The sequence below is a fragment of the Paenibacillus qinlingensis genome (genome assembly GCF_013204845.1).
GTDB lineage: Bacteria > Bacillota > Bacilli > Paenibacillales > NBRC-103111 > Paenibacillus_E > Paenibacillus_E qinlingensis.
In genome coordinates, this window is sequence record NZ_JABMKY010000014.1 from 115344 (window position 1) to 173014 (window position 57671).

The 57671-nt window shown below is 47.6% G+C and carries 44 protein-coding genes and 1 pseudogene (2 of these 45 cut by a window edge); 7 read left to right on the plus strand and 38 right to left on the minus strand.

Annotated features, from left to right (window positions below; translation table 11 throughout):
* Both HQN88_RS23035 and HQN88_RS23040 read right to left on the minus strand, forming a co-directional pair.
* Positions 1 to 4131, minus strand: the 5' portion of a protein-coding gene (locus HQN88_RS23035; RefSeq protein ID WP_173116939.1) for an InlB B-repeat-containing protein. Its footprint begins 900 nt before the window's first position; the window shows 4131 of its 5031 coding nt (coding positions 1–4131); the start codon lies at positions 4129 to 4131; the stop codon falls past the left edge of the window.
* Between the two features lie 236 nt (positions 4132 to 4367).
* Positions 4368 to 6917 (minus strand): winged helix-turn-helix domain-containing protein, encoded by a 2550-nt coding sequence (locus tag HQN88_RS23040; protein WP_173116941.1) that lies wholly within the window; start codon positions 6915 to 6917, stop codon positions 4368 to 4370.
* 231 nt (positions 6918 to 7148) lie between these two features.
* Between HQN88_RS23040 and HQN88_RS23045 the strand changes: the two genes are divergently transcribed.
* Entirely contained in the window at positions 7149 to 7886 is a 738-nt protein-coding gene (locus HQN88_RS23045; RefSeq protein ID WP_173116943.1) for an adenylate/guanylate cyclase domain-containing protein, read from the plus strand.
* A gap of 90 nt (positions 7887 to 7976) precedes the next feature.
* Here HQN88_RS23045 and HQN88_RS23050 read toward each other — a convergent pair whose 3' ends face one another.
* The 4 genes and pseudogenes from HQN88_RS23050 to HQN88_RS38685 all read right to left on the minus strand — a co-directional run.
* Positions 7977 to 8672 (minus strand): response regulator transcription factor, encoded by a 696-nt coding sequence (locus tag HQN88_RS23050; RefSeq protein WP_173116945.1) that lies wholly within the window; start codon positions 8670 to 8672, stop codon positions 7977 to 7979.
* 561 nt (positions 8673 to 9233) lie between these two features.
* Positions 9234 to 11393, minus strand: coding sequence for an ATP-binding protein (locus HQN88_RS23055; RefSeq protein WP_173116947.1), 2160 nt, complete (start codon positions 11391 to 11393; stop codon positions 9234 to 9236).
* Positions 11394 to 11619: 226 nt separating this feature from the next.
* Positions 11620 to 16872 carry an InlB B-repeat-containing protein gene (locus HQN88_RS37795; RefSeq protein WP_338118536.1) on the minus strand — a complete coding sequence of 1751 codons (5253 nt, stop codon included), beginning with the start codon at positions 16870 to 16872 and terminating at the stop codon, positions 11620 to 11622.
* Positions 16873 to 17643: 771 nt separating this feature from the next.
* Positions 17644 to 18666: pseudogene (locus HQN88_RS38685) on the minus strand (S-layer homology domain-containing protein); the annotation flags it as partial.
* A gap of 506 nt (positions 18667 to 19172) precedes the next feature.
* On the opposite strand from HQN88_RS38685, the gene HQN88_RS23065 reads away from it, so the two are divergent.
* Positions 19173 to 21692, plus strand: a complete 2520-nt coding sequence (locus HQN88_RS23065; protein ID WP_246320407.1) for a chitobiase/beta-hexosaminidase C-terminal domain-containing protein — start codon at positions 19173 to 19175, stop codon at positions 21690 to 21692.
* A gap of 285 nt (positions 21693 to 21977) precedes the next feature.
* On the opposite strand, the gene HQN88_RS23070 is transcribed toward HQN88_RS23065, so the two are convergent.
* Positions 21978 to 22922 carry an alpha/beta fold hydrolase gene (locus HQN88_RS23070; RefSeq protein ID WP_173116953.1) on the minus strand — a complete coding sequence of 315 codons (945 nt, stop codon included), beginning with the start codon at positions 22920 to 22922 and terminating at the stop codon, positions 21978 to 21980.
* A gap of 101 nt (positions 22923 to 23023) precedes the next feature.
* Between HQN88_RS23070 and HQN88_RS23075 the strand changes: the two genes are divergently transcribed.
* Complete coding sequence (locus HQN88_RS23075; protein ID WP_173116955.1) at positions 23024 to 23938, plus strand: helix-turn-helix transcriptional regulator; 915 nt, start codon at positions 23024 to 23026, stop codon at positions 23936 to 23938.
* 418 nt (positions 23939 to 24356) lie between these two features.
* Here the strand turns inward: HQN88_RS23075 and HQN88_RS23080 are convergent, their stop codons facing one another.
* From HQN88_RS23080 to HQN88_RS23100, 5 genes are all read right to left on the minus strand, one after another.
* Complete coding sequence (locus HQN88_RS23080) at positions 24357 to 24728, minus strand: hypothetical protein (RefSeq protein ID WP_173116957.1); 372 nt, start codon at positions 24726 to 24728, stop codon at positions 24357 to 24359.
* A 109-nt stretch (positions 24729 to 24837) separates the two neighbouring features.
* Positions 24838 to 25185: a hypothetical protein gene (locus tag HQN88_RS23085; RefSeq protein ID WP_173116959.1), complete on the minus strand. Its 348-nt coding sequence runs from the start codon at positions 25183 to 25185 to the stop codon at positions 24838 to 24840.
* A 408-nt stretch (positions 25186 to 25593) separates the two neighbouring features.
* Positions 25594 to 26433: a hypothetical protein gene (locus tag HQN88_RS23090; RefSeq protein ID WP_173116961.1), complete on the minus strand. Its 840-nt coding sequence runs from the start codon at positions 26431 to 26433 to the stop codon at positions 25594 to 25596.
* Positions 26434 to 26608: 175 nt separating this feature from the next.
* Positions 26609 to 27088 (minus strand): 23S rRNA (pseudouridine(1915)-N(3))-methyltransferase RlmH, encoded by a 480-nt coding sequence (gene rlmH, locus HQN88_RS23095; protein ID WP_173116963.1) that lies wholly within the window; start codon positions 27086 to 27088, stop codon positions 26609 to 26611.
* Positions 27089 to 27308: 220 nt separating this feature from the next.
* Positions 27309 to 28061 (minus strand): SDR family NAD(P)-dependent oxidoreductase, encoded by a 753-nt coding sequence (locus HQN88_RS23100; protein ID WP_173116965.1) that lies wholly within the window; start codon positions 28059 to 28061, stop codon positions 27309 to 27311.
* A 182-nt stretch (positions 28062 to 28243) separates the two neighbouring features.
* Between HQN88_RS23100 and HQN88_RS23105 the strand changes: the two genes are divergently transcribed.
* Entirely contained in the window at positions 28244 to 28888 is a 645-nt protein-coding gene (locus tag HQN88_RS23105; protein ID WP_173116967.1) for a TetR/AcrR family transcriptional regulator, read from the plus strand.
* A gap of 49 nt (positions 28889 to 28937) precedes the next feature.
* Here the strand turns inward: HQN88_RS23105 and HQN88_RS23110 are convergent, their stop codons facing one another.
* A complete protein-coding gene (locus HQN88_RS23110) occupies positions 28938 to 30251 on the minus strand; it encodes a purine/pyrimidine permease (RefSeq protein ID WP_173116969.1) in 1314 nt (437 codons plus the stop codon).
* A 114-nt stretch (positions 30252 to 30365) separates the two neighbouring features.
* Between HQN88_RS23110 and HQN88_RS23115 the strand changes: the two genes are divergently transcribed.
* Complete coding sequence (locus HQN88_RS23115; RefSeq protein WP_173116971.1) at positions 30366 to 31241, plus strand: LysR family transcriptional regulator; 876 nt, start codon at positions 30366 to 30368, stop codon at positions 31239 to 31241.
* Between the two features lie 518 nt (positions 31242 to 31759).
* Here HQN88_RS23115 and HQN88_RS23120 read toward each other — a convergent pair.
* Together HQN88_RS23120 and HQN88_RS23125 are read right to left on the minus strand one after the other, a co-directional pair.
* Positions 31760 to 31927: a CxxH/CxxC protein gene (locus HQN88_RS23120; RefSeq protein ID WP_063795715.1), complete on the minus strand. Its 168-nt coding sequence runs from the start codon at positions 31925 to 31927 to the stop codon at positions 31760 to 31762.
* An 84-nt stretch (positions 31928 to 32011) separates the two neighbouring features.
* Positions 32012 to 33241, minus strand: coding sequence for a S1C family serine protease (locus tag HQN88_RS23125; protein ID WP_173116973.1), 1230 nt, complete (start codon positions 33239 to 33241; stop codon positions 32012 to 32014).
* Positions 33242 to 33575: 334 nt separating this feature from the next.
* On the opposite strand from HQN88_RS23125, the gene HQN88_RS23130 reads away from it, so the two are divergent.
* Positions 33576 to 33785: a hypothetical protein gene (locus HQN88_RS23130; protein WP_173116975.1), complete on the plus strand. Its 210-nt coding sequence runs from the start codon at positions 33576 to 33578 to the stop codon at positions 33783 to 33785.
* Here HQN88_RS23130 and HQN88_RS23135 read toward each other — a convergent pair.
* The 8 genes from HQN88_RS23135 to HQN88_RS23170 all read right to left on the minus strand — a co-directional run bounded on the left by HQN88_RS23135 (position 33754) and on the right by HQN88_RS23170 (position 43466).
* Positions 33754 to 34554: an MBL fold metallo-hydrolase gene (locus HQN88_RS23135; protein ID WP_171636271.1), complete on the minus strand. Its 801-nt coding sequence runs from the start codon at positions 34552 to 34554 to the stop codon at positions 33754 to 33756. The two genes, HQN88_RS23130 and HQN88_RS23135, sit on opposite strands and share 32 nt — an antisense overlap.
* Positions 34555 to 34608: 54 nt before the next feature.
* A complete protein-coding gene (yycI, locus tag HQN88_RS23140) occupies positions 34609 to 35424 on the minus strand; it encodes a two-component system regulatory protein YycI (protein ID WP_173116977.1) in 816 nt (271 codons plus the stop codon).
* A 30-nt stretch (positions 35425 to 35454) separates the two neighbouring features.
* Entirely contained in the window at positions 35455 to 36741 is a 1287-nt protein-coding gene (locus HQN88_RS23145; protein ID WP_173116979.1) for a YycH family regulatory protein, read from the minus strand.
* The gene (gene walK / locus HQN88_RS23150; protein ID WP_173116981.1) at positions 36738 to 38573 is read right to left on the minus strand and encodes a cell wall metabolism sensor histidine kinase WalK; all 1836 of its coding nucleotides are present in this window, start codon (positions 38571 to 38573) and stop codon (positions 36738 to 36740) included. Before walK ends, HQN88_RS23145 begins: the two co-directional genes overlap by 4 nt.
* Before the next feature lie 2 nt (positions 38574 to 38575).
* Positions 38576 to 39295, minus strand: coding sequence for a response regulator YycF (yycF, locus tag HQN88_RS23155; RefSeq protein WP_056622616.1), 720 nt, complete (start codon positions 39293 to 39295; stop codon positions 38576 to 38578).
* Between the two features lie 181 nt (positions 39296 to 39476).
* Positions 39477 to 41036, minus strand: coding sequence for a M23 family metallopeptidase (locus tag HQN88_RS23160; RefSeq protein WP_173116983.1), 1560 nt, complete (start codon positions 41034 to 41036; stop codon positions 39477 to 39479).
* A gap of 318 nt (positions 41037 to 41354) precedes the next feature.
* Positions 41355 to 42029: a hypothetical protein gene (locus HQN88_RS23165; protein WP_173116985.1), complete on the minus strand. Its 675-nt coding sequence runs from the start codon at positions 42027 to 42029 to the stop codon at positions 41355 to 41357.
* A gap of 150 nt (positions 42030 to 42179) precedes the next feature.
* Positions 42180 to 43466, minus strand: a complete 1287-nt coding sequence (locus HQN88_RS23170; RefSeq protein WP_173116987.1) for an adenylosuccinate synthase — start codon at positions 43464 to 43466, stop codon at positions 42180 to 42182.
* Between the two features lie 264 nt (positions 43467 to 43730).
* Here HQN88_RS23170 and HQN88_RS38155 point away from each other — a divergent pair, with 264 nt between their 5' ends.
* Positions 43731 to 43865, plus strand: coding sequence for a hypothetical protein (locus HQN88_RS38155; RefSeq protein WP_274319832.1), 135 nt, complete (start codon positions 43731 to 43733; stop codon positions 43863 to 43865).
* Positions 43866 to 44522: 657 nt separating this feature from the next.
* On the opposite strand, the gene dnaB is transcribed toward HQN88_RS38155, so the two are convergent.
* From dnaB to rpsF, 15 genes are all read right to left on the minus strand, one after another.
* Positions 44523 to 45896: a replicative DNA helicase gene (dnaB, locus tag HQN88_RS23175; protein ID WP_173116989.1), complete on the minus strand. Its 1374-nt coding sequence runs from the start codon at positions 45894 to 45896 to the stop codon at positions 44523 to 44525.
* Positions 45897 to 46031: 135 nt separating this feature from the next.
* Complete coding sequence (rplI, locus tag HQN88_RS23180) at positions 46032 to 46481, minus strand: 50S ribosomal protein L9 (protein WP_056622624.1); 450 nt, start codon at positions 46479 to 46481, stop codon at positions 46032 to 46034.
* Positions 46478 to 48439 (minus strand): DHH family phosphoesterase, encoded by a 1962-nt coding sequence (locus HQN88_RS23185; protein ID WP_173116991.1) that lies wholly within the window; start codon positions 48437 to 48439, stop codon positions 46478 to 46480. The genes rplI and HQN88_RS23185 overlap by 4 nt, the downstream gene beginning before the upstream one ends.
* An 18-nt stretch (positions 48440 to 48457) precedes the next feature.
* A complete protein-coding gene (locus HQN88_RS23190; protein WP_173116993.1) occupies positions 48458 to 49372 on the minus strand; it encodes a DUF2232 domain-containing protein in 915 nt (304 codons plus the stop codon).
* Between the two features lie 6 nt (positions 49373 to 49378).
* Positions 49379 to 49690: a MazG-like family protein gene (locus HQN88_RS23195; protein WP_056622632.1), complete on the minus strand. Its 312-nt coding sequence runs from the start codon at positions 49688 to 49690 to the stop codon at positions 49379 to 49381.
* Between the two features lie 190 nt (positions 49691 to 49880).
* Complete coding sequence (locus HQN88_RS23200; protein WP_173116995.1) at positions 49881 to 50621, minus strand: tyrosine-protein phosphatase; 741 nt, start codon at positions 50619 to 50621, stop codon at positions 49881 to 49883.
* A 62-nt stretch (positions 50622 to 50683) separates the two neighbouring features.
* A complete protein-coding gene (locus HQN88_RS23205) occupies positions 50684 to 51382 on the minus strand; it encodes a GntR family transcriptional regulator (protein ID WP_216855796.1) in 699 nt (232 codons plus the stop codon).
* The gene (locus HQN88_RS23210) at positions 51382 to 52212 is read right to left on the minus strand and encodes a carbohydrate ABC transporter permease (RefSeq protein ID WP_173116997.1); all 831 of its coding nucleotides are present in this window, start codon (positions 52210 to 52212) and stop codon (positions 51382 to 51384) included. Before HQN88_RS23210 ends, HQN88_RS23205 begins: the two co-directional genes overlap by 1 nt.
* A gap of 12 nt (positions 52213 to 52224) precedes the next feature.
* Entirely contained in the window at positions 52225 to 53184 is a 960-nt protein-coding gene (locus HQN88_RS23215; RefSeq protein ID WP_216855797.1) for a carbohydrate ABC transporter permease, read from the minus strand.
* Positions 53185 to 53286: 102 nt separating this feature from the next.
* On the minus strand, positions 53287 to 54579 hold the full coding sequence (locus HQN88_RS23220; RefSeq protein ID WP_173116999.1) for an ABC transporter substrate-binding protein: 1293 nt from the start codon (positions 54577 to 54579) through the stop codon (positions 53287 to 53289).
* 37 nt (positions 54580 to 54616) lie between these two features.
* The gene (locus HQN88_RS23225; RefSeq protein ID WP_173117001.1) at positions 54617 to 55447 is read right to left on the minus strand and encodes a metallophosphoesterase family protein; all 831 of its coding nucleotides are present in this window, start codon (positions 55445 to 55447) and stop codon (positions 54617 to 54619) included.
* A gap of 2 nt (positions 55448 to 55449) precedes the next feature.
* Positions 55450 to 56457 carry a metallophosphoesterase family protein gene (locus tag HQN88_RS23230; RefSeq protein ID WP_173117003.1) on the minus strand — a complete coding sequence of 336 codons (1008 nt, stop codon included), beginning with the start codon at positions 56455 to 56457 and terminating at the stop codon, positions 55450 to 55452.
* Positions 56458 to 56674: 217 nt separating this feature from the next.
* Positions 56675 to 56962, minus strand: coding sequence for a 30S ribosomal protein S18 (gene rpsR, locus HQN88_RS23235; RefSeq protein ID WP_028557221.1), 288 nt, complete (start codon positions 56960 to 56962; stop codon positions 56675 to 56677).
* A 25-nt stretch (positions 56963 to 56987) separates the two neighbouring features.
* Entirely contained in the window at positions 56988 to 57470 is a 483-nt protein-coding gene (gene ssb, locus HQN88_RS23240; protein ID WP_056622646.1) for a single-stranded DNA-binding protein, read from the minus strand.
* 34 nt (positions 57471 to 57504) lie between these two features.
* A protein-coding gene (rpsF, locus tag HQN88_RS23245) for a 30S ribosomal protein S6 (protein ID WP_056622648.1) crosses the window boundary here: on the minus strand, positions 57505 to 57671 show its 3' portion. The gene runs 121 nt beyond the window's last position; the window shows 167 of its 288 coding nt (coding positions 122–288); the start codon falls outside the window, past its right edge; it ends in the stop codon at positions 57505 to 57507.

Consider the following 57671-nt stretch of genomic DNA (forward strand, 5'->3'; position numbering starts at 1 on the left):
AACGTTGCCAAGAGTGAACTCGGCACTGGAGTATGCGCCTATCGTAAAACGATCGGACGGAGCACTTCCTCCGCCACCGCCAGCAGTAGGAGGTGTATCCGGTGTAGTCGTAACTGGCGTATAGACCACAAATTTCGTGAAGTGCTTCGTCCAAATGACAATATCGCTGCCAACGGTGATCTTTGCCTCACCACCGGTTGCAATTTCACTGTCTGCCGCAGCTTGGGTGTCAGCTGAAATCGTGCTTGTAATTGGCATAAACACGTCGCCGATTACAAACCCGACCAATTTCCCCCCCATGTTCGGGATTAACAAACGCACCGCATGATCGAAGGTTAATGATACGTCAGAGGAGCCTACTTCAATGACGGCGTTCACGTCTGCATTATTGACCGATACGCTGCTAGTGCTCTGTACGGCCGGCAGTTTAATTGTCCCGTCCCAACTCGCGGGAGCCGTAATTTTCGTTCCTTCCGGGATTACAACGCTCACATTGCCTAATGAAGTAGCCGCTTTAACGTCTACCAGCGGCAGAGTCGCTTCTTTGTTTGACCCCACCGCTACCGGCGTGACGGCAACATTGGCATCCGCTATGCCTAAGGGAACTTCAATGGATACGGGTGTGCCCGGCGTTAACAGTATCGGTGTTGCAGAATGAACCGTCTGGACTGCCGCTCTTTGCACGACCAGTTTATATGTTCTTGTTGTCGTGCCATCCTGTGCAGTTACTGCCACCGTGATCGTGTTGCTTCCCACGCTCAGGCTGATCACTTCCGAAACGGTTCCGCTCTCCACGGCCTTACCGTTCACCGTCACTGCAGCCTTGTTATCCTCCGCCGTCGGTATAACCTTCAGGCTACTGACGCCATTTGCCATGCTCGCCGTATAACTCATCGTTCCCGACGCAAATGCCGGGCTCAAGCCTCCGTTCGACAGACTAAGCGCGCTCAGGTTCGCGTTGTTGCTCTCCGGAATCGCCGTCCATTTCGCATACAGCGTCATATTGCCGCTCACCGTATCCGTGCCGAAGCTCCATTGCGTCGTATAGCTTGCTTCACCGTACCAGCCCTCGAACGTATGCCCCACTCTCGTCGGGTCCGTCGGCTTCGCGATCTTCGCTCCGGCGCTTACTCCGGTTGCTGCCGCTACCGCGCTGCCTCCTTGCGTGTCGTATGTCACCGTGTACGTCGCTGCCGGAATCGCCGTCCATTTCGCAAACAGCGTCATATTGCCGCTCACCGTATCCGTGCCGAAGCTCCATTGCGTCGTATAGCTTGCTTCACCGTACCAGCCCTCAAACGTATGCCCCGCTCTCGTCGGGTCCGTTGGCTTCGCGAGCTTCGCTCCAGCGCTTAAGCCGGTTGCGCTCGCCACCTCGCTGCCTCCTTGCGTGTCGTATGTCACCGTGTACGTCGCTGCCGGAATCGCCGTCCACTTCGCATACAGCGTCATATTGCCCAATACCGCATTGAACCTAGGGTCCCATGGCGTTGCATAACTTGTGTCGTTGTACCAGCCTTCAAACGTGTACCCCTCTTTCTCGGGTACGTACGGCTGGGCAGTAACATCTCCATAGCTCACTAACACGGGGATGCCGGCTCTGCCATCCTGATAATCGAACGTTACTGTGTACTTGGTGAGCTCCCATTCGTCAAAGAGGGAGAGATCGTCGCTCACCGTATCGGTTTCGAAGTTCCACGTTTTCCCTCCACGGATATGCCAGCCCTTGAAGGTATAGTGTTCAAACGTCAGATCAGCCGGCTTTTCGAGCTTCGAGCCCGCAAAAACTTTATATGTGTTCGAGTATCCGCCGTATTCCGAGATGTAAGTGACTTCGAACATTCTCGTCCATTTCGCGTATATAGAAGTAAAACCCATCACCGTATCGGTATCGAAATCCCATGGTGTTTCAAGGCTCGCTTCCTTATACCAGCCGTTGAAATAAACCCCTTTGGATCTACTAATTGGATTCGGCGGCTTCGCGATCTTCGCTCCGCGGCTTACATGGAGCAATCGGGTCTCGAGATCACCTTCAAAGTAGCCGCTTCCTATTTCGAATGTGACCGAATACGTGCTATCCTTCCACTTCGCATACAATGTCGTATTGCCGCTGAGCGTATCGGTCTCCACGTTCCACGGCGTCTCAAGACTTGCTTCCTTGTACCAGCCGTCGAATTCGTACTCACCCTCTTTATAAGGGCCTGCCGGCATCGGGATCTTGGCTCCCGGATATAGACCAGTAATACTGTCCACTTCGATGCCTCCGCGCACGTCGAAAGTAACCGTGTAGCCCGGCTCAGAGAACCAACCCGCATACAACGTCATATCTTTGTTCACCGGATTGGCCGCAAAGTCCCACTGCGTCGTCAGGCTTGCATCCCGATACCATCCGGTGAAGATGTAGCCCGATTTGGTCGGGGTTGTCGGAGCCGGAATCGTTCCCAAATAGGTCAATTTATCCGGAACAGCACTTCCTCCTTGCGTGTCAAAGGTGACCGTGTACACCGCTACCCACTTTGCATAGAGCGTGGTGTCGGCATTTACCGTGTCCGCAGCAAAATTCCATTGTGTCGCATAGCTCGGTTCTTTATACCAACCTTCAAGATAGTGGCCCTCCCGAGTTAGAATGGGAATGCGAATCTTCTCCCCGGGGCCGACGCCGGTCAAGCTCGCAAACGCAGGGCCTCCCTTCGAATCGAAGGATACGGTGTAACTCTGACCCTCCGTCCACTTTGCATACAGCGTCATACTCTTGTTCACAATATCCGTCTCGAAGTACCATGGCGTTACATAGCTCGCTTCGCTGTACCAGCCCGCGAAGGTGTAGCCCTCTCTGACCGGAGAGACCGGAGCGCTGATTGGTCCCTTCGTGACGCCGGTTAGATATGCGATCGTGCCGCTGCCTCCCTGCGCTTCGAAGACGATTGTGTAGGCTTGAACCCACTTCGCGTACAGCGTGAGGTCCGATTCAACTGTATCCGTGTCGAAATGCCATTGCTTGCTGTAACTCGAATCGGCATACCACCCCAAGAAAAAGTGGCCCTCACGGGTCGTAATCGGCTCGCTAATCGTGGTGCCCGGCATGACGTCCGTCAAGCCCGTGACCGGACTGCCTCCCTGCGAATTGAAGGTTACCGTAGCCGCCGGCCTCGTTACTGTCAACGTGTAGGATCCCTGCGTCATTCCGTCTTCCGCCGTTACCAGGATCATAATCGTGTTGCTTCCCACATTCAAAGCAATCGGTCTCGATGCGCCGCCGTTTGGCGACGTTTCTCCGTTTACCTTGATTGTTGCCAATTTACTTCGCGTCGTCGGCGTAACCGAAATACTGCACACGCCGCTCGTTACGCTTGCTGTGAATTTCGAATTATCTGTCGAATCCCTCACAATTGTGCCACTGGATATCGTCAAAGCGTTCAAATAAGCATCGGATGCGGCCAATCGTTTGACCTTAACCATGTAGGATCTCGTTGTCGTACCGTCTTGAGCCGTCACCTTCACCGTTATCGTGTTCGTACCCAAACTCAGATCGACGGGATTATCCCTGCCGCTTGTCACAGGTATCTCGTTTATCGTCACCGTGGCCGCGCTATCCGACAAATCCGGCTTCACAATGAGCCTGTTCATGTCGGTCACAGAGCCGATGTCGTAATTCGGCAGACTCGAGTTGAAACCTAAACCGAACGGTCTCTTGTCTTCTGTAGTTACGTTCAAAAAACTCAGTTTCGCGTCGCTGCCCTGAAGCCCCGCCCGGGTTACCGTTAAGGTGTAGTTTTTCTGTGTAACACCTTCTTCTGCCGTGACCAGTATGGAAATCGTGTTGACGCCCACAAGCAGAGCAATCGCTTCCGAAGCGTTGCCGCTGGCCACTCCCGCACTGTTTACCTGGATCGTCGCTTTGCTGTCCTGTGCCGTAGGCGTAACCGTGATTTCACTCACGTCGTTCGCAACGTCTGCATAGTAACTCGAAAATAACGCGTCCGACTTATCTTCGTAAGCCGTTCCGCCGGATATCGTCAATCCGCTCAGAAAGAAATTTCCGCTCTTTCCGTCCTCGGCAGAAGCATAAGAGGTAAGTAATCCCGTTAGCATACACAAAACCGTAAATAAATAAAAACTGCGCTTCATCATGAAGTCTCAACACTCCTCTTACAATTGTTAGTGAACGGAATTGCTACTGTCTTCCATTATAAAAGATAGCCTAACCGATTTGACCCGCCCTTTCGGGTAGGTTAGCTCTACTAAATCGGGTAGGTTCTTTCTCGCTGCATGGGTCACCGAACACAACAAGAGACAGTACCCTTTGGGCACTGTCTCTTGTGTAACTGCTCGTTTGTACTTTCTAGCGCGTTAAGACCTCTATCGCCTCAAACCGGATGCCGGCGCTGCTTGCCTCGTTGAATCGCCTGCGCTCGATTATGTACCCCTAACTTTCGATAAACATTCTTTACATGGAACTTTGCCGTGTCGAGGGTAATATTCAGTTGAGCGGCAATCTCCTTATAGATTAATCCCTCCGTGAGCAAAACAAGTACCTGCTCTTCCTTCTCAGTCAGCGCCTCATCCGACAAATACTTATTGGACTGACCATTGCCCGCAGCTTCAAGAAGCAGACGAATATATGTCAAGTGCGATGGCGGCATCGCAGCTTCTTGCCGGTCGTTCAGAAGATCGGCAAGCATTTCAATCATCAGCGGACCCTCGTCGAGGAAACTGCGAATATAGCCCGCCGGTTCCGAGAGCTGCAAGGCGCTTTGCAAGGGAGCAATTGCCTCTTTGGGACGATTGGATTGCCAAAGCACCATACTCTGCACAATCTTCAGCTTGATTCGGCCCCGCAAACGATTTTCCTTGTCCGCCAGACGTTCCAGTTGTTCGAGCAATTGCTGTGCGTCCTCCGTCCGGTCGTTCGCTGCGAGAACTTTTGCTAGAACCAGATACTCCTCGAAATGGCGGTCCGAGACCTCATCCGAAGGCGACATCTCGCTTTTCTCCAGCCTTTCGTATGCTTCCCGAAGCTGCCCCTGATGCAGTAAAAGTCGGGCTTGCTCTGCATTGATTCTCTTCCAAATCACTTGCTGATCGGGTGAATCGACGCTCAAGCCGAGCTGACCAAGCCATTCGACCGCTTGACTTCCTCTTCCCTGCGCCTGTTGAAGCCATGATGAGACAAGACCGAGCTGAATCCAAATCCATACGTTGGTCCGCAGATCCTCTCGACTCATCGCTTGTCCGAGATACGACTCTGCCTCTTCCAACCGGTTCCACTCGTACAGAAGCAGGGTATAGGACAAATACAGGTAGCCGATATGCGGATAGCTTCTCTTCTTCTCCCATGCCTTAATCCACTTCAGCAGAAATTGTTCCACCTCGTGAAGATTGTCGGTCAGCGAGAGAAGATCCATAAACCCTTCATGCCCCTGATACCGCTTGCTAGATACCATCTGGAAACTGCTCCCTTCCGGCAAATACAGCTCCGACAGCTCAAAATAGCGTGAAGTCAACGGCAAGTTCTGCTGCAAATAGGAGAAAATTCCTCCCAAGTAATAGAGATTGCCGATCAACTGATTCCATTCGGGCTCAGGAATAAAGGCTTTCATGGCTTGAAATCGCGTTTCCGCTTGTTCGGTCTTGTGCAGCCCTCGACTCCATTCTCCATCCATCAATAATTTAGAGATATAGAACAATTCGAACGTCGGCTTGTGCGCGTAGCTACTCTCCGGCAGGGACGCAATCCATCTTAAAAGCATATTGCCCTTCAATAGCAGGAGATCCGGCATAATTCGTTCGATGAGCTGAACGGCGTCCTCTGACTGCTGCGCCTGAGTGTAATGCTCCACCGCCTCTTCGTAGAGCCCTTCAGCCTCATGCCAAATCGCAGCCCGATGATGAGATTTTTTCCACAGCTCCGGGTGTTCCTTGGTGCTCAGTTGCTGCAGAAACTCGGCTAAAAGATGGTGATACCGGAACCAATCGCGCTGTTCGTCCAGCGGAATAAGAAACAAATTCAACTGTTCCAACCGTTCCAGTTGGCCCTGACTGTCGGCTTGTCCTGTTACTGCTGCACACAACTCCCCATTCATGCGGCTCAGAACGGAGGTGGCGAGCAGGAATCCCTGCAAGGATTCCGGCAAGTCCCCGAATACTTCTTCTAGTAAATAATCGGAGATTTGGCGCTGTCTGCCGTTAAACTGACGAATAGTATCTGCGATATTGCGGCTCCGTTTCAACGTGATGGCTGCAAGTTGCAGTCCGCTCACCCAACCTTCCGTTTGTTGAAATAAGACGACGACTTGCTGCTTCGTTAGCGATAAGTCCGTCGTCTCCCGGAAGAAAACAACCCCCTCCTCCAGCTCGAATCGCATGTCCTCGATGCGAATGACATGGATCTCGCCTTTGGCAAGAAGCCTGGTCGTGGGAAAAGGCAACTCGGTACGACTTGCGATATAGAGATGGACATGCGAAGGCAAATGCTGCAGCATATATCGGATCGATTCGTTGACAGGTGCATTCTCAATTACATGGTAGTCGTCCAGAATCAGAACGAATTCACCGTCAATCGTGCTAAGTTCATTTAAAAGCGCCGAAATGGCGGAATCAATGGAAGCCGCCGACTCCTGTTCGAGCAAAAAACCTATCGATTCACCGAACCGCGGCAGCCTTTCTCGTATGGACGCCACAATACAGCTCCAGAACGCGCTCCAATCGTTATCGTACTTATCCAACGAGACCCAGGCAACTAGAGCGCCGCTTTGCCGCGCCCATTCGCTTAATGCTGTCGTTTTGCCGTAGCCGGCTTGGGCGGACAGCAACGTCAGCTTGACCTCCATGCCTTCCTCCAACTTTCGCGTCATCAGCGGCCTTTCGATCCGTGCTTTTCTCGCAGGGGGAATAAGAAATTTTGTACTTCTAATCATAGTTAGTCCTCCGCAAGCTGTTTAAATCCATTTATATATTCGGTATTCGATTTATTAAGACATTTATCCTTTTTATTCTTTAAATGATAATCGAAAATTCGCCCTTTTTATTAAGGCTATTGAAGCTCCCATCAAGATACTTCATACCCATCGCGCACATCTAGAAAATATTGTATATTTAAAGTAAACATTTTAAGAAGCAAGAATGCTTCTTTGGAAGAGGTTGCAAATATGGGTGATTTCAAGAGCGTGTACTGCAAAGGATGCTGGCAACAAATGAAAGTGCCGATCTTTATTCGCAGCCCGATATCTTTTCCTTTTCGCCTAATGGGAATAAAGCCCAGTCGAATGCATCCAAATCTATGCACAATTTGTGAATCTATGTTTACAAGGGTTAAGAAAAACAAACAGATCGAAATCCCAGCCACCGTCATGTTTGCCGACTTGAGGGGGTATACCCGTCTATCAGAACATGCCGATCCAGCTGACATTGCACGGTTGTTAGAGAAATTTTATGATGAATGCGCCCCGGCAATTTGGAAGAGAGATGGCATTATTAATAAAATGATCGGTGACGCGGTGCTTTCTATATTTAATTTCCCCTTGGAGCGGCACGATCACGTCCATCAGGCTGTCATGGCCGGCATAGAGATCCAAAGGAAATGTAGAGATATGCAATCCGAATTTTCAGCTATATCAGGCGTGGACTCCCCGGTCAAGATCGGAATTGGCATCCATACAGGTACGGCCTCTATAGGCGAATTTGGCACAGCTTATAAGGATTTCACGATTATTGGGTCTGTTGTCAATAAAGCTTCCCGAATTCAAGGCGCAGCCCAAAACGGGGAAATCTTGATATCAGACGATGCCTATCACTGCATCAAAGCCGATTATCCACATTTGGAACCCCAAACTTATAACTTGAAGGGTATTGACCAACCCGTTATTGCCTACGCTGTTCCGTTGTAATGTAACCCAGTCGGTAACAGCCCTTTAGCTACTCCAACCCCCGAGGAACATCATCTCCACCCCGAAAACTTATACCTTTAATGTATACGTTTACAACGAACCTCTGGCAACCAGCATATATCCGGCCCCCCGAATCGTTACGATTCGCTCAGGATTGGCAGGGTCAGCCTCAATTTTTTTGCGTAAATTACTGATATGTACGGCGACCGTTCTCGTATCCTCCAGACTTTCCGTACCCCAGACGAGCTGAAACAACGCATCGGCGGTAACGACACGATTAACGTTTTGTGCCATATAGGACAGTAGACTAAACTCTTTTTTCGATAAAAAGATGGTTTCACTATTCATATTGACGGACTGTGCGTAGTAATCCAGCGTCAAACCCGGTAACTCCAGCAGTTGTTCCCTTCTACCCGTCGATACTCTGCGAAGATGAGCCTTGATCTTGGCCATGAGTACTCCCGGACTGAACGGCTTGGTCACATAATCGTCGCCGCCATAGGATAACGCACTGATTTTGACCTCGTCCTCCTCACGGCTGCTCAGAAACACGATTGGCGCATTCGTGTAGCTGCGTGCGTTCCTGCACCAGTCAATGCCATTCTCATTAGCCAGCAGGACATCCAGTACAATTAAATCCGGCTTGAACGATGCAAGCAGCTTCATGGCTTCTGTCCCACTGTGGCAATAGGAGGATATGAAGCCCTCCCTCTCGCAATAAACCTGAACAATCTCGCATATATGGGGATCATCATCGACAATCATTATTTTGTGAGTGTTTGCCACGCCGTCACCTTCCTTCATTTATATAGTACAAGGAAGCGATATATAGAATATCGACCCTGTCTTGCGTTGCTCTCCGCTCGAACCGTCCCTCCATCCGCTTGTACGACAGGATGCGCGATACGTAAGTTGATTGCTTAATGATAACATCATTAAAGGAGAATATGCCCTGAAAATTTGTGCGGGGCGTTGAACATGAACATCACGATGAGGTCATTATGTTCCTACGCAAATTATAGCTGGCAGTGCGGTCACCGCCGGAATCCGTGATGTCAACTTCCACTCCCGTTTTGTTGCCTTCTTCATACTTATTCTTCCCTTATCGTAGCTGGAAATAGGAAAAATGATGTCAATTTTTCTCCTTCTATACTAGCAGGCTGCTGGGACAACTTGTGAAAGTATAAAGAAAACTTTAAGTTCGCGATTACAACATACTTCTGCTAAGAAGCTGGCGAAAGAATAAAAAATAGGTTAACAGCCTCAAGTAAAGACTACCCCACACTCGAACCTGGCTTTCTACTAACGCACTTCTGGCAACCTGCCAATATTCTGTCCCCCGAATCCTTATAATTCTCTCGGGATTGCTTTATTTACAATACAAGGCAGCGTTACATAGAATATCGCCCCCGTCTTGCCGTCGCTCTCCGCTCGAACCGTCCCTCTATGTGCTTGTACGATTTCCCTGCAAATCGCCAGTCCGAGCCCGCTGCCCTCGACCCCCGTCTCCGCGTCCGGTCGATCATACCTGTAATTGCGATCGAAGATTTGCTCGAGCTGCTCCGGAGGAATACCTATGCCAGAATCTTGTACGCTAATGATCGCATAGCGGGTGTCATTCACCTGGTCCACAGCTAGTGCAATACGCACCAGCCCGCCCTCGGAGGTGAACTTCATCGAGTTCGACACTAGATTAAACAACGCCTGCTCTAATCTTTGCGCATCCATCTCGATAACAGGCAAATTCGCTCGTTGATCTTCCGCATCCCCGATATCCAGCGTGAAATGGAGCCCTGCGTCATGTACAACCAACTCGTATTGTTCATAGAATCGGCTCAAAAAGTGAATCACACCAACCTGCTCCATGCGGTACGAGACTTGTCCCGTCTCCAAATGCGACAAGAAGCTCAACTCCTCGATCATGCGGTTAATCCTTATCGTGTTATCCCGAATATACTTCAGGTACTGTTCATTACGTTCCGGCTTGACCCTATCCTGCACGGCTTCCACATAACCAAGCATGCTGGACAGCGGCATACGCAGATCATGCGTAATATAGGCAAGGAGCTTCTTCCTCCCTTGCTCGGATTGAAGCAATCGGTCATACGAAGCGCGGAGACCATCGTGAGCTGCGGATAAGTCCTGCGTGCGTTCCTGCACGGTCCGTTCCAGATTCGTATTCAATTCGGTCAGCTTGTCGTTAGCGTCCAGCAGCTCGCGCGCAATCCTCTCCTCGTTCGATGCCGCCCTGGTAAACCTCAAAGAAAGCAGAATCATCTGTGCAATCGTAAACACCAACAGACCAAGCGGAGATGTATCTTCAATTCGTGACCATCCGTTGTAATATAAAAAATCGTTGATAACCGTAACCAAAGTAACCACCGACACCAGCAGGAAGACCAGCGCTCCCTCCATACGCCGCACAGCTGCTTGAACCAGCCCAACCATCAGATAAACCATATGCAGAACAACGATCACACCGATCGCCAGTAACAATTTTGAATAGATAAGTGCAGGGGTCACCACAACAACTAGACAAAGTGCGCCGGTTGCGATCCGGGTTCCAAGGCGAAACCATTTCGACACATAATTCGGGAACATGCAATCAAAGTACATTGTGATGATATAACCACTGATGCAAAGAATCAGATATTCGATCTTAAGCTGCAATTCCCATGGAAATTGAGGAAACAATTGTGTAAACATGAGCTCACCGACCACCAAGGATCGGATACCGAACATCACGGTAAACATACCAAAATATAACGGCGCCCTGTCCTTGCGTCGCTGCACGAACAAAAGCAGATTGTACACGCCAATCACTAACAGGCTTGCAGTTATGAAGATCTCTGCTGCAACTTCCCGATGTGTCCGGACCGTTAATACGTCACTGCCGCCCAATTCTATATCCGCGGTGATGCCGCCTCGCTTATGATGGAAGTTAGCGACTTGCATAACCAGCTCTACGGTGTCATTCTTGGGCTGGAAGAACAGCAACTTCGTTGCTAGATGCGGTGTCACGCTGCTCTTGTCCGGACCAACCACACCGACTTCTTCCAAAAGCTCTCCGTTAACCCACAATTTATAAGAATTAAAGATGGTCGGCAGCCGCATAGCAAGTCGCTCGTCCCGATCCTGCTCGCTAAGCTCAATAACCAGACGAAATGTTGCAAAGCCCGTACCGTTCAGCTTCTGACCATCTAATCGATAGCCTAGCCAGGAGCCCGGGATGTTGATCCAGCGGTCACTATATCCGTCCCTTGCTAAGCGATTCTGTATGTCCTCCGGCGACAATAGCTCTTGCCAGTAGAATGCCCATTCCCCTTGTAACTTTAGTGGATTCTTACTGACATGAACCTGCGTTAAATCCAGAATGCCCTCTTCACTTTGAATCTTAGGGGAGTCCGGTACAGAGATGACGGCATAGCTTGCAACCAAACCAACAACAACGGCAGCAGCTATATAAAGCAAGATCGTACGAGACCCGGTTCGGAGAATATCCCTCATGATGCACACAACCCCAATCTACAAGAGCGCAATAAGTAAGTTAATTATCTAAATAATAACATCATTAAAGGGAAATGTACGCCTCAATCAGCGTTTGTCCTGGAAATGGGTGTTCTTAATCAATGCCCCGATCTCCCTTCGCTAAGTTATTGCCCATGCCGGGCTAACAGCAGAACAGCCTACTCCGATGGGAGTAGGCTGCTTTGCTGGTCTGTACTATTGAAGGTTACTGCGAGGCCGGATTATACTTCTTCACGGTCACTTTACCTTCGTTTACGGAATCTGTATAGATCACATAAATGTTGTCTTTGCTGTCTATGGCGAGCTGAATCCATTTAGCCTCCCCTGCGGAGAAGCCGGCATTGCTTACGGGGCTCCAACTACTGCCCCCGTACTTCATCACGGTCACCTTGTTGCCCCTTGCAGCATCTTGATAAGCAACATGAGGAGTGCCGTTGCTGTCGAAGGCGATGGTTGTGCTCATTGCCATCGAACCTGCCGAGAATCCGGCATTGCCTACCGTTTCCCAAGCGTTGCCCGTATATTTCATCACGCTCAGAATGGAACCGCTATTGTAGACCACATAAGGTACGCCATTAGGATCGAGCGCAAACGACGCGTTTCCATCCCCTCTCGCCGGGAAGCGGGAATTGCCGACAGTCTCCCAGGCGCCATTCATGTATTTCACCACAGTGATATAAGCAGACCCGCCGTCAAAATACTCATAGAGCACATACGGAGTATTGTTGCGATCAACCGCCATGACGGGATAATCACCAGACTCATAGAACGCCTGGCCGCCGCTTACGCTCACCCAATTAGTGCCGTTATATTTCACCACCATTGCACGATCAGAGAAGCTGTTTGCACTATAAGAAATATAAGGCGTGTCATTGCTGTCGAACGCAATGGATGAGTTGAGGCCGTTAGCAGATCCTGTCGTGCCTACGGCTTCCCAAGTGGCACCGTTATATTTCTTCACAACCCTAAAATAATCGCTATCGCTACTAAGATAATCCACGTAAAGATTGTCATGGCCGTCAATGGCGAGCGTCATTGTCGTCCCATACCCGAAGTCGGTTACATCGCCAATGGTCTTCCACTCGCCTCCCTCGTATTTCATCACGAATAGATTGCTAGCGAACGAATAAGCAGCATAAGGAGTGCCGTCGCTGCCGAATACGAGGTTCAGCCACGAATTTCCAAACATCTCGGAAGCCTTATTCATCGCGTCTCCTACGGATCGCCATGCCGACATCGTCCACTGCGCGTACAGCGTGATGTCTGCCGTCACCGGTGATGCAAAGTCGTAGGCATTCGTCCCGGCTAGGTCAGTGTACCAACCTTCGAACGAATAACCGTCCCACGTCGGTGCGGCAGGTGCCGCAGCCGTGCCGTCAGGATTTACCGTCTGGCTGTCCACGGCCGAGCCGCCGTTACTGTTAAAGCTCACCGTGTAGCTGCTAGACATCCACTTCGCGTACAACGTGACGTTAGCCGTCACCGGTGTCATGAAGTTATAGGCTTCATTCAGACCGTTGTCGCTGTACCAACCGCCGAACGTATAACCTTCTTTCGTCGGTGCGGCAGGTGTCGTAGCCGTGCCGTTATAATTCACTGGCAGACTATTCACCGTCGACCCGCCGTTACTATCGAAGCTCACCGTGTAGCTAGCCGTCCACTTCGCGTACAAGGTCATGTTAGCCGTCACCGGTGTCGTGAAGACGTAGGCATTCGTCCCAGCGAGGTCACTGTACCAGCCGCTGAACACAAAGCCCTGCCGCGTCGGTGCGTCAGGCGCCGCAGACATGCCGCTATAATTCACTGGCTGGCTACTCACCGCCGATCCGCCGTTACTGTTGAAGCTCACCGTGTAGCTGTTGATCGTCCACTTCGCGTACAGCGTGATATTACCCGTCACCGCTACCGTGAAGCCGTAGGTACTCGTCAAGTTGCTATCGCTGTACCAACCATTGAACGTATAACCTACCCGTGTCGGTGCGTTAGGTGCCGCGGCCACGGCGCCTTCGTCCACCGTTTGGTCAGCCACTGCCGTGCCGCCGTTGCTGACGAAGCTTACCGTGTAGCTGTTTTTGATGTCGATCGTCCACTTCGCGTACAACGTGATATCAGCAGTAACTACCGCTGTTGTGAAGTCGTAGGCGGTCGTCAAATTGCTGTCGCCGTACCAACCGCCGAACACGAAGCCTTCCTTCGTCGGTGCGCCAGGCGCCGTAGCCTTGGCGCCTTCGTTCACCGTTTGGTCAGCCACTGCCGTACCGCCGTCACTGCTGAAGCTAACCGTGTAGCTGTTCATCCACTTCGCGTACAACGTGATGTCAGCAGTCACCGGTGTCGTGAAGTCGTAAGCGATCGTCAGAGCGCTGTCGCTGTACCAACCGCCGAACACATAACCGTTCTTCGTCGGTTCAACCGGTTTGTTGGCCTGGTAGCCGTAACCCACCGACTGGTTAGCCGCTTCTTCCGACCCGCCGTCGCTGTTGAAGCTTACCGTGTAGCCGTTAAGCGTCCACTGAGCGGTGAACTTGACATTCTGCGCGGGCATCGTTGAAGGTGGGGCGGGCGACCATCCGGCGAATGCATGCCCCTGCCAATCCGGAGCTCCAAGGTATAACCCCGTCGTTGCTCCAAACGGTACGTCAACTACCTTTGTAGCCGTGTCAGAGCCATTGTAATCGATCGTCATTGCGTAAGTATTGCGCTTGTAGTACAACTTCAGAACCGTTGTACCGTCGCTCGCTATTTTGGCCGCCAGCACAGTTCCCGGAACGCTGGCGTCGAGCTTAAAGCCCGCATAGATTCTAGGCGTGACACTTATCAGATTCGCCTCAGTATCGGTTGGACCGCGATACGATTCCGTACCCGCAACCGTGTAGGTGTTGCTCGCTATATTCTGTTGCAAATAGATGACTTTGTAAGTCGTGTCGGCTCTGGCTGTCCACTTTGCCGTATACGTGGTGTCTGAAGTCGGCATGGCGCTTGGTACATCCGGCGTCCAACCGGCGAACGTATATCCCGGTCTTGTCGGCACGGGTATATGAGCGGCGATGTTCTTGCCGAATTGTTCTGTTACGGTGCTTCTAGGAGCGCCCGCATAGCCCAAATCGAAGGTCATGGTTCGATTTGTCGGATAGTAATCCATCTTAACGACCTTCGAGCCGTCTCCCTTGATAGACACACCGCTTACCGTACCGTCCGCATAGCCTTGGTTCTTGAACCTATCCGAGGTTATCCGAATCTCCGTACCGGTTGTTCCAGTCCGTATTTCCGTATACGCAGGCGAAGTCGATGTCCTGGTGTTCGGGTCTATCAAATAATGCTGAACCGTATAAGGCGTATTGTTGTTCGCGATCCAGTGCGCGTACAGATAGAGATCCTCTGCAGGCATTTGACTCGGAATCGTCGTCTTCGTGCCGCCGGAAGCAGCCTTATACCAGCCGTCGAACGTGTATCCCGGATATACCGGGGTTGTCACGTTGATCGCCGCGTTGTAAGCGGCAGCGACGACCTTGGTCACTCCGCCGTTCTGCGGATCCAATTGGAGGGTATAATCACCCGCTCTGGCGAGCCAAGTCAACGGAATCGTGCGCTTGAGTGGAGCGGACGTGAACGACAGCGGCGCGCTCTTCCAGGTAATGACCAAGTTGCCAGTACTTACCGGAATGCTCTTGTTCACCACTTCGATCTTCTGGGTACTCGCGTTATACCTGAAATTCGCCTGGTCCACTTTAATATCGAATTTCGAGGTGTTATACGCCTGGGTACCCGTATCGCCTTTCTTCAAATTAAACGTACTCATCATCAGCAACGACTCCGGCACGGCGATAGATGTCGCGGAGCCCGCTAACGTCAATCCGAGCTTGTCATCCTGCGGATAGGCGAAGTCGTCGATCATATTTTCTGACCCTACCGTGTAAAGCGGCCATGTGTTCTCGTACACCGGTGCGCTGACCGAAAACTCCCCATCTAACACATCAGCGCCTACTGCAATCTCCAGATAGATACCAAGCTCTAGATATAGAGCGCCGGAAGACATCGTGGACTGCACCTTGTTCACATTTTTCGTCTGATAGTAGAAGTATCCCCACAAATTCACGTAAGCGCCGGGTTCTGCGGACAGTCCGATGCTATCCCACTCGACTTTTCCAACCCCCGCTTTAACCGACATATTAACGCCCGCCCGCAATCCGAGTGTACCCATGACATAGAATGTAAACTGGTAGTCGCCGTCGCCCGGCAAGCTAAAGTTGCTGTTATTGCTTGTGAAACTAATCAAGCCCAGGGTAAGCGAGTAGCGCTTGGCAGTCTTATAGCTGAAATCGATCCCCATCGTCAGGTTCGCATTGGCACTGACAACGAACTCTGCCGTAAATTCGACTTCAACGAGACCGGCAGCCACTGTCTTGCTCCTCGATACGAGTTCCCTCTTGATTAGTGGAACCCAATCCGTCTCGTTTTCCAGCATCTTCTGATACTGTTTCTTCAGTTTCGCCGCGTCTACTCCTGTATCTTGCACACCCTCGATTAACGCCTTAATCTCTTTCGCAATGTCATACACCTGACCCAGATGGCCGGCGTCCTTCTCTCCCGCCCAGTTTCCCAGCGCCTTGGGCAAGTTACCCTTTTCGACGGTAGCGATCTCCGCCGTGATGTTGATGCTGGTGTAACTATAAGCGTCCAGGTTCGCGGTGACCACATAATCATCGATGTGGTACCAGTAAGGGATCTTCTTACCTAAAATTTCGAAATAGTCCGTATGATCTCGAATCGACCCGTCCACTCCTAGATCCAGGCTCATCTCCTCAAGGAATGTACCGGTCATATGGATGACGAGGTAGCTATCTTCATTAATCGTAACGACAATATCGGCTCCCACTTGCAGCGTAGCGCTGACACCGGAGGTTCGGCCGGCAATGTTCTTCAGCGTCGTGCCGAGCGAAGCGACGACGGTTAGATTCTTCACGCTGACTTTGCTCGGGCCGACTGAAGCCGATAGAATACCGACCTCCGACCTTGCCTTGACTTCATTCGTCTTCAAGGCCAGGGCGGACAGATAGTTCGCCGCCTCATCGACGAATCCGCTGGCTATCGCTTGCCGCTGAATTTGATCTTCGATCTCCGCGATATCCTCATTCGACAACAGCAGGTCGCCGTCAAGTGCTTGCTTCTGATAGATATCGAAGACATGCTTCATGTCTTCGACTGTGGCATCAGTATACGTAATGACGTCCATCTCCGCCGCAGGCGTAATCGACGTGATGCGCCCATAACCGATTACCTTAGAACCTTCTTGGGCAAATTCACCCTCATAGAAGCCGATAAAATCACCCACATCGACGGTGGTGAGTTCACTGAGGCCGAATGGTGCATACAGACTGTCGCTATAGTTCATCGCGATGTGCTCTACCGTGATGGAATGGTTGTCGGGCTCTTCATCCGTGTCCGCATCTACACTCACTGGCAGAACATCCGGCTTGAACAATACTTGCTTGGCATCCGCGTGATCATAGGTGTAGGTGCTTCCGTCAATCGCCGTGATCTGTACATAGGCGACATCGCCGTCGTCGGCACCGGTTGTTGCTACCGTGCGCAGATCGGGACGAACCCCTTCATAGATGGCGACGACATCGCCAACTTGAATTACGGTACTGTCGGTATACGCGAAAGTTCCGCTGCCCGCATTCGCCGCGGCGAGACCCTCTTCGCTGTCGCCCATCGTCGTCGAGATCACCGAAATCGCGGGCGAATCCACATCCTCGCCGTCCAGCATCATATCCGCGACATCCGCGAAGGGCAGATAGATCATGTTCGGATTGAACGGGATATTCATGACTTCTTGTTTGGCGACGCTAAAAACATAGATTCTCGTCGTCGCGTCTTGACCTCGGAAGACCAGGTTGTCGTCCGCCAACGTAACTTGATAGGTATTGCCTTCCGCGAACTTGCCGCCTTCGGCTGCGGATGCTACCGTGAAGAGACCGTTCGCTTTGGTGACGGTAATGCCCGCGGAATCAAGATTCGTGGCAGCGTGGAACGTCATACCCGCTTGTACCTCAGATGCCGTCAGGTTACCGGATGCATCGTTTACGGCGATGGTGAAGTCCGGCGCGACATTCAGTACCGAGTAGCTGGGCGTGCTCTGTATGGCATCACTCACGTTATCCATATACTTCGCATACAGCTTGGTATCGGCGGCAACGGTACTGCCATCCGCGAAGATGAGCGAATAAGCGCTGTCCCTAAACCATCCTTGAAAAATATACCCTTCTTTTGCCGGGGCAGGCAGATTACTCAGCGCTTCCCCTTGCCGTACCGTCTTGGCAGCTATCTCCGTGCCTCCGTCGCTATCGAACGTAAGCGTATAGGTAGGGGCATTAGGGTCAATGCCGCCCCCATTGTTGCCGCTGTTGCCACCGCTATTATTGCCGCTGTCGCCGCCGGTTCCGGTGTTGCCACCATTATTTCCGCCGCCGTTTTCGCCAGATCCAGACGTCGGCAGATCCGTGTTGTTCGTCTCGCCGCTATCCTTACCGGATGTCGGCGATGGTGTCGGCGCCACGGTCGCTTGATTCTGATTTTTCCACATCTCCACAACCGCGTTGCTGCGCATGAAGAGAACAGCCGCTTCTGCACGAGACGCTTGGGCATGCGGGTTGAAATTGCCATTTGCACCCCCAGCAAACAAGCCTGCTTGCCACAGCTTAACGACCGAGTCAGCCGCCCAAGGAGAAACAACGGCGAGATCGGCCGGCTCTGTGGTTACGCGATTGCTAGTTTGATAGGGAATCTGATAGCTTTCAAAATACCGCAAAGTCATCGTCGCTATCTGCTCTCTGGATACGGTGGCATCCGGAGAAAAGTTCCGGTCGTCCGTGCCGACGGTAATCCCTTGCGTAGCCGCCCACTCCACATATGGCGCATACCAGATACCCATCTGCACATCGGCAAAGGTCGAGGTTACATATTTACTTATATCCACGCCCGCCATTCGTCCAAGCGCCGTCACATACATGGCACGCGTCATCGTTCCCTTGGGCGAGAAAGTGCCGCCGCCCGTTCCGCTGAATAGACCATTCTTCTGGACATAGTTGACCTCATCGTAAAACCAGTCCGTTGGACTAACATCTTGGAACCCGCTTGGTTCGGCCGCTTCCGCCTGCTGCGCCGGTAGTATGCCCGCCACCATGCTGATGACCAGCATCCAGATCAAGACCAACCTTTTCGGTTTTGATTGACGCTTTCTTGTTGTCATATTTTAACCTCCACAGCTCATTTTTTTTCGCTAAAATTCTACCAATATTTCATTGAGTTTATCACGATAGATTAGCCCATTTATGGAATGTAAAGAAAACTTTAGGTCGCGTTTGCAACGCACTTCTGGCAACCAGCATCTATCCGGCCCCCGAATTGCGACGATTTCCTCATCTGTGTAATGCGGATTCCCAAGAATCTAGCAAACGGAAGAATCCATGCCGAAATATAGCGGTCAAAATCGTGACACCGCAAAGCTCTCAAGCGGGAAAATGTGATCTTTAGGTTTAATAGGGTGACAGCTCGCTATGTTCGTATTCCATAATAAATAGGCTGCTCATCAAGTTATGCGGGAAGCGACGGCTTTGCCGAAGCATCGAGCGCGAACTTAAAGTTTTCTTTATGTTTCATGAATGGGTTAATCTACCATGATAAAATACAACGAGAAAATCGGTATTATTTGTCATATTTTAAGAGGAACACGCATGAAACGACGAATGGCCTGTTTTGTATGCCGGATATATTAGCGGCTATAGCGATGGCACGATGAGAACGAACAATAAGATCACACGCCAGGAAGCGGCTGTGATGCTTGCCAAGCTGCTAAAGTTGGACACGTCCACGGGTTCCGATCTGAGCAAATTTACTGACTCCGCTCAAATCCCCGTTTGGAGCAAACCTATGAATTGCGCATTCGTTGCTAATGGGATATATGGCGGTTATAACAACGGTACGATTGGATTCGATAATGCCTTGACACGTGCGGAGACGTTCGTCATGCTGGATCGCGCGCTGAGTGTCAAGGTCGCAGTCGCCTATGATCAAGCAGGCGTATATGGACCTGCAACTGGTCATGAGACGATCGTTGGCGACTTACATATTAACGCAAGTGGAGTAGCATTAAGGAACGTGACGATCAAAGGCAATCTAACGTTCGGCGAAGGGATTGGCGAAGGCGAAGCGATGATTCTGGACGTTAAAGTAGATGGAGTTACTTTCGTTCGCGGTGGAGGCTTGCATTCTGTCTATATCGTAGAATCGGATCTTGGCGAGGTTGAAGTGAATAAGCCATCCGGCGATATTAGAGTCGCAATAGACGATCAGAGTAAGATAAATCATATTATGATGTACACCAATACGACAATAACATCTACAACTGCAGCAGAAGCGAATGCAGCAGTATTATCAAAAAACGCTATGAAGCGAGAAGTAAACGTATTAGCATTTTCACCAAGTGCAGCAGGTTCAGGTGCAGCAGCTGGATCAACTCCAGCTATTCTTATAGGTAAACCAGCTATAATCACTGCTTCTGTTGCAGCAATACCTGCAGTTGGGGTACCTCAGGCGGTTTCAATTCAAGTTAACGTAGATACACTTAATGTTGCAAGCGACCATTCCCAAACGAGTGTAACAGGCAACATCGATAACCTTACTGTTACCGCAGACGATACAATCGTCACGACAAATGGTAATATAAGTAAAGCTACTATTTCCGGGAATAACAACTCAATTGTGAATCAAGGTACGATCGGGACCTTAACCACTACCCCTGGATCGTCGAACAATACGGTGAGTATAGTCTACGATAACGGCACTACGAAGGACGTTGGATTAGTAGGTGGTTCCACCCTCACAGACGTTAACTCCACGAATCCTGCTGTAACGATTACTCCTGATTCTACGACGACGGTAGAGATTCTCGCGACACCGACAGCCGATCCTGCTAGCGGAAATATCGCGATAGGTACGCTAGTATCGCTTAGCGCAACGGGTGGTGCAAAAATCTACTTTACATTAGATGGCAGCGTACCCACCACGTCCAGCACGCCGTATTCGGGACCGCTAATCATAATGAGCAGTAGAACAATCAAAGCTATCGCCGTTAAGGATGGCTCGACGAATAGCTCGGTTGCGAGCTTTGAATATACGGTCGTGAGTCAAATCGTTTTGCCAGACTCCATTTCACCTTTGACTCAAGGAGAATCCTATACCGGCAGCGTAGCGAAGCTATCTGGAGGAACGGGAGCCATTACTTATGCAGTGACGAGTGGAGTACTGCCTGCGGGGCTGACTTTGAATCCAAGCACGGGAGCGATTACCGGAATTCCAAACGATAGCGGTTCGTACACCTTTACGATCAGTGCGACGGATTCGGCATGGCTTCAGGATACAGGAACAAAGCAATATACGGGTACTATCGCGCCTGCATTAACGTCTGCATTAGATTTGATCAATGAAGCATCAGAATCGGGTGTATGGACGGATGTTAATGCTGATACGTTTGCCAACGCAGGCGTAACGGGGGTCACGTCGTCTAACCTAGCAGCTGTCAAGGATGCGCTGGACGACGACGATAATGCACCTTGGACGGTTGCAGAACTTCAAGACATTGTTGATGAAGTTATTAATAAACTTACAAAGCAAGCGGCGTTGAACACGATAAATATGGCTGCGTCTGCGACTGACTGGATCGGCGTTACTACTGACACGTTTGCCACTGCAGGTGTGACTGGGGTTGATTCTTCTAACCTTTCAGCTGTCACTGCTGCTCTGAACGTGAATGGCTCAACTGCCAGATCCCTTGCTCAGATCCAAGCCGTTGTCGATAATGTCGATACGCCGCTAGCTCTTGATTTGATCGACAATGCATCACAATCCGACAATTGGAGCAGCGTCACGGTAGAAACGTTTGAAGCTGCCGGAATGATCGGCGTTACAGAAGAAAACGTAATTAGTATCACAATCGCACTTGGGTATGGCTACACTGGGTATTTGTCTTCTAGCGCTCTTCAAAATGCAATCAACTTAATCCTATCTGCGATTGGCGTTGCACTTAGCGATATCAACGACGCAGCGGAATCTGGAGATTGGGGTCTGATTTCCGAGGACCAACTCAATATGATCGGTGTGAGAGAAGTCAATGCATCGAATGTAACGCAAATCGTCAACATTCTTAAAGCTCAAATAGGGCACGTTTGGACCGTAGCAGAGCTTCAAGCCAGTATCAAAGGCATTCTAGGGCAATAAGAGTAATAGGAAACTGAACTACACGAATCGATGCTAATCTAAACCATCCTAAGAAAAACCGTCGGGGAGAAATTTATTTCCCTGACGGTTCTTTATTTTTGTGCTAACGGACAGTTTGTATCAGACAAAAATGTCCAATAGCGCCCGGCGAAAAAGACACTCTCGCTTGAGTGCCTTTTCACTTTCCCGATTCTATTAACAAAACTTCAACTAGGAATCCGCCAGTTGCTTTTACATAGAATGTTTATCTATGAGAATGTTGTGGGGATTCCATGTCAAAACCGACTATGTGGCATCCTTCTGTTCTAGCCATCTCAAAATCGTTTGATTTGTTTCCTGCGGCTTTTCCTCCTGGATCCAATGACCGCAATCCAAATTGACCACTTCCACATTCGGCACGAACTTTGTAAGGTTTTCGGACTTCGCAATCACATCTCGGTCGCCGTAGATCATGAGGGTCGGCTGCTGGATGATTGGGTTCACTTTCGCCAATAAGCGCCAGTTGCGGTCAAGATTCCTGTACCAATTTATGCTGCCCGTGAACCCTGATGTTTCAAAAGCGGAGACGTAAACGGCCAGCTCGCTTTCGCTCATTACGGGCTCACCGAGCGGTGTTTCTGCTCTGGCGAGGTTGATCAACGCCATACCTGGCTCAGGTGCTCTGAGAGGTTCGTTCTTCCGGTACAGGTTACGAAGAAACCTGTATGTATTGTCTTCGAATACGGCGTCCGCGACGCCTGGCTGTCGATTGAAATGGACGAAGTAGAAATCGCCGCCAAGTATTTCTTCCATGAACTCGATCCAGGGTTTTTCTCCGCGCTCTTGGTAAGGCAAGCTCAGATTTATCACTTTATTGACGCGGTTGGGATGCAACAAGGTCAGTCCCCAAACGACGAATGCACCCCAGTCATGACCTACAAAGGTAGCGTCCTCGTATCCATAGTAATCAAGAAGCGCGATGAGATCACCCGACAAGTGTTCAATGTCATAGTCTGTTACTTCGGTCGGACGGGATGAGTTGCCGTAACCCCGCTGGTTGGGAACGATGACATGGTAGCCCGCTGCAGCAAGTGCATCCATCTGATGGCGCCAAGAAAAGGCATGCTCTGGCCAGCCGTGGCAGAGTACAATAGGTTTGCCTGCGTTTTCTCGGCCTGCTTCAAACACTTCAAGTTCTACACCGTTAACTGAAATAAGGGTGGGCTTGGGAAAATCGATTGGATTAAACATTAAATTAAAACCTCCTTCTTGTGATACCTGTAGTATACTGGATAAAAGGTGACATCAATTTGTCACCTTTCTGAAATTAAGTTCAAATTAAGAGGGCAATTATGAACAAAGTGGAGAGACTCATTTCGATTATCATGGTATTGCTGAGGAAAGAAATTGTTTCTACAACGAAATTCTCACAACTATTCAATGTCTCCAAAAGAACGATCCTTCGAGATATGGAAACATTGAACTTATCGAACATCCCGATCTACTCTGTCAATGGCGTCAAAGGCGGATACGGCATAATGGACGAATACAAGGTCGATAAACGCCTTCTAAGCAGCTCCGATTTACAGAATATATTGGCTGCGCTCGGCGGATTGGAACAACTCCTCTTTACTGAGGATGTGGAAAGAACGATACAAAAAATAGAGGCAATGGTTAGTCCATTGTCTCTGAATCGTTCCATTCAACTGTCATTTTATGATTGGGAAGGTCGGTCCGAGATTCTTGAAACCGTAAAGACATGTCAAGAATCCATATCCAAGAAAAGGCTGGTTTCATTTGATTATACAGATAAAGACGGGGTTGTAACGGATAGAATCGTTGAGCCCTATGAGCTGCATTTTAGCGAATCGAGTTGGTACTTGAAAGGATTCTGTTTACATCGACAGGGATCTCGAACATTCAAGTTATCCCGAATCGATCATATTACTATGAATGAACGCGCGTTTCATCCTAGAGAAGATTGGTCTGAGCAAGGACACGAAGCAAGTTATCTACCGCAATTCGTCACGATTAAGGCATGGATATCGCCCAGCATAAAAGATCAAATCATCGAAAGGTATGGTAGAAAAAGTATTGAAGACCATGGTTCTGGACTTTTGTTAGCAACCATATTTGTCCCTCAAAATTATATGGGATTTCAACTTTTAGCAAGCTTCGGCACTCATCTAAAAGTTGTAGAGCCCAAAACCTACGTTGAAGACTTTCGAAATTATTTATCTAAAATGATGGAGAACTATCCTGATTAAGGTCTCGTCTCGGCTATATGACCGGTTCCACATGAGATGGGTCTTTACGACGGTTCTTCATAGATTTAGCATTGAAGTTTTAACCTTCAACTCAACTTCTTGGCGTCACTTATGATACGGTTCACCGTGTCATCTATAGAAAGAAATTAAAAAGGCCGCCCAGAAGGTGATGCCCATACTTCATCTGGCAACTTAAAAAGCCTATCCAAGACTCAAAATAAAAAAAATCCTTAAAACAATTACACCAAAATAATTGTTTTAAGGATTTTTCGTTCCTTTAATCTAGAAATAGCTGTTACCCTATTTTCCAGACGACCTTTCGGAAGGGTCTTTCATATGAAAGTCATTTTATCGTCTTTAACAAATTATATTGGGATAGATGTCGTTAACTTCAATATTATTTATGTTACTTTGATATTTATGCTCTCCAACCTAATTCTTTATATAATCTTTTAATCTGCTGGATAAAGCTATCTTCTTCTCTTCCTTTTGCACTTATCTCATCATTTGTAGTTGTTGCCCATCTAAATATCTGTTCAATACTGCCATAACTTCTTTTAAACGCTTTTGCAAGTTTTAATGAGTTTTCTTTTGTTGGTGCAAAAGAAAGCACGATTCTTAACTCCTCATCTGTCCATGGCTTTCCCTTATTTGAAGTATCAAAATCTTCTTCCTCTTCGAGTTTAAATATTAAACTCCTTGTGTATTTTATGAGCTCTTTCTTTTCTAATCTATCAACATCTGAATTTAGCAAATTGATCAATGCTTCTTTGAATTCTTTTTTCTTCATTACTCTTCTCCTCTGAAGGAATCTTTTTAATTTTTTCCTCCAAGCTAAATGGTTAGATGATACGGATTAGCTAAACTGATTATGCTTCTATACCCTGCATTATCTATATTTAAGAAGTCGGTGCTGAGGGTGGTGTGCTCGAGGTGTTCCCTTTGTTTTTGGACCTCTTTCCCCGCTTTTTTAATTTCTTTTTGTTTTTCTTCTCTTTTTTAATCTGCTTTTCAATTAATTCCCGAACACGATACATTTTATATTCAATGTCATCCACGCTATTTAATTTGTCGTCCAAGCTTCTATCAATTCTAACAATATGATCTAGGTATAACTTCTTTATTTCACTATCTTGTTCGTCTTTTAACATTTCTAATATCTTTAGCTTAGTCTGATTATGTCCTTCAACAATTTTCATTCCAATTGAAAGAGCATTTTGAATTTCCTTATTTAATTCTGAATCCATAAAAATCACCCCATCTTAATAGTACAAAACAACCATGGGAACCACAACAATATTTAGCACTAGTGCTCTTGTATCCCGAGTTTCAAAATTTCACCGTCACTTATGATACTGTCCCCCGATTAATCTAATCGCCTTATACACCTGCTCCAGAAGAGCACATGCATTAGTTCGTGCGGCAGTTGATGCGGCCGAATTTTCAATCACTTTCTCGGTGCGGGAAACTAGTGCCGCGAACAGTCCGAGCGAGCTGTACACCCATTACGTTAAGTGGTGCGGATGTGTCCGGCTGATCCCGCTTCATTGCAACTGAAATGCCTCTTCGAATCCCTTCTAACTTCTGCCGCACCGAGGGTCGAATGGCCTGAGAATGGTGTTATAGGATGTCGGTGAATGCGGGGTTAAGCGAAGTTACTTTCTTTCCAGCTTTAGTTCTTTAATCTGATATTCTAAATCACACAATACGGTTACTGTTTTCTCAATAATTCCGTAAATCTTAAATTCGCATGTAATTTCACTTTCTTGTTTATAAAAATCGATTAGAACGAGGTCTTTATGATCTTCAACTATTCTGTCAGCAATACTTCTTCTAAGTCGTTTAAATTTCATACTGTCTACAAACGTAGCTTTGATATGTTCAAGCTCAGAGCCAAACCTGCTTGTCAAAAGTCCCTTTAGGATGTCCCAAGTTATTCCAGAAGTAACTGACCCACTAATAAACAATAAAATTTCTTCAAATCCTCCAGATGCCCCACCGTCAAACCGAGATTGCTGATGCCGAATTGTCTTAGCGATCACATTTTGAGAAGATAAAAGTTGCCTTAAATCGTCTGCTACTCCCCAACCTCCACCTTCGCGTGCTTTAATTACGAAGCCGTCCTCGTCCACTATCTTATCTAGTATTTCAAAATTATTATGGCTTGTGATTGTATCCAAATGCTCCAAATCCTGAAAAAACAATTCACATTTCTCTATTACTTTGTTGATAATTTGTTTGTTATCTTCACTCAAATCTATTTCGTGGAAAATTAAGTTTGTTTGGATATAATATTTATCGCCTACTACGTTGGTGTTAAAGTTTAACCAGTCCCCCTTAGCTTGAATAATTTCTATATGTAAATCATTAATTTTTCCCTCAGTTACCAGCGCGTTTGCTATTTCATAACTTTTTAGATGTGTAATGTCGGTCTTATAGTCATCAGTATTCCAGTCCATTTTTTCTAAATACAGTTCAAAATATAAATTGGACATATTAGCTCCTCCAAAGCTTAAAAAGTAATTTCACCTAACGTCTCTCGCATTCACTAACCTCCGGAGGAGGTTGTCCGCGGCGCCAGTTTCATCGAGAATAACTTCTGTTGACCGAGGGACGTCGGGCCCGGTGCGTGAATATGGCGAAATGCAATTTCTACCCACTTTTTCGCCGTCACTTATGATACGGTTCCCCCCGATTTATCCGCATCGCGCGATAAATCTGCTCCACCAGCACCAGCCGCATCAGCTGGTGCGGCAGCGTCATGCGGCCAAAGCTCAGCCGCATATCCGCACGGCGCAGCAGCTCGCTCGAGAGCCCGAGCGAGCCGCCTATAACAAAAGCCACCTGGCTCCGCCCATAGGTGGCCAACTTATCGAGCGAGCTCGCCAGCTGCTCGCTCGTCCACATCTCGCCGTCGATGGCCAGCGCCACGACGTACACATCTGCGCCGAGCTTGCCTAGCAATCGCTCGCCCTCTTTCGCTCGCACCTGCTGCTCCTCAGCAGGACTCATGTTCTCGGGTGCCTTCTCATCCGGCACCTCAATCATTTGCATCTTGGCATAAGGGCCAAGACGCTTGACGTACTCCGCGATCCCGTCCACGAGATAGCGCTCTTTTAATTTCCCAACGGTCAGTATCTGTATATGCATAACGTACCCCTTCTTTTATCACAATCTTTATCAATTCATTCTTTCTCATTCAATCAATCATTCATTCTTTCTCTCTCACATAATCATCCATTCCCCCCATCATACCATTCGATGTATATACGCACCAATAGCACCCCTCCACGCCAAAAAGCCCAGAGTTATACCAACTCCAGGCTCCCTACTCATTCTCACTTAATTGACCATGATTGCATACGAAACTCTATTTGGCTGTAACCCCGCCATCGACAGGCAATTCAACACCTGTAATATAAGCTGACTCATCAGAAGCAAGGAATAATACGGCTTCGGCTACTTCAGACGCGCGCCCGACTCTCGGCAGTGCAGTCTGAGACAAGAACCATTGCAGCATCTGCTTATTATTTACAAATTCAGAGCTCATCGGCGTTTCGATAAACCCAGGATGAACCGAATTGACGCGGATATGATCCTTGCCGAAATCCACAGCAGCCGCTTTGCTTAACATGCGGACGCCACCTTTGGAAGCTGTGTACGCACCTGCTCCGCTGCTGCCAGTTAGTCCCGCGATAGAGGAAATATTAACGATGGATCCACCCTTATTCGCTTGCATATGTGGGATAACGTGCTTCATGCCAAGGAACGTGCTCGTCAGGTTAATGCTCATGACTTTATTCCATTGTTCAATCGTCGTATCCAGCAAACCAACTGCAAGGGAAATACCCGCATTATTGACTAAGACGTCTACTTTGCCGTAAGTTGCAACAGCTCCCTCGACCACTTTGATCCATTCTTCTTCAGAAACAACATTATGAGCATAAGCTGTGGCTTGACCTCCGGCAGCTTCAATATCCTTCACAACAGCTTGTACCGCGGCTTCGTTAATGTCCGTTGCTACTACCATTGCCCCTTCTTTGGCAAATAAAAGTGCTTCTTCACGCCCCATACCACTGCCTGCTCCAGTAATGATGGCAACTTTATTAGTAAGACGAGTCATTGCGATCTCTCCTTTTATGAAAATAAAATTTTTAAATTAATACATAAATGATAGTGTAACTATCACTACAACACTTATTATATTACCATGGTATGATGAACTCAACTTCCACTTGCTGAAAGAATACCCAGTCGATATAATACTTGTATTGAAATACCTAAGTTGAAAGGTTAATAACCCTCATGGATCCGAAAGCAAGATACGAGAAAGAACGGTTTGACGGCAAGCAGCAACGACTATATCTGATTCTCGACGCAGCTGAGCGTGTATTTACGCTGAAGGGAATCGAAAAAACCACCATGCAGGATATCGCCAGTGACGCGAATATCGGCATCGCAACTTTATTTCGGTATTTTCCCAAAAAAGAAAAACTGATCGTTGCCGTAGCAACCAAATTGCTTGAACCGATGCTTCATCGTTTTCAATATGTCGCTGACCAACCCCTGTCTTGTCTTGAAAAGCTTGAACGTTTATTCGATTCCTTTATCGAAGATCAGAACGATTCGAGCATCAAATTCATGGTGGATTTTGAAAGCTACGCATCCCACTCGCTGGAGCCATTGGAAGGTATTCTCGACTTCAATGCCTTGAACCGTAAGATTTCACGTGAGTATGGCAGGATTATTCAAAATGGCATCGAAGACGGCTCAATTCGATCCGACCTTCCGGTTAAGGAGACCTTGACTACGATCATTAACACGTTCGGTCTCTTTTCCAAAAAACTGTCACTGCAGAAAAACATTCTCCTGCTGGAGTCTGATCTGGACAACGAGCAGCAGTTGACTATACTCAAGAACATTCTGATTGATTACCTGAAAGCTCGATAAACAGAACAAAAGAGCCAGTTTCCTCCATAGAGGAACTTGGCTCTTTCTTTTAGTTCGAAACGATTAATTTCGGTTCCGTCTGCCAGAAACGCTCAAGGGCCATGACCACTACAGTGGCAACTAACAGCCCGTTACCAAACGCATACTGCATCACTACAGGAAGCTCAGGTAGAGGTGAAGCCGCAATGAGGGTGAAGCCGGCACCGACGAGAATTCCGATTCCCAGAATCGTCAGCTGGCGCTGTGTTTGGACGACGCGCGATAAGGAGGAGAATGAGTTACTGGTCATCTGCACGAAAGTCGCTAACGAGACCGCACTAGCTACGGAGGTAGGCAGCTGAGCAAGGAAATGAACGATCGAAGGGACAAGAGCAATTACCGAGAGCGCCAAGCAGGCGATGATGAACGGCATTCTTCTCGTTTGCCCCGTCATTCTGATAAAACTCGCCGTAACCGGAAGCGAAACGACACCGACAGCGGAAAATAAAGCCGAAAGTCCGTGAGAAACGCCTGCAATTAGGCTAGCCCGGTTGTAGACATTCTTGCCAGGAAGCTCCTTCCTCGGGACGGCCTGCTGAGCCGCTGTAATAGCTGCAACAAGATTTGAAACAAGGATCAGTGTAAATAGCGCGGCTGTTAAAGCCATGCCTGGATTCAACTGGGGGAATCCCCATGCCCATATATCGGGAAGTTTAATCCATGCACCGGAGGCCGAACCAGCACTAGAAACCCCTCCGACGGCCAATGCTTGAAGCACCCAACCGCCAGTAATCCCTAGCAGTACGGCATAGTTACGCGTCCATCCTTTCCCTTTTACATTCAGGAACACCACGCCGCCGAATACCGCTAACGAGATCAGAATCGTTCCATAATCTACAGCCCCTTGCCCTGCTTTCAAGCCGAACATGCCTTTCAGAAACACACCACTCAGCTGCAAAGACAAGATGAACAAGAATAAATTCGTCACGAGTGGTGTAAATAGATTAAGGAGTTTATAAAAGAGGCCTGTTATCCCCAGTAAAAACAACAGCACACCGGCCATGAGCAGCCCGCCTTCTAGAACCTGCAGGGCTTCTTTGGCCGTGTGACCTTGGTTCGCGGAGATACCGGCCATCATGACAAACACGCTTACCCATGAACCCGCTGGACCATCCACGATCGGAAACCGATGCCCAAGTACTGCTTGCAGCATGGAACTGAGTCCGACTACGAAAAATGTACGCTGCATCAACGAGGCAATTTCGTCCTGAGACAAATGAAACAGACCACCAATTACGATAGGAAGTGCCACGGAACTAGCGGTCATAAAAATAAACCATTGTAGAACATGTAAATACGGATTGGAATGATACTTTCGAAGCATAAAGGCTCCCCCTTTTCTGTCGGCTTCTATGGTATCATATCGATAAGTATACGAAAAATATCTATATCCTTTGGTTTTCATACTTTTATCGTTTGGAAAGGAATCGTCACTACGATGGATATTCGCCAACTTCGCTATTTCATCGCAATCGCTGAAGAGAAGCAAATTACGGCTGCCGCCCAAAGATTGCACATGACGCAGCCCCCGCTAGGACAACAGTTGAAGCTCATGGAGCAAGAGCTAGGCGTCGAGCTTATTCTACGAACAGGTAAAGTCATCGAACTGACCGAAGCCGGACAGGCCTTATATAAGCACGCCCTACATTTAACGAAGCTTATAGAGGAAGCAGAGAATGATGTAAAAGAGATCGGCAAGGGTACGCGCGGCAATTTACGAATAGGCGTTAATACGCTGTCCTCGGCCCAACTGCCGCAATTGCTGCGTATTTTTAAAACCCGCTACCCTGAGGTTACATATAAAATACAACAGAATGAATCCGCGCAGCTGCTCCGGCTGATTCGAGAACATACCATCGAGCTTGCTATCATCCGGCTTCCGATGGAATTAAATGATTTTGAGGTCATCCAGCTGCAATCTGAACCTTTTTATTTCGTTACAGCTAAGTCCTTCGCGTCGGAATCACAGGCCTTCACTTACGCTGATATTCAACGTTATCCGCTCATTTTGCCTAGTACAGAAGGGCTTGGGCTGTATCATAGTATCATCGATCAATTCACCGAACGCGGCTTGCAGCCTAACGTGATCGGGGAATGTTCCGATATGGTCACGCTATTGGACTGGGTATCCTCTGGGGATGCAACAACGATTGTGCCAGAATCTATTGTTAAATTGCATTGCGAATATGCGTTCCAAGCTTATGCGATCGCAGACAGTCCGCTCAAATTAGCAACTGGATTAATATGGTTGAAGGATCGTCATGTATCCAAAGCAGCCCAGCATTTTATCGAGCTTATGCAAGAAAGCAAATAACATTAGCGTGTTAATCTGGGGCGGATCCGACTTCCCCGCTCGCCATTTCTTCCATGTGGTAAGCTGGAATTACCCCAAAACTTTTATATTTTGCAACAAGAAAAGGGACTGTACTTGAGAAGTACGTCCCTTTTTGTATGCGGCAGCCATGTTGGCGCTCCTCTCTCGTGCAGGGATGCGAGCAGCCGTGAACCAAACACTAGAGTTACTGTATTTTGTACAGTTAATTTCAATTGTAATTCGTGTTTCAGTGATTTAACTGGAAATTGTCCATGTAATTTCAAGATATCAAGAGAGTACGATTGAAATCCGATGATTTAACCACATAAATTCCATCTAATCGTGGAATTTGGAGGAATTTGCGAGAATTAACTGTATGTTTTCCATTTATCCGGGTGGGAAAGCCGAAATCAGATAAGGTGAAGTTTCATGATACATGAAATGCGGGGAAAGCTTCGCTTACCCAAACCCAAAGCTTATCAATTCGACAAAGAAAAAAAGAGGCCCTCAGGCCTCCCTCATACGATTAGAAAACGTGATAATGACTGGCAATGCTCGCAGTGCTCAGGCGGTGCCCAGTGGGCGAAGTGTGTTTTCTGCAAATCCACAACGTCTGGCGCTTCCTCGTATTCATCAACAAATTCATCTATGGCTATTTCCACATGATCTTTACAAACGACATGCATGTTTAGTACCTCTCATCCGCTGGCGCTCTGTAGATTTCTATTCTATCACTTGATCTTGATCTTAATCTTCCACTTACACTTCCACTACTTATCCGTCGCCTCAACCAGCGTCAGCACCGTCGTCAGCTTCTTCCCGCCGCGATAGTACACCACGTTGATCTTATCGCCGATTTTCTTTTCATTGTAAAGGTATTTCCTCAGCCCTATCGTACTCTCAATCTTGCGATCATCCAACTGCACGATAACATCCTGCGCCTTCAGCCCCGCTTCCTTCGCAGGTCCAGAGACGTCGAAGACGATAACTCCAGTTTTGACATCTGCAGGCAGCTTTAATACATCCGTCCCCTTAAAAGCTTGCAGCTCCTGCGTAGACACACCAATCAAAGGTCGTTTTACCTTGTGATCCTTGATGAGACTATCAATAATCGGTGTCACACTATTAATCGGAATTGCGAAACCCAATCCTTCAACGCCAGTGTCCGAAATCTTCATCGAATTGATGCCGATCACTTTGCCTTCGATATTGACCAGCGGTCCCCCGCTGTTACCTTGGTTAATCGCGGCATCCGTTTGGATGACGTCCATTTCCCAGTCATAATCGGTGCCTTCACGTGAAAGCGAAACAGGTATCGTCCGCTTCGGCGAAGAAACGATGCCTTGCGTCACGGTTGGCGAGAAGCCAAGGCCTAACGGATTGCCTACAGCAATCGCCATTTCACCCGCTCTTAGCTTATCGGAGTCGCCAAACTCAGCAAGTATTTTCACATCTTTGCCATCCGCTTCTAATACAGCCAAATCAGTAATCCGATCGCGGCCAACCAACGTAGCTTTGCGATGCTCACCTTCGAAGTTCACGATTTCGAACTGGTTCCCGTTCTCCACAACATGGCTATTCGTCACAATGCGAACTTTATCACCGCTTCGTGCGAACATAACACCTGATCCAATGCCAATGCCCGTTTCCTGCCCCGCATCGTCCTTCTTCGAAGAGATGACACTGACCACGGCTGGTTTTATTTTGTCCGTTGCCGCTACAACCGAGTCATTGCTGTTCATCGGATGAACATCTGCTTTGGCCACCACAGGAACCGCAAGTGTGTTTCCTGACGAGCTACTTCCTCCAATAGCGTGGACGATTCCTACCACGATGAGCATACCTATTGCCCCAATGAATCCTGCGATGAGGGCTACATACCGTCTTCGACCAGCGAAGCTTGTGAAACTCGTGAAATTCCCTGTCCCTTTGGGACGCCACACTGGCTCGCGCCTTCTGGACCTTTTGGTCGAATAAAAATCATCATCAAACAAACTCATTTCAGGTCCCTCCTCGCTGACGGGGTTTGAAGCTCACTCGCCTTGCTTTATTTCAATCCATTAACGCTCCTATCCATGTAGGATGGAGTTGTCGTTTATTTCAAATAATAGGAATGTTTCGCTCGCTTCTTGCCTACAATAATAGTAAACCAAATCTCTCACCGAATTACTAGAGTATAAGCAAACTTTTTCCACATAAGAAAGTATAAGTTTTCGGTTCCCGAAAATTGCTTTCTTATTGGCGATAAAACTTACCTCTAAACGCGGTCGCTCATCTTCGAGTGGCTTCGATAGAAGTTTTCTCACTAGACCTTATTTAAAGGAGAATGCCACTATGAACCGTATTCCATCCCATTTTGAAGAAATTAATATGATCGGTAAGCTTGCTGACCTGAAGGAAAGCCACTATCACCAGTCGCTCGTCCTCTCATCTCTCATTCAGGTCTTGATTGATAAAGGTCTTATCACGGCGCAAGAAATCCAGCTCAAGTCCCAGGAAATCGATGCTGCACTTACTCCGAATCCAATACATCCCATTTCGTAGAACGGTCAAAATACGTATCCATCAGCCGCAGCTGTTTCGCCTCAGGCGCTCGCTCTTGTACTATATTATTCACGGTTAGCCTGGCCAAATCCATTAAGTTATGATCACGGCTAAGGTGCGCCATATAGACAGATTTCGTCTTATTCGTCATGATATCACAGAGCGCTTCCCCTGCGGCTTCGTTGGATAAATGTCCCTTGTCTCCGAGAATGCGTCGCTTAATGCTCCATGGGTAATGCCCCACGCGCAGCATGTCCACATCATGGTTCGTCTCAAGAACCAAGGCATCCGAATCCGAGATCTTCTCCTTCACCTTTTCGCTCATATATCCTAGATCCGTTACAACACTTAACTTCTGTTCGCCTTCATAAAAAACGTACCCAACCGGCTCCGCTGCATCATGCGAAATCCCGAAGGATTCCACCTTCAATGAGCCGAACTCCTCTACGCCGCCCGTGTCCATCACACGCTTGTTGCCTTCGGCGATTACGCCAATTTGGCGATCCAGCTCCACCCACGTCTTCTCATTAGCGTAAATCGGCACATCATATTTCCGAGCAAACGCACCGAGTCCCTTAATATGATCAGAATGCTCGTGCGTGACGAGAATACCGTCAATACTACTCGCGGCGAGTTCACGCTCCTTCATTAACAACTCCATCTTCTTCGCACTGAAGCCTACATCAATCAGCAGCTTAACCTCACCGTTATCGACAACCGTTGCATTCCCCGTTGAACCACTTGATAACACCGTAAATCGAATTCCCATCTTCCCTACTCCTCTATGCCTACCTGTGTGCCAGTTGGTTATTCCTTGCTACTGTTACTTCTTCGGCGTGTTCTTTGCACCTGGGGCTGGAGAAGCAGTGGATGCCTCTCCATCACCTCTCAGGCCAAATGGGGTAAGCGCAGCCCCCTTCTCCACCGCACCATTGAAGGCTTGTAAATAGTAAATATCTCCGTTATCAATCGTTATCCGCCAGTGTGGATACATCGGCTGTGTTTGCGAGTTATAAGGTTGTCCGTGATACCCCAAGCGAACCTCGGTAATAATGGAACCATCGCTTAAATAATTGTCCACTAGGCTGCGGACCGCTAATTGAGCCGAAATCATCTTCTGTTCCGTCTGTTCTACCTCTGATTCTACTTCAACGAAAGCTTGACGGTAACTGGTAATTTCTCCATTTTTCTCATTTAACTCAACCATCACATCAAAGAGAGGAATCTTGGCATATAATTGCGAGAATACATAGATTCCTTCTCGACTAATCGCGGAGTCCAGCTGATACATCGTGAAGTTTGGAATCTCCGACAGCGACTGAACTTCTTTGCTAGCGCCTTTACCGAGCAGCGCACTCATGTAAATTGGGGTTTTGAGCGTTTTCTCCTCACCCGGCTTAATACTATCATCATATTTCACAGTGATGACTTTCAACTTAGGTGTATCCGTTGGAAGCTCGTCCGTAAGCCGAATATTTTTATTCCGGAGCGCCCGGTTCAAGTCTTCCACTGTACTAGATGGATCTAGTGAGATGCCTATCTGATTGGAACGATTGGTGGACCACAGCTGGAAGCCGAGAATCATATTCAACAGTAAAAATGAAGCGATCAAAATCGTCTTAGCCCTACTCCAATTCATAATCTCACCAACCCTTCACTCTCATCCTATCTATTCAATAAAATCATAGGTCCCATCGCGTAATTCCAGCGCCCATGCACTCGTTAAGGTTAACGTCTTGTCTGAAATAACGGGACGGTACGCTGGGAAAATTGAAACGATACTAGAGCGGCGTTGATAGTACTGTAAACGTTGTTCTATGGCTTCGCCGGACATCAACTCATTCTCTTTGCGTTGTCCCGACTTCAGGTCGGGAATCACCATGGATCGTTCGAATCCTGAGATAATACCTTTCTGTACTTGCATATTCATCGTTCCAAAGCCTTCTGGTTGTGCAGTTACAATCGGAAGCGATTCATAATACTGGCGAAATATGAAGGTTTGGTTGTCTAGCTGTTTCTCAGGGGTGCGAGCTACCATATACCGCCCATCCCATCCGATATGCTGATTAATAAATTTGATGCCAGCCATTAAATCATCCAACACCTCGGTTTTACTAGCCACTGGTGCTACGGGGTCGAAATACGTCACCCACCGTTGGTCTCGATTCAGTTGGAAGCCGCGCTTACTATCCGTGTAGATCTCGGACCCGTCCCGTTCTTTCAAATAACGCGTAATGCCGGGGTCTACGAACAAGCTTTGCTTCAATTGATCTGCCGTAAGCTGGGTATACGTGAACGTAAAGCTAGGTACATGCAAGGACTTCAACGGTAGATAATAATCGCCGCCATTCATTGCTTTGTATAAATTGCTTGGCTCTCCATAGGCTACGAAATTCTCCACGTCTTTGCTCGTGAAATCCGCCCCAATGACTTCATACCCCACTCCTGGCGAATCTGTGAAAAAGAACGCACGAACCTCATCATTCGTCCCCTTGGAGTAGATCCATATCTTCGTAATTTTGTCGTTTTCAACGGGGATTTCACCTTCGATTCGGAACAATTGCTGCAGAATCGAGAACGGAATGCCTTCCCGGAATCGAATCTCTACACCAAGCTGTTTCGTCCGAACTTCTTCCCAGTTCACATTGACGAGATACATCGACGTCTTGCGGAATCCTTTGAAACTACGCTGCTTAATATTATCGAGCAATCTGGTGTAGTAGTAATTGCTGGGATACAAAACGGAATGTTGCTGATTCCCTAAATGAATGATCAGTTGATCTGGAAATAGCATGTCAGATAGCTCCGCTTGCTTACCGAGTGTCTCTGTCTGTACGTAGTTGCTTTGCCTAATCGGCTCAATCTTCGGAGGGCTGTAAGAAGCTAGAATAAAGCTCTGATACAAGCTTGTTCCAATCAATAGAACGAGCAGGACTGATTTCAGGCTCTCTATCATACTTCACCCTCCTCTTCCTGCCTAATCGGCAACGTAAATACGACGCGCGTCCCTTGTCCCAGCTCTGACTCTAATGCAATCGTTCCACCATGCGCTTTCACTATTTCCCGGGCAATGGACAGACCTAAGCCTGTCCCTCCCATGTTGCGAGAGCGTGCTTTATCTACGCGATAGAAACGGTCGAAAATCCGAGAAAGGTCCTTCTTCGGAATGCCCATCCCGTTATCTTGCACGGATATTTCCAGCATCTCTTTGTCAATTTTGCGAGCTTCCAAGCGAATCGTACCTTCATCGCCGGTATATTTAATCGCATTGGATACCAAATTATCGAGTACTTGATCAATTTTATCCCGATCAAGCAGTAAACTGGTTACGCCATGTTCCACGTGTAACATAATTTGAATTTTCCGTTGCTGCAGCTGAAAAGAAAACCGGTCCGCGACCTCCTCCAGCATCTCGCTGACGAGCGTCGAGGACTTGCTCATCATCGACTGCTTCGAATCCAGTCGCGATAGATGCAGGAGATCCGTCACCAAGCGGATCATCCGCTCGGTTTCGCTGCGTGTCACGCTGATGAAGCGTGAGGCGAGCTGTGGCTCCTCGATCGCTCCGTCATCGAGCGCCTCGAGGTAACTCTTGATCGTCGTCAGCGGCGTGCGCAACTCATGAGAGACGTTCGCTACGAACTCTCGTCTGGCTTGTTCCAGCTTCTCCTGGTCCGTTACGTCCTGCAGCACCGCAATGATCCCGTGCTGACCCTCGCCACGCCTGTGAATAGGCGTAAACGTAATACGAACCGATAGCTGTTCATCCTCGTCGTCAGGCAGCTGAATATCCAGCAGTGTCGTATTTACTTGCCCAGTGACCAATCCGCGGATCGTGTCAATCGGAATCCCGATAACTTCGGATATATCCAATCCAAGCGTCGTTTCCTCTTCCACTTGCAGGATCTGCTTCGCCCGGCGATTCAAGACAATCACATGTCCTCTATCGTCCGTAGCGATAACGCCGTCATTCATATTCGTCAGAATGGAAGCAAGCTTCTCCTTCTCTTCTTCATTGAGCGAGAGCGCCTCTTTCAGTCGATTCATCATGAAATTAAAAGTCTGCCCCAGCTGTCCGATCTCGTCGGTCCCTTGTATGATGACCTGTTGATCAAAATTCCCTTCCGCTACAGCTGTTGCCTGCTTCGTAATCTCTTTAATAGGGTTCGTAATCGTGCTCGTTAAGAGGACGCCCAATAAAGCAGTCAACCCTAGAGCAATTAGCGTCGCCGAAATGAGGATTCGGTTAATGGAACGAATCGTCTTGTACACATCTTCCATCGAGGCGATGATATACACCGCGCCTAAGACACGAGCCCCGCTGCCGACTGGCTTCGCAATAATGACCTTCCGATACCCATCCTCGTCCGTGAAGATCCGCTGATTATCCTTAATCCCTTGCAAGGCCCGAATGACTTCCGGCTGTGTATTCTTTTGCTTCAAATGACTCGCAACCGACGTGGAGATCACATTACCGTTTGCATCAATGATTTGAATCTCCGCATTATTTATAGAAAAAAGATTGCTCACGAATTCATTTAAATCCGCGTAAGTTTTCTTACCCTCGGTCGCATTCTTGCTCTCCTGATCCCCCGTCAAATACGATTCAACGAAGCCAGCAAGCAGCGTGACCTGACTATTGCGGGATGCTAGGAAATCATTTTTAAAATATGTTTCTACCGTCTTATAGAAATACACCCCAATGAGCTGCATCGCGATCAGAATCAGCAGAACATAAATAATAATTAGCTTCGCTTGAATCGATTGAAAGAAGCGGATGCCCTTCATGTTTAGAAGCCTCCGGCTTTCGGACTGCGCATCAAATAGCCGAGACCCCTGCGCGTCATGATGTATTCCGGACGACTTGGATCCGTCTCCAGCTTCTCGCGCAAGCGGCGAATCGTCACATCGACGGTCCGTACGTCGCCGAAATATTCAAAGCCCCACACCGCTTGCAGCAGGTGTTCACGAGTCATCACTTTGCCTGAGTTTTTGGCCAAATATTGAATGAGCTCGAACTCCCGATGTGTCAGATCAAGGGGCGTTCCGTCCTTGTAGACCATGTACATGTCGTTATCGATAAAAAGCGCATGAATGCGCATCCCATTCCGCTGCGCCTCCGGCTCGTTCGGTGCCGTTTGCACCTTCGTCTGTCTGCGCAGATGCGCCTTCACACGAGCCAGCAGCTCCCGGGTGCCGAATGGCTTCGTCACATAGTCGTCTGCGCCCATCTCTAAGCCCAGAACCTTGTCCAGCTCAGTATCCTTCGCTGTCAGCATAATAATCGGCGTATTGAGCTTAGAACGCACCTCACGGCATACGTCCATGCCATCCTTCACAGGCAGCATGAGATCAAGCAAGATCAGATCTGGCTGCTCCGAGAACGCAAGCTCTACAGCGCTTCCACCATCGTACGCACAGATGACCTGATAACCCTCTTTCTCCAAGTTAAACTTCAAGATATCTGCAATTGGTTGTTCGTCATCGACCACGAGAATTTTCCCAAACATGTGACCACCGCCTACTATAAAGTAACTGACGCGGACACGCCTGATCGCGTGCAACCGTCAGAGTTAGATCTGTCTTTTCAGCCAGTTATTTCCTACATACTCTTCTTCATTTTAACATACATTGATTGAAAAAGAGACAAGGCCCCCGAGTTGTCCGGATCGACCTTGCCTCTAACTTTACTTAACGATTCAAATATTTCAAAGGATTTTCCAAGTTGCCACTGCTGTGTACTTCAAAATGCAAATGCACACCAGTAGAGTCGCCTGTACTTCCCATAATGCCAATCTTTTCACCTTTTTCAACGATAGCGCCTGACTTCGTAGTAATTTGGCTTAAATGTCCATAAAGTGTTTCATATCCGTTTAAATGGTTAATTATAATATAATTGCCGTAATCTGACTTGTAACCTGTCTCGATGACTTTACCATTATCTGCTGCCATAATATTTCTGTTACCTGTGATGTCGATGCCCTTATGTAACTTGCCCCAACGATAACCGAATGTACTTGAGATACTAGGTGAAATGACAGGCCATGCGAACTTCCCTGTACCTTCACCCTTGATGACTTTTGTCCCTTTTTTCACCTTAGCGGTGACAGGTTGATCAATAATTTCTTCATTCACGACTTGCTCTTCGGTCATTAAACCATCGACCTTCGTCACTTGAATGGTTACTTTCTTAAGCCCATTCTTTCCTGGCGAAATCGGTTGGACGACGCCTAAGCGCATCGAATCGTCTTTCACATACTCGGTATCGTATTGAATCTCTTGATTCTTTACGATTTTCTCCGTCGTTTTCACAGAAAGTGTTGGCTTCAGCACGGTAACGTCCAATTGATTCCCGATCTTAAGCTTATCATCTTGAATACCTGGGTTATTATCATAAATAAATTGCTTGGTGATGCCTAATTTTTTCGCAATGCAAGAAACACAGTCACCTTCCACAACGGTGTACTTCGCTGGTGCAACATTGCCAGTTTGCAAGGTCTTCACGACATCCTCTGGCTTTGCTAACTCCGTTGGATCGATAGGAACTTCCTCTTTATCGATCTTTTGAACGAATTCCACCTTTTCAAGCTCGGATGGTGCTGTTGAGATATCCTCACCTAGACCGGCAGATAAGGCAGCTACTTTTTCGCTATTTTTCGCTTTGGGTGTAAATGGTTCGCTGACTTGATTCAGAATCTGATCGGCTGTTACCTGATCCTTAACAATCGCTACCGTCTTGCCATCCACTTTCAGTGCCACACCCACAGGTTGCGGTATGAGCAATTGATTCAAGGAGGAAATAACAGCAGAATCGTCCGTTTTCATATTGTAAGCCCTTTCAGACGTGTAGGTGATACCGTCTGTTTTGAGCACGACATGAACTTCTGGAAAATCCTTCTGAACATCTAACGGTTTGTTCTTCTTATATTCTTCAATAATCTTATTATCACTTACGATACCCACTTCTTGATTGTTCAGCATCACATGATACACTTCATCCATGCCCGCTTCTACATACTCGTGTCCGGTAAACGTAATCACTCCCGTAAGTGCAATAACACCTACGCCTACTGCAAGAGACCATTTATGTCGTTTGATTACCGTTAGTGTCGTGGATGTCTGAACATCGACTGGCTGAACGTCCTCTAGCTGCTTGTCTGATAATGATTCATTTCCGGTCAAGCTTTCTCGCTTAGGCGTGAATCTCTTAACGAGATCCATGACAAAACGCATTCCCCTGAAACCTGTCATGATCTTCTCCCTTTGAACGGTTTTGCATCCCTAGAGTAAAAACTCGTAGATACATAAATAAACCTTGATTAGACATAATATCCATTATGTTGTCTTTCTTTTGTTAAATTTAACACACTTTCCGTGCCTATTTCAACAAAATACTCAATCACCATGTGATAGATTCGTGTCCACCACCAAAAGAAGTCGCTAAAAGTCTATTTTTTTGTTCGAAATCCCAACTGATTTGCCTGCAAGTTAAGAGAATTGACGAAAAGGCATGAAACTTAGAAGGGAAGCTACGGATATAAATCCATTGGTCAGCAACTTCCCCTGAGCCTAGTACTTATTTAATATAGCTGTTAATTGTGAAAGCTCTTTGTCACTTAAATATTTTTTAAGTGTTGCATTTACTTCATCAAGTTCTTGCGTAGTAATCCCATCTTCCAGGATCGCGGATAGTGTCTGCACCTCGGTCTGCGGCAACTTAGCGACGACAAGTGAGAAAATTTTCATTTTATCATCGCTCGAGAGGGCTTCTTTCTTTTTCGCAAAATCCTCTGTGGACATGACAAGCTCCTTCTTCTCGCTCTCCTCCGTTCGAGCGCTTCCCATCACGGCTATCGCATCGTCATGATTTGCAGTCGATGTGTCTACACCGCTTGACGAACTAATTCCGCCTACAGGTTGTTGATCATTCGGATTTGGACTTGAACTCGGGCTTGGAAACGCCCCTGACGGGTTGGGACTAGGAGTTGGCGAAGGCTTCGTCGTTGGGGTTTCTCCTGACGCAGCCGTCTTCCCCCCGTCTTTCCCCTTAACTATATTCAGCTCGCCCGCCAATCTTGACGCAAATTCACCAAATTGAATCTTTTTACCCATCGCTGGTAGCTGATATTGTCGAAATATATCCTCCACGTACATGTTCACCACGTACCATGTTGTAAACATCGTAATTGATGTAATAAGGACGGTACTTATGACGATTTTACTTAACCAAGTTAATAGTTTCATACGCTTTCTATCACTCCTAACATTGCTCACAGTAGATATGCTTCTCCTCCCAGTATGGACGAAAACCCTGCCATTATATCCCTGTAGGCAAAAAGAAAAATCCCCTAAGCTGCGAATGCAGCCTAGAGGATTATTTAGCTTATCTATGAATTAAGCGTAGATAGGACGAACCAAATTCGTTTGCTCACGGTTACGACCTACGGAGAAGATCGCGATTGGGATGCCTGTAAGCTGAGATACGCGCTCTACATAGTGTCTTGCGTTCTCTGGCAAATCACTCAACGTACGAGCTTCAGAGACATCTTCTGTCCAGCCTGGAAGCTCTTCGTATACCGCTTCGCACTCGGAGATAGCTTTCAAGCTCGCTGGGTAGTGCTCAATCAACTCACCGCGGTACATGTATCCTGTGCAAATTTTGACCGTCTCTAGACCTGTCAGAACGTCGATGGAGTTCAAGGACAAGCCCGTGATGCCGCTCACGCGTCTTGCGTGACGCACGACAACACTGTCGAACCAGCCAACACGACGAGGACGACCTGTTACCGTACCGTACTCGAAACCTTTTTCACGAATCCAAGCGCCGATTTCATTATCCAATTCCGTTGGGAAAGGACCGTCGCCGACACGTGTTGTATAAGCTTTCGCAACACCGATGATGTTGTGAATCTTCGTCGGGCCTACGCCTGAACCGATACACACACCGCCAGCTGTTGGGTTGGAAGAAGTAACATACGGGTATGTCCCTTGGTCGATATCCAACATAACGCCTTGTGCGCCTTCGAACAACACTCTGCGGCCTTGATCGATATATTCGTTAAGAATTACGGACGTATCTTTCACGTATGGACGAATGATTTCTGCATATGCCAGGTATTCTTTAAGGATTGGCTCCACATCAAGACCTGTCGAACCGTAAACTTGCTCGATCAACACGTTTTTCTCAGCAACGATACGACGAAGCTTCAATTCGAACTCTTCAGCGTCCATCAAATCCGCGATACGAATACCGTTACGTGCTGCTTTATCCATATAACAAGGGCCGATCCCTTTGCGGGTCGTACCGATTTTGCTATCACCTTTGCGATCTTCTTCCAGACCGTCAAGCAACAAATGATACGGCATAATGACATGCGCGCGATCACTGATATTCAGGTTCGTTGTTGTAAAACCATTATCATGAATGTAATTAATTTCTTCAATGAGTGCAGCCGGATTAATAACCATCCCATTCCCGATCACACAAGCTTTATCTCTGTAAAAAATACCGGAAGGAATCATCGTTAGCTTGTACTTTTTCCCGCTAATAATGATCGTATGGCCTGCATTGTTACCACCTTGGTAACGCGCAACAACCTCAGCAGATTCCGCTAAGAAATCCGTGATTTTACCTTTCCCTTCATCTCCCCATTGCGTACCGACAACAACAACCGTTGACATATGCACTTACCTCCGTACGGTGACAAGTCACCCATAATGAGCCTGTTATGGCTGTAAGACCACAGAGGAAAGTTGGACTTCATTAAAGCGCTAAAGCGTTCAGCGTCCATTGCACTTTCCCTCTGGCGATTCTGGTGATGCAACTACCTCTATTCACTGCTACGCGCGGCAACAGACAAGAGAGCTAACTCTCACTTACTCACCGCAAAGGAAAATCTGGTCTCTTTCGGCAGTGATCTGCAGGAAGGAAACCCACCCTTCGGCATGAAAAAACGACCTTATTTCGAGTTACCTGCCTTAAGCCGGTTAGTCGATCAAGGTTTTTTCACCGTCTTTAGTTTAGCAGTCCCCCATGCCAAAGTCAATGAAAAACGAACGATTATAGGGGTGCCTGTATAATTGTTCGGAAATTACGCAAACTATTTCGTTGCTGCCGCTTAAAGAAGGAAAACCTCTGGCTTTGCCAATTTCATATACAATCTGTTCCCCATAAGATTCCTCTTGAGGGCATTTTTTATGTCTGCTGCTGGAGAAAAAGCACGCACTTTCTGGATCTCGCGCTGGAAGTGTGTTTAGCATCAGTTAGACCTTAGCTGTAACGACGTTGTTTTTCTTGCTTATAGTGTGTGTAACAGAGCATTTAGGCTTAGACATTCAGCTGTAACGATGTTTTTCATCATTATTACATCGCTTTCGCAGATTCCGCCCACAACCAACTCCTCCCAACTCCCTCTACATCATCCGTCTCACACTCCAACTAACACGCTGCTCAGCATTAAATGGAAATACTACAGTTATTATCGAGAAATGTTGCTGAAAAGAGGATTTAGCTGGATAACAGGTTGTTATTTCCAGCGGTTTCGCTCAAAAGAGTGAAATGCTAAGGAATTAGCTACATGACTTACAGTTAAATGGACTAAGCACTGAAATTCTCCAGATTTAGCTACATAAAATACAGTTATTTCTGTGGCGTCATGGGTGTAGACGGGTGTACACGGGTGTACACGGTCTTCCACAGGGGAGCACCTGCCCCATCTACAAACAAAAAAACAGCCGTCAATACTGCCCGGCTGCTGCTTCTTGATGACTGCGATCCATATTCACGAATTTATTGAATTGTTTCAGGAAGGCCAGCTCGACAGTGCCTACGGGACCATTCCGCTGTTTGGCAATAATAATCTCGATAATGTTCTTCTTCTCGGATTCCTTATCGTAGTAATCGTCCCGGTAGAGGAACGCTACGATGTCGGCATCTTGCTCAATGGAACCCGATTCCCGAAGGTCAGACATCATCGGACGCTTGTCCTGCCGCTGCTCAACGCCCCGGCTCAGCTGCGAGAGCGCAATGACCGGTACATTCAGCTCACGGGCAATCTGCTTCAACGTACGAGAGATCTCAGAGACCTCCTGCTGACGGTTGTCTCCGCCTTTACCACCACGGCCGGCAATCAGCTGCAAGTAGTCGATGAGAATCATACCGAGCCCTTTTTCTTGCTGCAACCGACGGCACTTCGCCCGGATATCCGCAACCGTAATCGTCGGGGTATCATCGATAAAAATATTCGCTTCCGACAAAGCTCCGATCGCCATCGTCAGTTTCTCCCAGTCGTCGCCTTCGAGATAACCTGTCCGCATGCGGTTCGCATCGACGTTAGCCTCGGCGCAGACCATACGTTGTACGAGCTGTGCGGCACCCATCTCGAGCGAGAAGATGGCGACGGTCTCTTTGGCTCGGACGCCGACATTCTGCGCCACGTTCAGGGCAAAGGCAGTCTTTCCTACAGATGGCCGCGCCGCTAGAATAATTAAGTCTGAGCGTTGGAAGCCAGACGTCATCTTGTCTAGGTCAAGGAATCCAGACGGGATTCCTGTTGACCCGCCTTTGTTCGAGTAGAGCGACTCGACCTTCTCGAACACTTCCATGAGAACGTCGCGAATGACGACGAAACCGCTGGAACTCCGGCGCTGCGAAATCTCGAGGATCTTCGCCTCCGCCTCGCTGAGCATCGCCCCAACATCATCCTCATTGGCATAGCCATTGGTTACGATCTGGGTCGCTGTCCGAATTAATCGGCGAAGCATCGACTTCTCTTCGACGATCGCCGCGTAATAATCGATATTGGCAGCGGTTGGTACGGCGTTCGCCAGCTCAGATAAGTACGTTACGCCGCCGATCTCCTCAAGCTGCTGCTTGTTTTGAAGAAGTGCTGTAAGTGTAATGAGATCAACAGGTTCTTGATCTTCCGCCAGCTCAACAATCGCCTCGAATATTCGCTGATGAGCGCCGCGATAGAAATCATCGCTAGATATCCGCTCCATCGCGGTAATCAACGCATCCGCGTTAATTAAAATCGCACCTAAGACGGCTTGCTCAGCTTCTATATTTTGAGGCGGAACACGATCCACAAACATATTATCTCCGTTGCTCATGCTACTGTGCCCGCCTTTCATTTTCACATTAATAGTTTTTTACTAGATTGTGTCTACAAGAGAGAAGAGCCCCAGACTGGGACTCTCATTCTTTACTTCTTGTTATTTAAATGGCTCTATTCTATGGCCTTAAGCTTACTTCTCTTCCGTTACTTGAACGTTCAAACTTGCCGTTACTTCCGCATGCAGCTTAACCGGAACTTTCGTTACACCTAGGGTACGAATCGGCTCTTCCAGCACAATTTTACGCTTGTCGATCACGATTTTATACTGCTTCTCAAGTACTTCTGCAATCTGCTTACTAGGAATAGCTCCGAACAAACGACCACCTTCGCCAGACTTCGCTTTAATTTGAACGGTCATTTCACTAAGCTTCTCGCCTAACGCCTGTGCATCTGCCTTCTCTTGATCCTTGCGGCGTTGCTCGGCTTTCTTTTGATTATCTAACACTTTGACTGTGCCCTGAGTAGCTGGAGCTGCAAGTCCTTGTGCGATTAGGAAATTCTGTGCGTACCCTTCGGATACTTCCTTCACTTCGCCCTTCTTACCTTGGCCTTTAACGTCTTTGAGTAAAATTACTTTCATTCGAAAAGTCCCTCCTCTTCCTGCATATCGGCTAGTACTTGTTTTAAGCGGTTCGTTGCTTCTTCTAATGTGCAATCTGTTTGCGTCGCTGCATTCGTTAAATGCCCGCCGCCGCCCAGACGCTCCATCACAACTTGGACGTTCATTTGGCCAAGCGATCTCGCGCTGATCCCAATTAATCCATCCGGTCGTTCGGCAATTACGAAGGAAGCCATAATATTCGTCATATTTAACAATGTATCAGCAACTTGCGCGATCATCAACTGAGAATATTTACGTGATGGCTCAGCGACTGCCAAAGCCACGTGTTCATAGATAGTTTCTGTGTGCTTAATAATCTCGGAACGCTCAATATAAGAATCCAAATCTTCCTTCAATAACTTCTGAATGAGAGCTGAATCTGCCCCATTGCGTCGCAGGTACGACGCGGCTTCGAAGGTTCTAGCACCTGTCCGAAGACTGAAACTCTTCGTATCTACAACAATCCCTGCAAGCAGCATCGTGGCCTCTAGAACCTCCATCGATAGCTTCTCGTTGATATACTGCAGCAGCTCGGTCACTAGCTCACACGTAGAGGACGCGTACGGCTCCATATAGACGAGTGTAGCGTCATGGATGAACTCCTCACTCCTACGATGGTGATCGACCACGACGACCCTGTGTGTCAGCTGTAGCAGCTTAGGCTCAGCGACCATGGATGCCTTGTGTGTATCCACAACAACGGCAAGTGTTCGCTGCGTCGTAATCTGCATGCCCTGCTCAGGCGTAATGAACCAACGATGCAGCCGTTCATCTGCAGAAATCGTCTCCATCACCTTCTGGATCGCAGGATTCACGCCCTCCAGCACAATATAGCCTTCTTTGCCGACGACTTGGACAGCCTTGAGCACGCCAATCGCAGCGCCGATGGAATCCATATCTGCAAAGCGATGGCCCATGATGATGACCTTGTCACTATCTTTCATGAGATCGCGCAGCGCATGTGAGATCACCCGAGCTCTAACCCGCGTACGTTTCTCGACTGCGTTCGTTCTCCCACCGTAGAAAGACAGACGCTGTCCGACCTTCACCGTTACCTGATCACCACCGCGGCCGAGCGACATGTCCAGCCCCATTTGTGCCATTTGACCAAGTTCAGTGAGCTGTTCAGCTCCTGACGCAATCCCGATACTAAGAGTTAAAGGCAGCTTGTTCTCAATCGTGAGATCGCGAACATCGTCTAGAAGTTCAAAGCGTGTTTGCTCTAATTGACGCAACGCTTTCTGATCCATCAGGATTAGGAAGCGATCTGAGGATGTCCGGCGTAAATATAGCTGATTCTTCTGAGCCCATTCGGTAATTTCACCAGTGACCTTGGCCAGCATAAGGCTGCGCGCCTGATCATCTAATCCTTGGGTCGCTTCTTCCAAATTATCCATCATCACGATGCCAATCGCCGTTTTACTATCTTCGTATTTCTTCGCCAGCAGGGCTTGCTCCGTAATCTCACGCAGATAGAGGAGTCTCTCCTCCGGTTTGGACCAGACTTGATAAATAAATTGGCCAACTTTCAGCTCCAGCGTTTCGGCCTTGTCTTTCTTATTCTTGAGATCGGGGAAATAATCAAAGAGCGACTCACCAATGACCGAGTCTTGCCCTAGCATTTTCGCTACAAAAGGATTGTGCCACTCTATGCGTTTCTCTTCATTATATAAAATAATGCCGATGGGCAGCCCGCTCATGACTTCATTGCCGGCTTTCTTCACCCGATGGGTTATCGTACCGACGTACGTATTCAATTCTCGACGAAAAGCTGTCTCCGCTTGCAGCGTAAAATACGCCATTACTCCGCAGAGTAAGAAAGCCGTTAGGCCCAGCCACCATTTGAACATATAGATAATGGCTGTCAAGGCGATGAGCAGAACGAACATCCACACAATATGTTGACCGTGCCACCGCTTCAAAAGGAACTTCGGCATTCGAACTAGCTCCTAATCCTATAAATTTTTCTTGAACCGTTCACGGATTGGAAACGCAACATCAAATACCCCTAACAAGCTATACACAATAAAGAGTGGCGGCATAAAGATCAGAATGATAATGGCCACAATGGGCAGAATCGGTTTCCATTTATTCGCATGCGCCACAAAGAACAGAAAGCCTATCGCTTGAACTGCGAATACGAGCATCAATAGCGGCATCGCATTCATCAGCAGTGTTGAAATGAGTGATCTTGCATCGGGCTTTGAGAATAAATCTAAAACAAAAGCCACTAAATAGATCCAGACAAGTGATCTTTGCAGTTTCCATTCTCTCATCGGGCGTAGACCAGGGATACCTTCTCCTGTTTTGTTCAAGAACCACCGCGTTACACCATGTGTCACAAAAGTAATGAACAACGCCACAAAAATCAAATACAACGGTATCACTTGCACGATGAATCCAACGTACCAGTCCTGATCTTTAGGTAAAATATCCTGAATGCTACTCGGCATCGTTGCAATACTATCTATCATGAATTGCTTGAACTTAGTAACCGGGTCAAGACCTAAAGCAAAGCCCAGAAGCAGGCTTAATAACGACTCTGCCAAGACGGTAACGATACCCGCAGTTAATACGGATCTTGCTGCCGCTTTACGTTTGTACAAGTTCCCCATCACTAACACAGGGGGTAGTATGAACAACGCAATTGTTATTAAATAGAGACCTATCCACTGGGTAAGTATGTAGATAACGAGCAGACTGAGTACATAACTAATGACGAAACGCTTCGTACTTGTTTTGACGTATAACATAAGAACTGGTACTAACAAAAAACTACATGTAAAAATAATAAATGGTGTCATCAGCGATAGCAATGAAATAATCATAACAACGCTCCAAATGACACTCTGCCAACTTCGATTCCCCAACCGGGCTCACCTCTTACGTAAATGTTCTTCGAGCGATGAAATGTCGCCGTACCAGTCCTCAAGTTGATGGCCCTCTTGGCGGTGCTTCTTCATTTTCTCAACAATAGCTTCGTCCAAACTGCGATAAGAAATCCCCAGTCTTCGGCCTAAAATATAACCGCTCGAAATCAAACTGGCTAATCCATCGACCATCTTTACATGACTACCTTCCCACATGCCTTTGAGCAAGTGAGCTACATGATCTACGACTTCTGTTTTGAGCCACTCAATGACTTTGGCCCGTCTGGCTAGGTCAACTTCTTTATCCCTATTCAGCAACCGTCATCACTCCTCATCTCAGCAGAAACGATATTGATCAATTATACCACAAAAAGGTACTAGAAAAGAAAGCCTCTAATCGCGCTCTCTGATGCCGTAAAAAAAGACAGCTGATCTAGACAGCTGCCCTGTTTGGGAATTGTATTCTTTTAGGAAAAATAGCATGGAAATGGGGATCCAAATTACTCCCTCAATTTGTTATTAATTGCTCCTTCAGTGCTTGGATCTGCTCTTCCGATATTCCAATCGTTAGTAGATACCGCTCTGCATTGCCGTACCGAAGTTCCAAGTGAGATAACAGATCCGACATATAAACGGGATCACACCCTAGGAAGCTTTCATATATGTCATCGGGTACATTCGCGGGTTTCCCCTTACGCAGTTCATCCATAATTGGCGTAATACAGGCATTCGTTAGCACATAGTCTTCCAAAATTGTTCCATGTGGAACATTTGCAAGGTCTAACAATAGGGCTGAAACGACACCAGTCCGGTCTTTACCTGCCGCGCAATGGAAGAGACTTCCGTGCATACTTCCCTCTGCTAATAAACTGAAAACACGCAACAGCTCGACCTTTGAAGTTTCAATCAAATTTATATATAAATCGCCCAAACTACGAATTTGTGTAAGACTCGAAGTTGCCGGATTGATCAAACTTACATTGTGATAGCTCACTTGTTCGGAATCTGCGAACACGTTTTTCTTTTCCTCAAGCTCATGCGCATTTCGCAAATCAATAATTGTCCGTACACCTCTATTTACCAAATCTTGTTGGCTATCCGTACTAAGTATGTGCAAGCCATCCGCTCGAAATAATACACCCCAACGCGTCATCCGCCCGTCCTTCGTCTTATAGCCTCCAAGATCACGCAAGTTATATGCGCCTTCAACTTGTAGAACGCGTTGCTCATTAGCCATATGTGTCGTCATGAGTATTCATCCGCCTTTATTCAAATTTTGTATAGATAGCGCATAACGAGCTAGTAACCTTATCAAATATCGAATTGCTTCAATTGCTGATGCAAGATCTCATTCACTTCATAAATGGCTTCTTTTGCATCCTGAATGTTCCCTTGAAGAAGAGACTCATAAATGCGAGAGTTGATCCTTCTCCCTTGTCTCGGATTGGATAGCGACTGCGGATTCATTGTTCGATAAGAAACAACTTTGCACATATATTTACCTTTTATTTGCTCCAGAATCTGCATCATGTTCTGATTGTGAACTGTGGTTAGAATCGTCTCTATAAACAACAACGAACTTTCATAATAGAGCCAGTGGTCACCGTCGTCTGCCGCTTGAATTTGACGATCCAAATGGCCTCGTAACGACGCCAAGTCAAAAGAAAGTCCTCGTTTATCAGCAATATCGAGCGCATAAATCTGCATAGAAACTAACACCTCAAACATATCGCAAAACTCTTTGAACGAAATATTTTTAACAAAAACGCCCCTGCCCCGTATTGATTCTACGAAACCTTCTTGCTCTAATAAAGAGATAGCCGCCCGTATCGGCGTTCGACTCATGTTCAGTTGATCTGCCAATTCATTCTCTGATAAAAGGGTACCAGGTAAATAATTCGCATGAATAATGTGATTTCGAATTTCTTGATAGGCTTTCTTTTCTAGCGATGGCTTAGCCACGCTTTTCGTTTGAAGCAGATGCCCTTGCTGTGTGAATAATGAACTCATTAACGTAAACCGCCTTTGACGAACGAATCGATAATTTGACGCTGAAGCATAAAATAAAGCAATAAAATCGGCAAGCTTGCCAGGGTTGTCGCCGCCATCATCGGTCCCCACAGATTAGCATCTGTGGACATAAACGACTGCAACCCGATTTGGAGTGTCGCATGTTCTGGTTTGTTCGTGACCAGCAACGGCCAGAAGTAGTCGTTCCAAGAGGAAATAAATAATAGCACACCTATAGAGGCAATGGAGGCACGTAGATTCGGGAAAATCGTCCGCCACAGCACGCTCCAGTCCGATGCACCGTCCAAATGAGCGGCTTCAATTAACGTTCGCGGAAACGATTTGAACGTGTTGTACAGCTGGAGCACCGCGAATGCGGATACGATGTTAGGGATGATTAACCCCATCAAGGAATTCCGTAGCCCCCAACCACTAATGACTACATAGTTAGGAATCATGATGACCTGAAACGGAACCAGCCATGTCAATGAAATTAATCCATAGAGGAAACCTTTTCCACGGAAATCCCAACGCGTGAACGCATAAGCCGCCAGAATGCTTGTGAGCAATTGGGCTGCTGTTTGACTAATAGCAACAATAATTGAATTCGTCATCATACGAGCCATAGGAATGGCATGCCATGCCTGCACGTAGTTATCGAGCGTCCAGTGCGTTGGAAGCAGTGACGTGGAGTACACTTCACCTGCTGGTTTAAAGGATGTGTTTAACATCCAGTAGAATGGGAAAATAGCAAGAAAGCTTAGCAATATCAACACAGTATGTTTACCGACGGTTGCGCTGCGGGATCCATTCAATCGCGGATTCTTCATGCTGATCCTCCTTCAATTATCGTAAAACGAGACCTTTTTTGAGAGTTTCATGAAGGCCAATGAAATAAGTCCAGAACCAATAAACACACATACAGCGGCCGCTGAGCTCCAACCTACGGAGAACGTTTTGAACCCGTACGTCCATAGCAAGTAATAGATGTTTGTTGTTGAATTTAATGGTCCTCCCTGCGTCAATACATTGACATATGAGAAGCTCCATTCTGCAGCAAATAACGTACTTAGCATCGCCATAAACATAATCGTAGGTGACAAAAGCGGTAGCAGCACGTGCCAAATAATTTGCCAACGATTCGCCCGATCGATTCTAGCGGCTTCGATATAATCTTTGTTGATCCCCGTCATCGCTGCCGAGAAAATCAGGGTACTGAAGCTGAGCAGCTTCCAACCCGTGATGAACGTTATCGACCAGATCGCCCACCTTTCGTCGGAGAAGAAACGTATCGGTTCCTGGATATGCAGCACAGCCTGCAACGGTTTATTGAGAATGCCGCCCATCGGATTCATAATCCAGTTCCACACGGCCGATACCGCAACAGGTGCCATGATCATAGGTACGAAAATTAACGCACGATACGCATTGCGAGTGCGTTGCCCGATGTTGTCCGTGGAAATCGCAATAAGCAGCGGTAAAAGCAGCGAAAATGGCATAACGCCCACCGTGTAAAACAAGGTGTTCAATAGGGCTCTACTCATCTCAGGCAGTGTAATTAGCTTCTCGAAGTTATCCAATCCCATGAATTCCTTCGGTGATGTAGGCAGCATGTTCCACTCGTAGAAACTGAGCTGAAAGGTCTCGATTAAAGGACGATAGATCCAGAAACCAATCGAAATCATAACCGGCAACAAATATAAATAAGGAATTAACTTTTTATAGGGGAACGGTTTATTTACCTTCTGCACCGACTTCGGACGAGCCTTAGAAATCGTCCTCGTAATGGCGTTGCTATTCATGGTATCCCTCCTGAATGTCTAGAACGGTCACTCAGTGATCATCGACTGACCGATTCATGGTTGAAGACAGAAGGATGTAACCACCTCCTGTCTTCACGCCACTTATGGCATTAGTGATTGTGCACGTTTCTGGGCATCTTGCATAATGGATGTGCTATCACCTGAACCTTGAATCGATTTCTGCACACCTTCGAGCAAGATCGTCTCAATTTGGCTCCATTTGGAACCTGGATAGGATACCCAAGGCTGCAAGCGAGTAAGCTGCTCTAGATTCGGCTTCACCAGCGGATTGGCTGCCACCCAGTCCTTCAAATACTTCGGATCATCAACAATTGCTGGGCGAAGCGGCAAGTAACCGATTTTGGACGTAATGATTGTATAGCCCCGCTCACTTGTAACAAACTTGAGGAATTCCCACGCTGCTTGCTGTTTCGCTTTATCATCAGATAACACGAACAAGGCACTACCTGAGTTTACCGGTGTAGTAGGTTTACTTCCGAAAGATGGCATTTGTACGGCTTTCAGGTCCCAGCCTCCAGCTTTTGAAGCGCTGAGCAATGCGCTCTGTAAAGCGCTTGTATACAGCAGCATCCCAACCTTCGATTCGCTAAATGCTTGAATCACTTCTGTGTCGTTCATCTTGTCGCTTGCGCCACTTTGAACGAGATCCTGCCACATCTTAATCGCACCAATCGCTGCGGGCTCACCGAACTGGATCGTTTTACGATCATCCGATAGAACCTTGCCACCGTTGCTGCCGATCAATGCCTGGACAATCCAGTCCGCTCCGGCAGAACCGCCCAAATGAACACCAGAAGCTTTCGTTTTAGCAGCAATCTGCAGCGCATAGGTCTTCACTTCCTCCCACGTTTTCGGAGGGTTTTCTGGATCAAGACCCGCATCCTTGAATAGCTTTGCGTTATAGAATAGGACCGGTGTACTGAATGTAAAAGGAAGTCCGTAAGTTTTGCCTTTCAATTGTCCTAATTTTAGTCCATTTGGCGAGAAGCCTTCGAAGTTCTTCTTCAGCTCATCAGCAGGCACAATATCTTCCAATGCCTTCGCATTATAGTTTTGAACGGCATAATCCAAGCCATCGAATACGAGCTGTGCAACGTCAGGTCGCGAACCCGCCGCGATATCTGCCTGTACCTTCGTATTAATTTCCGTGGATGTAACCGGAATCGCATCGATTTTGATGTTCGGATGCGCTGCCTCGAATTCCGTAATCAGCTGCTGAGTGCCTTCCTTTTGACTAGCGATCGCTAAGTTGTAGCTATAGAAAGAAATCGTAACCGGCCCAGTTGATGCACTCTCCTTGCCGTTTCCACATGCAGCTGTTACCAGTACAGTTAATGAAAGCAACATCATGATCTTTGTTTTGGCTCGTGACATGTCACAGCTCCTTCTTATTATCGATCTATAGGTAGGATTAGGCCTCAGCATGAATCTTGGATACATTCAGTTCATAGAGTAAGCGCTGCTCGCCAGGCAGGGTCATGGGTTGTACGCTCATTTGTCCGTTCTTCACCGTGATCAAGTTGTAACCGGATCGATCGATGAATCGCATGTTCGTCGAAGCTGACGGATCTAGACCGAAAGCAAGTCCATCTGCAGCTGCGCACAAAATGCCATTTAACGTACCGACATTATGATAATGAATGTGCCCCGACAATAAGCCAATCACGTCGCTGCCATCGATGACTCTCGCCAAATCCTGCGGATTTTCCAATAGATGATCATCCATCAATACCGTAGGTGTCTTCACAACTGGATGATGGTGCACAATAATCGTTCCGGATGGTGCCGGCTCAGCCAGCACTTGCTTAAGCCATGCGAGCTGCACGTCATCTAGTCTACCACCATGGGTACCTGGTACTTGTGTATTTAACATCACGATACGGAGGCCATCGGCCATGAAGCTATAATAATAGGACTCGTTCGATGGCTCTTCCTCTAGGAAACCTTCGCGAAATGGCTCGCGGAAATCATGATTGCCTAACGCGACATGTATTGGAATGCCGAGAAGTGCTTCTTCTTCGTCCAGTAGCTTTCTAAGAAAACGATAGTCTTCCAAATCCCCATCATGTGTCAAATCACCGCTAATCACCACAAATGATGATTTCGTCTCCAATGAGCGAATGTCAGTACAAGCAGCGCGCAACTTATCTGACATGTCGAGGCCGAACAATGGTTTCTTTCCAGGTGCGCTAATATGTATGTCTGTTAAATGAATGAAGAAAATCGGTTCCTTCGTCGCCATTGTTATACACTCTCCCCGTGAACGTGTTGATGAGGCTGATACGCTGTCAAGTCATTGATACCATCAAGATGGATAACTCGGTATGTAGGAATGCCTCCGCGCATAGTTACCCATAACACGACATTCTCGTCACTTGGATTCGTTCCATCCCCATGTGCAAGACCACCGGTTCTACCTAGCTGAATGAACTCCGCATTACCTTTTCGAGAATACTCCATCGCATGCAAATGCCCAGCAAAAATGGTATAGGAGCGCTTCCCTAGCATTTGAATCAGCTCTTGGTATTCTTCGCTATCTGATTTCCAAGCTGGCTTATGCATGTTGACGAACGTCCATTTCGCATCTGCATTGTTGGCCAATACGCGTCTAAAGTAAGCAAGTTGCTCCTCACCAAGACTCACTTTTATCTTGCCAAAACCTTGTAGTTCCTCAGGTGAAAGTTGCCCTTTCAGTTCATCAACAAAAGCACTCATGTGTTCTTTGGCGCGTTCAGGTTCGCGTTTCACGTCCGCTGTTATCCGTTTGATAAGGTCGATAAATGCATCCGAGAACTCATCCGGTGTATGCTCCGTATTTAAAGAAAGGAAGAGTGTATCCCCTACACGAAACGCGTAGTAGTCCAAGCCTCTGCGCTCGCGCCATACCTCTGCCATCGTTAGATTGCCATAGTCGTGATTGCCGATGACCGGAAAGAAAGGTAAACCCATCGCTGCAATTTTGCCGTCAATGTCATCCCATTCTTGATGGGTGTCCGCGGCGTTGTTCCAATACCCTTCAATCAAATCACCAACCGCTAAGACAAAATCAGGCTTCAAATCCTTCACCATGTCCAGCGCCTTCTCAAAAACCCCCTCCGTCGCCATCCCGCAACGGTCCCCCATCACAACAAACGAAAAGTCTTCTCCCAGTTGACTAGGCATGCTCCCAAACCAAGGGCGTTTCTCTGTGGCCACTAGCTGATCCTCAAAGATCGTTACGTTCTTCTTTTCATCAAGCTGTACAGTTTGCATGGTTCCTATCTCCCTTCTATTGGTGAAAGCTTGTTCTTATCCTCAGTATGCAGGTTGTATGTAAGCAGAATATTAGCTTGATTTATAGTTATTATTAATCTAGATGTCCTCGGGTCTGGTTGCGGCTAAAGAAAGCAAACACAAAAAAGCGAGCCCGCAGGGGCTCGCCTTAAATAAAAAGAGCAACCGGTTGCCCGATTGCTCTTTATTCCGAAACCTATTCCGTTGTGTAAGGAAGCAACGCGATTGTACGGGAACGCTTGATAGCGATCGTCAAAGCACGTTGGTACTTAGCGGAAGTTCCAGTTACACGTCTAGGAAGAATCTTCCCGCGCTCACTGATGAACTTTTTAAGAGTCTCGATATCTTTATAATCAATATGCTTGATTTTGTTTACAGTGAAGTAACAAACCTTACGGCGTTTGCCTTTACCGCCTTTGCCACGAGGAGCAAATTTGCGATCAGCACGATCATCACCATTGTTGTCTCTTTTTTGGAAAGCCATTGTGTCTCTTCAGTCCTTTCTACGTTTAAAATGGCAAATCATCATCGGAAATATCGATCGGTTTTCCGTCATCTATGAAAGGATCCTGCTGCTCGCGCGATCCACCGCCACGATTGCTGCTTCCGCCGCCGCTATAGCCGCCTGCATTTGCATTAGAGGATCCGCCCTCTTCGCGATTCCCGCCGCCGCTAGATTCAAGGAAACGTACATTGTCGGCAATAATTTCGGTCACGTAAACACGTTTTCCTTCATTGTTGTCGTAGTTACGCACTTGAATGCGTCCTTCAACTGCTGTTAAACGACCTTTACGCAAGTAATTCGCGCATGTTTCGGCAAGCTGCCTCCACGTGACGATATTGATAAAGTCCGCTTCACGTTCTTTCGAGCCACCGCTCGTGAAAGGACGGTCTACAGCAAGTGTGAATTGGGTAACTGCTACCCCAGCTGGTGTATAACGAAGTTCTGGATCTCTGGTCAATCGACCGATAAGAATGACACGGTTCAACATGGAATAACCCTCCTGACGAAAATACTGGCATTGATTAAGCTACGTCGTTTACGATTAAGTGACGAATAACTTCGTCCGAAATCTTAAGTACGCGATCAAGTTCAGTTACAACAGCAGGTTCTGCGTTGAAGTGTACAAGCACGTAGTGCCCGTCACGGAACTTCTTGATCTCATACGCAAGACGGCGTTTACCCATCAGGT

What these genes read in the sequence shown, in the direction of transcription:
- HQN88_RS23040 (WP_173116941.1), bottom strand. Translation starts at nt 6,917, where the DNA reads ATGATTAGAAGTACAAAATTTCTTATTCCCCCTGCGAGAAAAGCACGG.
- HQN88_RS23045 (WP_173116943.1), top strand. Translation starts at nt 7,149, where the DNA reads ATGGGTGATTTCAAGAGCGTGTACTGCAAAGGATGCTGGCAACAAATG.
- HQN88_RS23055 (WP_173116947.1), bottom strand. Translation starts at nt 11,393, where the DNA reads ATGAGGGATATTCTCCGAACCGGGTCTCGTACGATCTTGCTTTATATA.
- HQN88_RS23070 (WP_173116953.1), bottom strand. Translation starts at nt 22,922, where the DNA reads ATGTTTAATCCAATCGATTTTCCCAAGCCCACCCTTATTTCAGTTAAC.
- HQN88_RS23075 (WP_173116955.1), top strand. Translation starts at nt 23,024, where the DNA reads ATGAACAAAGTGGAGAGACTCATTTCGATTATCATGGTATTGCTGAGG.
- HQN88_RS23080 (WP_173116957.1), bottom strand. Translation starts at nt 24,728, where the DNA reads ATGAAGAAAAAAGAATTCAAAGAAGCATTGATCAATTTGCTAAATTCA.
- HQN88_RS23085 (WP_173116959.1), bottom strand. Translation starts at nt 25,185, where the DNA reads ATGGATTCAGAATTAAATAAGGAAATTCAAAATGCTCTTTCAATTGGA.
- HQN88_RS23090 (WP_173116961.1), bottom strand. Translation starts at nt 26,433, where the DNA reads ATGTCCAATTTATATTTTGAACTGTATTTAGAAAAAATGGACTGGAAT.
- rlmH (WP_173116963.1), bottom strand. Translation starts at nt 27,088, where the DNA reads ATGCATATACAGATACTGACCGTTGGGAAATTAAAAGAGCGCTATCTC.
- HQN88_RS23100 (WP_173116965.1), bottom strand. Translation starts at nt 28,061, where the DNA reads ATGACTCGTCTTACTAATAAAGTTGCCATCATTACTGGAGCAGGCAGT.
- HQN88_RS23105 (WP_173116967.1), top strand. Translation starts at nt 28,244, where the DNA reads ATGGATCCGAAAGCAAGATACGAGAAAGAACGGTTTGACGGCAAGCAG.
- HQN88_RS23110 (WP_173116969.1), bottom strand. Translation starts at nt 30,251, where the DNA reads ATGCTTCGAAAGTATCATTCCAATCCGTATTTACATGTTCTACAATGG.
- HQN88_RS23115 (WP_173116971.1), top strand. Translation starts at nt 30,366, where the DNA reads ATGGATATTCGCCAACTTCGCTATTTCATCGCAATCGCTGAAGAGAAG.
- HQN88_RS23120 (WP_063795715.1), bottom strand. Translation starts at nt 31,927, where the DNA reads ATGCATGTCGTTTGTAAAGATCATGTGGAAATAGCCATAGATGAATTT.
- HQN88_RS23125 (WP_173116973.1), bottom strand. Translation starts at nt 33,241, where the DNA reads ATGAGTTTGTTTGATGATGATTTTTATTCGACCAAAAGGTCCAGAAGG.
- HQN88_RS23130 (WP_173116975.1), top strand. Translation starts at nt 33,576, where the DNA reads ATGAACCGTATTCCATCCCATTTTGAAGAAATTAATATGATCGGTAAG.
- HQN88_RS23135 (WP_171636271.1), bottom strand. Translation starts at nt 34,554, where the DNA reads ATGGGAATTCGATTTACGGTGTTATCAAGTGGTTCAACGGGGAATGCA.
- yycI (WP_173116977.1), bottom strand. Translation starts at nt 35,424, where the DNA reads ATGAATTGGAGTAGGGCTAAGACGATTTTGATCGCTTCATTTTTACTG.
- HQN88_RS23145 (WP_173116979.1), bottom strand. Translation starts at nt 36,741, where the DNA reads ATGATAGAGAGCCTGAAATCAGTCCTGCTCGTTCTATTGATTGGAACA.
- walK (WP_173116981.1), bottom strand. Translation starts at nt 38,573, where the DNA reads ATGAAGGGCATCCGCTTCTTTCAATCGATTCAAGCGAAGCTAATTATT.
- yycF (WP_056622616.1), bottom strand. Translation starts at nt 39,295, where the DNA reads ATGTTTGGGAAAATTCTCGTGGTCGATGACGAACAACCAATTGCAGAT.
- HQN88_RS23160 (WP_173116983.1), bottom strand. Translation starts at nt 41,036, where the DNA reads ATGACAGGTTTCAGGGGAATGCGTTTTGTCATGGATCTCGTTAAGAGA.
- HQN88_RS23165 (WP_173116985.1), bottom strand. Translation starts at nt 42,029, where the DNA reads ATGAAACTATTAACTTGGTTAAGTAAAATCGTCATAAGTACCGTCCTT.
- HQN88_RS23170 (WP_173116987.1), bottom strand. Translation starts at nt 43,466, where the DNA reads ATGTCAACGGTTGTTGTTGTCGGTACGCAATGGGGAGATGAAGGGAAA.
- HQN88_RS38155 (WP_274319832.1), top strand. Translation starts at nt 43,731, where the DNA reads ATGAAAAAACGACCTTATTTCGAGTTACCTGCCTTAAGCCGGTTAGTC.
- dnaB (WP_173116989.1), bottom strand. Translation starts at nt 45,896, where the DNA reads ATGAGCAACGGAGATAATATGTTTGTGGATCGTGTTCCGCCTCAAAAT.
- rplI (WP_056622624.1), bottom strand. Translation starts at nt 46,481, where the DNA reads ATGAAAGTAATTTTACTCAAAGACGTTAAAGGCCAAGGTAAGAAGGGC.
- HQN88_RS23185 (WP_173116991.1), bottom strand. Translation starts at nt 48,439, where the DNA reads ATGCCGAAGTTCCTTTTGAAGCGGTGGCACGGTCAACATATTGTGTGG.
- HQN88_RS23200 (WP_173116995.1), bottom strand. Translation starts at nt 50,621, where the DNA reads ATGACGACACATATGGCTAATGAGCAACGCGTTCTACAAGTTGAAGGC.
- HQN88_RS23205 (WP_216855796.1), bottom strand. Translation starts at nt 51,382, where the DNA reads ATGAGTTCATTATTCACACAGCAAGGGCATCTGCTTCAAACGAAAAGC.
- HQN88_RS23210 (WP_173116997.1), bottom strand. Translation starts at nt 52,212, where the DNA reads ATGAAGAATCCGCGATTGAATGGATCCCGCAGCGCAACCGTCGGTAAA.
- HQN88_RS23215 (WP_216855797.1), bottom strand. Translation starts at nt 53,184, where the DNA reads ATGAATAGCAACGCCATTACGAGGACGATTTCTAAGGCTCGTCCGAAG.
- HQN88_RS23220 (WP_173116999.1), bottom strand. Translation starts at nt 54,579, where the DNA reads ATGTCACGAGCCAAAACAAAGATCATGATGTTGCTTTCATTAACTGTA.
- HQN88_RS23225 (WP_173117001.1), bottom strand. Translation starts at nt 55,447, where the DNA reads ATGGCGACGAAGGAACCGATTTTCTTCATTCATTTAACAGACATACAT.
- HQN88_RS23230 (WP_173117003.1), bottom strand. Translation starts at nt 56,457, where the DNA reads ATGCAAACTGTACAGCTTGATGAAAAGAAGAACGTAACGATCTTTGAG.
- rpsR (WP_028557221.1), bottom strand. Translation starts at nt 56,962, where the DNA reads ATGGCTTTCCAAAAAAGAGACAACAATGGTGATGATCGTGCTGATCGC.
- ssb (WP_056622646.1), bottom strand. Translation starts at nt 57,470, where the DNA reads ATGTTGAACCGTGTCATTCTTATCGGTCGATTGACCAGAGATCCAGAA.